Annotated in this window: 56 protein-coding genes and 1 pseudogene (1 of these 57 cut by a window edge); 24 read left to right on the forward strand and 33 right to left on the reverse strand. The window is 71.9% G+C overall.

Translation table 11 applies throughout. From position 1 onward, the window contains the following. Positions 1–128: 128 nt before the first annotated feature. Positions 129–1,088: a DUF3558 domain-containing protein gene (locus ALMP_RS30995; protein ID WP_264934425.1), complete on the reverse strand. Its 960-nt coding sequence runs from the start codon at positions 1,086–1,088 to the stop codon at positions 129–131. Positions 1,089–1,206: 118 nt separating this feature from the next. Further along, positions 1,207–2,085 carry a DUF3558 domain-containing protein gene (locus tag ALMP_RS31000; protein WP_264934427.1) on the reverse strand — a complete coding sequence of 293 codons (879 nt, stop codon included), beginning with the start codon at positions 2,083–2,085 and terminating at the stop codon, positions 1,207–1,209. Between the two features lie 246 nt (positions 2,086–2,331). Here ALMP_RS31000 and ALMP_RS31005 point away from each other — a divergent pair, with 246 nt between their 5' ends. Next, a complete protein-coding gene (locus ALMP_RS31005; protein WP_264934429.1) occupies positions 2,332–3,525 on the forward strand; it encodes an RtcB family protein in 1,194 nt (397 codons plus the stop codon). Between the two features lie 72 nt (positions 3,526–3,597). On the opposite strand, the gene ALMP_RS31010 is transcribed toward ALMP_RS31005, so the two are convergent. The 5 genes from ALMP_RS31010 to murC form a co-directional block, all read right to left on the reverse strand. Next, positions 3,598–6,018 carry a PEP-utilizing enzyme gene (locus ALMP_RS31010; RefSeq protein ID WP_264934430.1) on the reverse strand — a complete coding sequence of 807 codons (2,421 nt, stop codon included), beginning with the start codon at positions 6,016–6,018 and terminating at the stop codon, positions 3,598–3,600. Beyond that, the gene (gene alr / locus ALMP_RS31015) at positions 6,015–7,163 is read right to left on the reverse strand and encodes an alanine racemase (protein WP_264934432.1); all 1,149 of its coding nucleotides are present in this window, start codon (positions 7,161–7,163) and stop codon (positions 6,015–6,017) included. Before alr ends, ALMP_RS31010 begins: the two co-directional genes overlap by 4 nt. Before the next feature lie 14 nt (positions 7,164–7,177). Next, positions 7,178–8,590, reverse strand: coding sequence for a UDP-N-acetylmuramoyl-L-alanine--D-glutamate ligase (gene murD / locus ALMP_RS31020; RefSeq protein WP_264934440.1), 1,413 nt, complete (start codon positions 8,588–8,590; stop codon positions 7,178–7,180). Positions 8,591–8,731: 141 nt separating this feature from the next. Next, the gene (locus ALMP_RS31025) at positions 8,732–10,210 is read right to left on the reverse strand and encodes a UDP-N-acetylmuramoyl-L-alanyl-D-glutamate--2,6-diaminopimelate ligase (RefSeq protein WP_264934442.1); all 1,479 of its coding nucleotides are present in this window, start codon (positions 10,208–10,210) and stop codon (positions 8,732–8,734) included. A gap of 62 nt (positions 10,211–10,272) precedes the next feature. Next, on the reverse strand, positions 10,273–11,658 hold the full coding sequence (gene murC, locus ALMP_RS31030) for a UDP-N-acetylmuramate--L-alanine ligase (protein ID WP_264934444.1): 1,386 nt from the start codon (positions 11,656–11,658) through the stop codon (positions 10,273–10,275). 264 nt (positions 11,659–11,922) lie between these two features. On the opposite strand from murC, the gene ALMP_RS31035 reads away from it, so the two are divergent. Then, positions 11,923–12,972, forward strand: coding sequence for a serine hydrolase (locus ALMP_RS31035; RefSeq protein ID WP_264934446.1), 1,050 nt, complete (start codon positions 11,923–11,925; stop codon positions 12,970–12,972). An 18-nt stretch (positions 12,973–12,990) separates the two neighbouring features. Here the strand turns inward: ALMP_RS31035 and ALMP_RS31040 are convergent, their stop codons facing one another. Then, positions 12,991–13,167, reverse strand: coding sequence for a hypothetical protein (locus tag ALMP_RS31040; protein ID WP_264934448.1), 177 nt, complete (start codon positions 13,165–13,167; stop codon positions 12,991–12,993). Then, entirely contained in the window at positions 13,167–13,943 is a 777-nt protein-coding gene (locus ALMP_RS31045; protein WP_264934450.1) for an SDR family NAD(P)-dependent oxidoreductase, read from the reverse strand. Before ALMP_RS31045 ends, ALMP_RS31040 begins: the two co-directional genes overlap by 1 nt. A gap of 159 nt (positions 13,944–14,102) precedes the next feature. Here ALMP_RS31045 and ALMP_RS31050 point away from each other — a divergent pair, with 159 nt between their 5' ends. Further along, positions 14,103–14,537 (forward strand): ester cyclase, encoded by a 435-nt coding sequence (locus ALMP_RS31050; RefSeq protein WP_264934452.1) that lies wholly within the window; start codon positions 14,103–14,105, stop codon positions 14,535–14,537. Between the two features lie 21 nt (positions 14,538–14,558). Here ALMP_RS31050 and ALMP_RS31055 read toward each other — a convergent pair. Then, a pseudogene (locus ALMP_RS31055) lies at positions 14,559–14,675 on the reverse strand (hypothetical protein); the annotation flags it as partial. 70 nt (positions 14,676–14,745) lie between these two features. Between ALMP_RS31055 and ALMP_RS31060 the strand changes: the two are divergent. The 3 genes from ALMP_RS31060 to ALMP_RS31070 are packed head-to-tail and all read left to right on the forward strand — an operon-like array spanning position 14,746 to position 16,976. Next, the gene (locus ALMP_RS31060; RefSeq protein ID WP_264934454.1) at positions 14,746–15,219 is read left to right on the forward strand and encodes a MarR family winged helix-turn-helix transcriptional regulator; all 474 of its coding nucleotides are present in this window, start codon (positions 14,746–14,748) and stop codon (positions 15,217–15,219) included. Positions 15,220–15,222: 3 nt separating this feature from the next. Beyond that, positions 15,223–16,248, forward strand: a complete 1,026-nt coding sequence (locus ALMP_RS31065) for a permease (RefSeq protein ID WP_264934456.1) — start codon at positions 15,223–15,225, stop codon at positions 16,246–16,248. Then, complete coding sequence (locus tag ALMP_RS31070) at positions 16,245–16,976, forward strand: TIGR03943 family putative permease subunit (RefSeq protein WP_264934458.1); 732 nt, start codon at positions 16,245–16,247, stop codon at positions 16,974–16,976. Before ALMP_RS31065 ends, ALMP_RS31070 begins: the two co-directional genes overlap by 4 nt. Positions 16,977–17,085: 109 nt before the next feature. Here the strand turns inward: ALMP_RS31070 and ALMP_RS31075 are convergent, their stop codons facing one another. Continuing rightward, positions 17,086–17,916 (reverse strand): helix-turn-helix domain-containing protein, encoded by an 831-nt coding sequence (locus ALMP_RS31075; RefSeq protein ID WP_264934460.1) that lies wholly within the window; start codon positions 17,914–17,916, stop codon positions 17,086–17,088. A gap of 106 nt (positions 17,917–18,022) precedes the next feature. Between ALMP_RS31075 and ALMP_RS31080 the strand changes: the two genes are divergently transcribed. From ALMP_RS31080 to ALMP_RS31105, 6 genes are all read left to right on the forward strand, one after another. Further along, entirely contained in the window at positions 18,023–19,111 is a 1,089-nt protein-coding gene (locus ALMP_RS31080) for an LLM class flavin-dependent oxidoreductase (protein WP_264934462.1), read from the forward strand. Further along, positions 19,108–19,701, forward strand: a complete 594-nt coding sequence (locus ALMP_RS31085) for a CE1759 family FMN reductase (protein WP_264934464.1) — start codon at positions 19,108–19,110, stop codon at positions 19,699–19,701. The genes ALMP_RS31080 and ALMP_RS31085 overlap by 4 nt, the downstream gene beginning before the upstream one ends. Before the next feature lie 163 nt (positions 19,702–19,864). Continuing rightward, positions 19,865–20,572, forward strand: a complete 708-nt coding sequence (locus ALMP_RS31090) for a response regulator transcription factor (protein ID WP_264934466.1) — start codon at positions 19,865–19,867, stop codon at positions 20,570–20,572. 10 nt (positions 20,573–20,582) lie between these two features. Next, positions 20,583–22,019 (forward strand): HAMP domain-containing sensor histidine kinase, encoded by a 1,437-nt coding sequence (locus tag ALMP_RS31095; protein WP_264934468.1) that lies wholly within the window; start codon positions 20,583–20,585, stop codon positions 22,017–22,019. Positions 22,020–22,237: 218 nt separating this feature from the next. Beyond that, entirely contained in the window at positions 22,238–23,503 is a 1,266-nt protein-coding gene (locus tag ALMP_RS31100; protein ID WP_264934470.1) for an ArgE/DapE family deacylase, read from the forward strand. Between the two features lie 40 nt (positions 23,504–23,543). Next, positions 23,544–24,041: a hypothetical protein gene (locus ALMP_RS31105; RefSeq protein ID WP_264934472.1), complete on the forward strand. Its 498-nt coding sequence runs from the start codon at positions 23,544–23,546 to the stop codon at positions 24,039–24,041. A 90-nt stretch (positions 24,042–24,131) separates the two neighbouring features. Here ALMP_RS31105 and ALMP_RS44215 read toward each other — a convergent pair whose 3' ends face one another. Then, entirely contained in the window at positions 24,132–25,352 is a 1,221-nt protein-coding gene (locus ALMP_RS44215) for a GNAT family N-acetyltransferase (protein WP_309299557.1), read from the reverse strand. Between the two features lie 133 nt (positions 25,353–25,485). On the opposite strand from ALMP_RS44215, the gene ALMP_RS31120 reads away from it, so the two are divergent. Together ALMP_RS31120 and ALMP_RS31125 are read left to right on the forward strand one after the other, a co-directional pair. Beyond that, a complete protein-coding gene (locus ALMP_RS31120) occupies positions 25,486–26,193 on the forward strand; it encodes a hypothetical protein (RefSeq protein ID WP_264934474.1) in 708 nt (235 codons plus the stop codon). A 179-nt stretch (positions 26,194–26,372) separates the two neighbouring features. Continuing rightward, the gene (locus ALMP_RS31125) at positions 26,373–27,095 is read left to right on the forward strand and encodes a sigma-70 family RNA polymerase sigma factor (RefSeq protein ID WP_264934476.1); all 723 of its coding nucleotides are present in this window, start codon (positions 26,373–26,375) and stop codon (positions 27,093–27,095) included. Between the two features lie 110 nt (positions 27,096–27,205). On the opposite strand, the gene ALMP_RS31130 is transcribed toward ALMP_RS31125, so the two are convergent. The 3 genes from ALMP_RS31130 to ALMP_RS31140 form a co-directional block, all read right to left on the reverse strand. Further along, positions 27,206–27,679 (reverse strand): GNAT family N-acetyltransferase, encoded by a 474-nt coding sequence (locus tag ALMP_RS31130; protein ID WP_264934478.1) that lies wholly within the window; start codon positions 27,677–27,679, stop codon positions 27,206–27,208. An 83-nt stretch (positions 27,680–27,762) separates the two neighbouring features. After that, positions 27,763–28,143, reverse strand: a complete 381-nt coding sequence (locus ALMP_RS31135; RefSeq protein WP_264934480.1) for a helix-turn-helix transcriptional regulator — start codon at positions 28,141–28,143, stop codon at positions 27,763–27,765. Positions 28,144–28,147: 4 nt separating this feature from the next. Beyond that, the gene (locus tag ALMP_RS31140; protein ID WP_264934609.1) at positions 28,148–29,065 is read right to left on the reverse strand and encodes a LysR family transcriptional regulator; all 918 of its coding nucleotides are present in this window, start codon (positions 29,063–29,065) and stop codon (positions 28,148–28,150) included. A gap of 78 nt (positions 29,066–29,143) precedes the next feature. Between ALMP_RS31140 and ALMP_RS31145 the strand changes: the two genes are divergently transcribed. Continuing rightward, positions 29,144–30,061 carry an EamA family transporter gene (locus tag ALMP_RS31145; RefSeq protein ID WP_264934482.1) on the forward strand — a complete coding sequence of 306 codons (918 nt, stop codon included), beginning with the start codon at positions 29,144–29,146 and terminating at the stop codon, positions 30,059–30,061. 138 nt (positions 30,062–30,199) lie between these two features. On the opposite strand, the gene ALMP_RS31150 is transcribed toward ALMP_RS31145, so the two are convergent. Both ALMP_RS31150 and ALMP_RS31155 read right to left on the reverse strand, forming a co-directional pair. Continuing rightward, entirely contained in the window at positions 30,200–30,847 is a 648-nt protein-coding gene (locus ALMP_RS31150; RefSeq protein WP_264934484.1) for a response regulator transcription factor, read from the reverse strand. Then, positions 30,844–32,067: a sensor histidine kinase gene (locus ALMP_RS31155; RefSeq protein WP_264934486.1), complete on the reverse strand. Its 1,224-nt coding sequence runs from the start codon at positions 32,065–32,067 to the stop codon at positions 30,844–30,846. Before ALMP_RS31155 ends, ALMP_RS31150 begins: the two co-directional genes overlap by 4 nt. Positions 32,068–32,246: 179 nt before the next feature. Here ALMP_RS31155 and lgt point away from each other — a divergent pair, with 179 nt between their 5' ends. Both lgt and ALMP_RS31165 read left to right on the forward strand, forming a co-directional pair. Further along, a complete protein-coding gene (lgt, locus tag ALMP_RS31160; protein ID WP_264934487.1) occupies positions 32,247–33,113 on the forward strand; it encodes a prolipoprotein diacylglyceryl transferase in 867 nt (288 codons plus the stop codon). Between the two features lie 75 nt (positions 33,114–33,188). Then, on the forward strand, positions 33,189–33,566 hold the full coding sequence (locus ALMP_RS31165; protein ID WP_264934489.1) for a DUF6069 family protein: 378 nt from the start codon (positions 33,189–33,191) through the stop codon (positions 33,564–33,566). Positions 33,567–33,588: 22 nt separating this feature from the next. On the opposite strand, the gene ALMP_RS31170 is transcribed toward ALMP_RS31165, so the two are convergent. From ALMP_RS31170 to ALMP_RS31195, 6 genes are all read right to left on the reverse strand, one after another. Then, complete coding sequence (locus ALMP_RS31170) at positions 33,589–35,313, reverse strand: serine/threonine-protein kinase (RefSeq protein ID WP_264934491.1); 1,725 nt, start codon at positions 35,311–35,313, stop codon at positions 33,589–33,591. Between the two features lie 226 nt (positions 35,314–35,539). Then, on the reverse strand, positions 35,540–36,856 hold the full coding sequence (locus tag ALMP_RS31175) for a diacylglycerol kinase family protein (protein WP_264934494.1): 1,317 nt from the start codon (positions 36,854–36,856) through the stop codon (positions 35,540–35,542). A 35-nt stretch (positions 36,857–36,891) separates the two neighbouring features. Continuing rightward, positions 36,892–37,371, reverse strand: a complete 480-nt coding sequence (locus tag ALMP_RS31180) for a hypothetical protein (protein WP_264934496.1) — start codon at positions 37,369–37,371, stop codon at positions 36,892–36,894. Between the two features lie 30 nt (positions 37,372–37,401). Continuing rightward, positions 37,402–37,866 carry an SHOCT domain-containing protein gene (locus ALMP_RS31185; protein WP_264934497.1) on the reverse strand — a complete coding sequence of 155 codons (465 nt, stop codon included), beginning with the start codon at positions 37,864–37,866 and terminating at the stop codon, positions 37,402–37,404. A 148-nt stretch (positions 37,867–38,014) separates the two neighbouring features. Continuing rightward, on the reverse strand, positions 38,015–39,373 hold the full coding sequence (locus tag ALMP_RS31190) for a hypothetical protein (RefSeq protein WP_264934499.1): 1,359 nt from the start codon (positions 39,371–39,373) through the stop codon (positions 38,015–38,017). A gap of 95 nt (positions 39,374–39,468) precedes the next feature. Next, the gene (locus ALMP_RS31195; RefSeq protein ID WP_264934501.1) at positions 39,469–40,062 is read right to left on the reverse strand and encodes an HdeD family acid-resistance protein; all 594 of its coding nucleotides are present in this window, start codon (positions 40,060–40,062) and stop codon (positions 39,469–39,471) included. A 369-nt stretch (positions 40,063–40,431) separates the two neighbouring features. Between ALMP_RS31195 and ALMP_RS31200 the strand changes: the two genes are divergently transcribed. Further along, a complete protein-coding gene (locus ALMP_RS31200) occupies positions 40,432–41,841 on the forward strand; it encodes a DUF2252 domain-containing protein (protein WP_264934503.1) in 1,410 nt (469 codons plus the stop codon). A gap of 101 nt (positions 41,842–41,942) precedes the next feature. On the opposite strand, the gene ALMP_RS31205 is transcribed toward ALMP_RS31200, so the two are convergent. Both ALMP_RS31205 and ALMP_RS31210 read right to left on the reverse strand, forming a co-directional pair. Beyond that, complete coding sequence (locus ALMP_RS31205) at positions 41,943–42,476, reverse strand: hypothetical protein (RefSeq protein WP_264934504.1); 534 nt, start codon at positions 42,474–42,476, stop codon at positions 41,943–41,945. Positions 42,477–42,493: 17 nt separating this feature from the next. Beyond that, a complete protein-coding gene (locus ALMP_RS31210; protein WP_264934505.1) occupies positions 42,494–44,122 on the reverse strand; it encodes an MFS transporter in 1,629 nt (542 codons plus the stop codon). A gap of 233 nt (positions 44,123–44,355) precedes the next feature. On the opposite strand from ALMP_RS31210, the gene ALMP_RS31215 reads away from it, so the two are divergent. After that, positions 44,356–45,321 (forward strand): hypothetical protein, encoded by a 966-nt coding sequence (locus ALMP_RS31215; RefSeq protein ID WP_264934507.1) that lies wholly within the window; start codon positions 44,356–44,358, stop codon positions 45,319–45,321. A 336-nt stretch (positions 45,322–45,657) separates the two neighbouring features. On the opposite strand, the gene ALMP_RS31225 is transcribed toward ALMP_RS31215, so the two are convergent. Continuing rightward, a complete protein-coding gene (locus ALMP_RS31225) occupies positions 45,658–46,122 on the reverse strand; it encodes a MarR family transcriptional regulator (RefSeq protein WP_264934508.1) in 465 nt (154 codons plus the stop codon). A gap of 366 nt (positions 46,123–46,488) precedes the next feature. On the opposite strand from ALMP_RS31225, the gene ALMP_RS31230 reads away from it, so the two are divergent. After that, positions 46,489–47,034 carry a transposase gene (locus ALMP_RS31230; protein WP_264934509.1) on the forward strand — a complete coding sequence of 182 codons (546 nt, stop codon included), beginning with the start codon at positions 46,489–46,491 and terminating at the stop codon, positions 47,032–47,034. A 377-nt stretch (positions 47,035–47,411) separates the two neighbouring features. On the opposite strand, the gene ALMP_RS31235 is transcribed toward ALMP_RS31230, so the two are convergent. From ALMP_RS31235 to ALMP_RS31260, 6 genes are all read right to left on the reverse strand, one after another. Further along, positions 47,412–48,212, reverse strand: a complete 801-nt coding sequence (locus ALMP_RS31235; RefSeq protein WP_264934611.1) for an aminoglycoside phosphotransferase — start codon at positions 48,210–48,212, stop codon at positions 47,412–47,414. A 122-nt stretch (positions 48,213–48,334) separates the two neighbouring features. Next, positions 48,335–48,547 carry a hypothetical protein gene (locus tag ALMP_RS31240; RefSeq protein WP_264934511.1) on the reverse strand — a complete coding sequence of 71 codons (213 nt, stop codon included), beginning with the start codon at positions 48,545–48,547 and terminating at the stop codon, positions 48,335–48,337. Further along, positions 48,544–49,704: a radical SAM protein gene (locus ALMP_RS31245; RefSeq protein ID WP_264934513.1), complete on the reverse strand. Its 1,161-nt coding sequence runs from the start codon at positions 49,702–49,704 to the stop codon at positions 48,544–48,546. The genes ALMP_RS31240 and ALMP_RS31245 overlap by 4 nt, the downstream gene beginning before the upstream one ends. Positions 49,705–49,807: 103 nt before the next feature. Beyond that, complete coding sequence (locus tag ALMP_RS31250; protein ID WP_264934515.1) at positions 49,808–49,948, reverse strand: hypothetical protein; 141 nt, start codon at positions 49,946–49,948, stop codon at positions 49,808–49,810. After that, positions 49,936–50,580: a hypothetical protein gene (locus tag ALMP_RS44220; RefSeq protein WP_309299559.1), complete on the reverse strand. Its 645-nt coding sequence runs from the start codon at positions 50,578–50,580 to the stop codon at positions 49,936–49,938. Before ALMP_RS44220 ends, ALMP_RS31250 begins: the two co-directional genes overlap by 13 nt. Beyond that, positions 50,567–50,995 (reverse strand): hypothetical protein, encoded by a 429-nt coding sequence (locus ALMP_RS31260; RefSeq protein ID WP_264934516.1) that lies wholly within the window; start codon positions 50,993–50,995, stop codon positions 50,567–50,569. The genes ALMP_RS44220 and ALMP_RS31260 overlap by 14 nt, the downstream gene beginning before the upstream one ends. Before the next feature lie 119 nt (positions 50,996–51,114). Here ALMP_RS31260 and ALMP_RS31265 point away from each other — a divergent pair, with 119 nt between their 5' ends. Genes ALMP_RS31265 through ALMP_RS31275 form a run of 3 tightly spaced genes read left to right on the forward strand, consistent with a single transcriptional unit; the run spans position 51,115 to position 53,247 of the window. Continuing rightward, on the forward strand, positions 51,115–52,158 hold the full coding sequence (locus ALMP_RS31265; protein ID WP_264934518.1) for a DNA-binding transcriptional regulator: 1,044 nt from the start codon (positions 51,115–51,117) through the stop codon (positions 52,156–52,158). Further along, positions 52,155–52,844, forward strand: coding sequence for a YdcF family protein (locus ALMP_RS31270; RefSeq protein ID WP_264934520.1), 690 nt, complete (start codon positions 52,155–52,157; stop codon positions 52,842–52,844). The genes ALMP_RS31265 and ALMP_RS31270 overlap by 4 nt, the downstream gene beginning before the upstream one ends. After that, entirely contained in the window at positions 52,786–53,247 is a 462-nt protein-coding gene (locus ALMP_RS31275; RefSeq protein ID WP_264934522.1) for a WbqC family protein, read from the forward strand. The genes ALMP_RS31270 and ALMP_RS31275 overlap by 59 nt, the downstream gene beginning before the upstream one ends. A 298-nt stretch (positions 53,248–53,545) precedes the next feature. Here the strand turns inward: ALMP_RS31275 and ALMP_RS31285 are convergent, their stop codons facing one another. After that, positions 53,546–54,193 carry a hypothetical protein gene (locus tag ALMP_RS31285; RefSeq protein WP_264934524.1) on the reverse strand — a complete coding sequence of 216 codons (648 nt, stop codon included), beginning with the start codon at positions 54,191–54,193 and terminating at the stop codon, positions 53,546–53,548. A 361-nt stretch (positions 54,194–54,554) separates the two neighbouring features. On the opposite strand from ALMP_RS31285, the gene hemL reads away from it, so the two are divergent. Next, positions 54,555–55,552, forward strand: the 5' portion of a protein-coding gene (gene hemL, locus ALMP_RS31290; RefSeq protein ID WP_264934526.1) for a glutamate-1-semialdehyde 2,1-aminomutase. It continues 319 nt past the right edge of the window; 998 of the gene's 1,317 nt are visible here — the first part of the coding sequence; its start codon is at positions 54,555–54,557; the stop codon falls past the right edge of the window.

Below are 55,552 nucleotides of genomic sequence, written 5' to 3' on the forward strand. Positions count from 1 at the left end.
CCACGCCGATGAGAACGCGGTGCATCCGAGTCAGCTGGATTGGCGCGGCCACGCGTACTCCCCTCCCCTTGCGTCATGTTGCGCGCAACAGGGTGGCACATGTGTGCGGCGCACGTGTTGCCGGTCCGTCAGCTCTTCTGGGCGGTCGCCTTCGGCGAGGCCGTGGCGGCGGCCTGGGAGGCGGACGCCGAGGGGGACGCCGACGGGGACCCCGACGGCGACTTCGAGGCGCCGGCGGACGTGGACGGGGCGGGCGTGGCGCCGGTGCCCGTGCCCGAACCGCCGCCCGTGCCCTCGCCGTTGGCCGACCGGACCGAGGCGACCGCCTCCTTGGCCGCCTTCTCCGCCGCCTTGGTGAGGGTGTCCGCGCTGGGCGTCTTCTCGCCGGCCAGGCCCGCGCCGTTGTAGTCGAGGATGACGACGACGTTCTCCACGCGCGCGACGACCGTCTGCTGCTTGAAGGCGCCTTCCTTCTTCTTCAGGTCGTAGCGCACACTGGTCGCCTCGTCGCCCGCGCCGGTCAGCGGCTGCGTCTTGGTGTTGGTCGCGCCCGCGACCGCCTGGGCGTCCTGGACCTGCTTGGTGTAGTACTGCTGCGCCTGCTGGTCGCCGGATCCCGTCGTCGCGTCGGACTCGAAGCGCAGCAGGGAGACGTTCAGCCAGCGGAACTGCGAGCCCTTCACGCCGTTGTTCTGGAGGCTGGACCAGGAGCAGGAGCCGCGCGTCGCGGTGTCGCCGGACGTGCCCGCCTTGCCCTTCGTCCCCTTCGGCACCAGGTCGGTCAGCGTCTTCTTCGACAGCACCGCGCACGGCTCCGGCAGCGTCTTGTACGCCGCCGCCTGGACGGTGGGCGTGGCGCTCGGGGAGGTGCTCGTGGTGACGCCGGCGTTCTCCTGGGCGCCCGTGCCGGCGCCGTCGTCGGAGCCGGAGCCGGAGTCGGAGGAGCAGCCGGCGGCGATCAGCATCACGGGGAGTGCGGCCGCGGCGACGAGGACCCGGCTCAGGCCTCGGGTACGCTCCGTGCGCTCGGCACGCTGGTCACGCTGGTCGTCTCGCTGGGCTCGTCGCTGCATGGTTCCTTCACTCATGACGCTCGTGGTTCCTGCGGTCGGATCGGGTCCGAGGGGCCACGGTACGCGGTGAAGAAGCTGTGTGGTTCCGGTTCCGGCGCTTCGCGCGCGGCCGGCGGCCGGGGCCGAACGGGCCTCAGCCGGCGAGGGAGTCGGCGAGCTGGGAGGCCAGTTTCCGGGCCCTGTCCTGCATTTCCTTGCTGTCCGGAACGGTGCCGATCGTCGTCGGCTGCTCCTCGTACTGGACGGTCACGATGACGTTGGACGTGCGGAACGCCACAGTCACCGTGCGCTGTTTGGCCGTCGAGCCGGAGCTGCTGAGGGTGTCGTCGATGAACGCCTCGTCGCCCAGGTCGTCGAGGAGACGGGGCTGGAGGTCGGCGGGGGCGGTGGAAGCGGAGGGGGAGCCGGAGGAGCCGGTAGAACCGGCAGAACCGGAAGAGCCGGAGGAATTGGGGGAATCGGGGGAATCGGACAGGGCGGCGGAGGGGGACGCCAGGGCGCTGACGCCGGTGCCGGGGGTCGGGGTGGCGCTCGGCGTGGAGGTCGTCTGGGAGGCGGTGGGCGCCGGGAGGTCGGCCGCGGTCACCTTCTGCGCGAACAGCTCCTCCGCCTCGCTGTCGTCGCTGACCGCGTTGTCGTACGACACCACGCGTTCGAAGTCGACGGAGAGGTGGTCGGTGGCGTCGGCCGACTGCACCTGCCAACGGCAGCCCGCCTTGCGGTCGGTGTCGTACGTGAGGGTCGCCTCGCCCGCGTAGGCGGCCTCGCGCTGGGTCTCGTCGGTGATCTGCGCGATGCCGGGCAGGAGGGAGTCGAGGGTGGAGCGGCTGACCGCCCCGCAGGCCTGCGGGAGGCTGTCGTACCGGCCGGGCTGGGCGGCGGCGGTCGCGGTGCCGGACCCGCCGGGGTTGGAGTTGTCCGACGCTTCGCCGTCGGCGGAGCTTCCGGTGCAGCCGGCCAGCAGGGCCGCGAGGAGTGCGGCGACGCCGGGTACGTACGCCTTCCGCTGCACGGTCGGCTCCTCTCGACGGTCACGTCGTGGGTGACAAGGGTGACGGGTGTGACTCGTGGGGGCAGGTGGTGGCTCGCCCGTCCAGTGTCCCCGCTGGTTATTCGCTTGCCGGTCGGGGGCGGCCCCGGCAGACAATGTGTATCGCACGCACCACCGTGGATGCCGGTCCGTCGTCCCATTCGTCGACCTTGGCGCCGGTTTTGCGATTCAAGACTTCTGTTGTGTTTCCGGGGGAATGAGGACGACATGTCGTACGTGGAGATGCCGGGCGCGAAGGTGCCGATCCGGCTGTGGACCGATCCTGCGACGGTGGAGGAGGGCGCGCTCCAGCAGCTGCGCAACGTCGCGACGCTGCCGTGGATCAAGGGGCTGGCCGTGATGCCGGACGTCCACTACGGCAAGGGCGCGACGGTCGGGTCGGTCATCGCGATGCGGGGCGCGGTGTGCCCGGCAGCGGTGGGTGTGGACATCGGCTGCGGGATGTCGGCGGTGAAGACCTCGCTGACGGTGAACGACCTGCCCGGCGACCTGTCCCGGCTGCGGTCGAAGATCGAGCAGGCCATTCCGGTGGGCCGGGGGATGCACGACGACCCCGTCGACCCGACGCGGCTGTACGGCTTCGCGGCCACGGGCTGGGAGGACTTCTGGCAGCGGTTCGACGGCGTGGCCGAAGCGGTCAAGTTCCGTCACGACCGGGCGGAGAAGCAGATGGGAACGCTGGGTTCCGGTAACCATTTCGTCGAAGTGTGCACGGACACGACCGGTTCCGTCTGGCTGATGCTGCACTCCGGTTCCCGCAACATCGGCAAGGAACTGGCCGAGTTCCACATCGGCGTGGCCCAGAAGCTGCCGCACAACCAGAACCTGATCGACCGTGACCTGGCCGTCTTCATCGCGGACACCCCGCAGATGGCGGCCTACCGAAACGACCTGTTCTGGGCGCAGGAGTACGCGAAGTACAACCGCACGATCATGATGGCGCTCCTGAAGGACGTCATCCGCAAGGAGTTCAAGAAGGCCAGGCCGACCTTCGAGCCGGAGATCAGCGCCCACCACAACTACGTGGCCGAGGAGCGCTACGACGGGATGGACCTGCTCGTCACCCGCAAGGGCGCGATCCGGGCCGGCTCCGGCGAGTACGGGATCATCCCCGGGTCCATGGGCACGGGTTCGTACATCGTGAAGGGCCTCGGCAACGAGAAGGCCTTCAACTCGGCGTCGCACGGCGCGGGCCGGCGGATGAGCCGCAACGCGGCCAAGCGCCGCTTCTCGACCAAGGACCTGGAGGAGCAGACGCGGGGCGTGGAGTGCCGCAAGGACTCCGGTGTGGTGGACGAGATCCCGAGCGCGTACAAGCCGATCGAGCAGGTCATCGATCAGCAGCGGGACCTCGTCGAGGTGGTGGCGAAGCTGAAGCAGGTCGTCTGTGTGAAGGGCTGAGGCCTTGCCGACGTGAAGGGCCCGGACCGTGCTCGAGTTCCAGCGGTCCGGGCACTTCACGCTGTCCGGCGGCTACGGCACGAGGTGTGCCGGGCCGACGCGGCCCGCCGCGCAGTCCAGGGTGATGGTCTCGGCGCGCAGGAGCCGTTCGAAGGCCGCCTCACCGCAGCCGATGGCCGCCGGTATGCCGAACTCCGCGCACCGGATCGTCATGTGCGAGGCGGCCCCGCCGTACTTGGTGACCAGACCCGCGATGTCGTGCGAGAAGAGCCACTCGTAGCCGGGGTCGGCGTTCTCCGCGAGGACGACCCGCCCGGCCAGAGCCCGCACGGACGGCTGTTCCGGCAGCCCCGAGACGGCGACCGCGGGTGCGGTCGTACGGCGCGAGGTCACGAAGTTCGGCAGCCGGACCTGGCTCTCGATGACCTCCACGTCCCGCAGACCGGTGATCACGTCGGGCAGATGGATCCGCGCCTGGAGCGCGTGGTGCTCCCGGTTGTGCTCGGCGAGCAGGCGCAGCCGGTCGATGTCCGCCCCGGTCAGCTCGCGGTTGGCCTGGCCGAGCAGGTCCTCGACCGAGAGGAAGGACAGGTCGTCCCGGCTGAGGCCGTGCCGCGCCCCGAACTCCGCGAGGAAGTCCAGCGCGTGGCTGAGGTTCTTGGTGAACTCGAACTTGTACCGCTCGCGCAGCACCCGGGTCTCCCGGACGAAGTCCAGCAGGACGTCCGCGCCGAAGTCGAAGCCGAACTCGTCCAGCTTGGCCTGGATCGCCTTCTTCGCCGCCTCCGGCAGGACGTACGGGGCACCGCCGGCCGCGGTCTCCCGGTGGGTGCGCCGGGCGGCCAGGTAGCGGTCGGGGGCGTCCCGGTACGACGGCACCGTGATGTCGTAGGTGCCGGGCCGCAGGTGGCCGTAGCGGGCGAGGAAGTCCTCCCGGGGCAGGGCGCCGCGCTGATGGCGGTCGAGGTCCGCGGTGAACTCGGTGGACACCGTCTCGACGGTGGTGAGGAACCCGTCGTGCTCCTCCCGGGAGATCACGCCGGTGGCGAGCAGGGACCGCCAGAACGCGGTGGCGATGAACGCGCCGCGCACCACCACCGAGAAGGGCAGCGTGCCGTAGGCCGCGCCGTCGTCGAGCAGGGTCTCCGCGACCAGCAGCGGATGCTCGTCCCCGGCCGCCGCCAGGGTGCGCTCCCGGCGGGCGGTGAGTGCCACGATGCGGCACCGCATCTCCTCGAACTGGCCGTCTCCACCGCGCACCACACGGGTCGTCAGCCGCCTCAGGCAGTCGCGCAGCCGGTCGATCTCGCCCTGGTCGAAGCCCGCCTCGGCCATCCGCCGCTCGTGCTCGGGGAAGTCGAACGCGAGGGAGGTGGCGCAGATGTCGAACTCCGCCTTGTCGTGCAGTTCGGGGAACGCGCGCAGCCGGTCCAGGTAGTGGTCGATCAGCTTGTGCGAGAGCTCCGGCCCCAGGTCGGCGGGGAGATAGGAGTTGAAGTCGTTGCGGATGTCCACGTAGGGGTGGCCGCCCAGGGTCACCATGAGGTGGTGGGGTGCCGGGTCGTGGTAGCCGAGCCTGCGGCGGGCCTCGCGCCAGACGTCCTTCATCACCAGCCGGCGATACAGGGACACCGCGAGCGGCCGGGGGCGGGTGCCGATGATCTCGGCCGGGTTCCAGTCGGTCATGTCGCTGTACGCGGTGCGGGAGCCGTACACCCCGGTCCGGGGGCGGTCCCGGTCCCGGATCACCGCCTTGACGCCGTCCAGGGCGGCGCGCACGTAGGCGTCCGCCGCCGCGTGCGCCGGGCCCGCGGCGACCAGGGGGCGGACCTGGAACACATGGACCCGGCCGCCGCTGACGGCGAACTCCATGTCGAGGTCGTCCTCGCCGGTGAGGTCCATGACCTCCCGCAGGGTGGCGACGACGGCGTCGAGCGGCGCGTCGAGCGAGGCGGGGTCCGCGCCGTGGTGGACGCGGACCACGCGCTGGGTGTCGCCCGCGCCCGCGGTGACCGTGTCGGTGCGGCCGCCCTCGTCGTAGTTGACGACCAGGTAAGGGCCCGAACTCTGGAGTTCGCGGGAGAGCACCACGCCGCTCATGGTCACGTCCCGCAGCATGGGCTGGACGAGGATCTCGAACCCGCCGAGGTCCGTCCCGTCCTCGGGCGGCTTCCGCTCGTAGGCGCGGACGACGGCGTCCACGGCGTCCGCCACCGCCCGGGGGTCGTCCGTCACCACGTCCAGGACGCTGTCGTACACACCGGCCGCGGAGTCCGTGGCGGTGTCCTCGCACGCGGCGCTGGAGCGGACCACGGTGCGCCGCCCGGCGTAGCGGGACTGTATCCGGCGCACGCAGCCGTCCCGGTCGGCGGCCCATTCGGCGACCGTGAGCGTCAGCTGGTCGAGCACTGTCGCGGTGGTCAGACGGGGGCGGAGCCGGTCCAGGGTCTGGGCCTTCGTCCCGAGCGGCACCCGGGGCGTGGGGGAGGTCATGCGCATCGTTCCTGTTCGGTCGAGTACGGCAACTGCCGGACGGTCCTCGGCGTCGCGGGGGCCAGCCGGACCAGGACCTCGGTGTTGATCGTGCCCGCGGCGTCGGCCCACTCCTGGACGCCGAGCCGCTGACCGGGCCGGTCGCCGAGCAGGACCACCTCGTCGCCGGTCGCGGCGCGCGGGACCCGGGTGACGTCCACGTTGAGGTGGCCCATGCCGACCTGGCCCACGACGGGGACGCGGACGCCGCCGACGAGGACCCGGCCCCGGCCGCCCAGGGCCTTGGGCAGCCCGTCGGCGAAACCGACCGGGACGGTCGCGACGACGGCCGGACGGGCGGGTGTCCAGGAGGCGCCGTAGCCGACGGGTGTGCCGGCCGGCACCTGCCGCAGTTGCTCGATCCGTGAGGTCATCGACAGCACCGGGCGGAACTCCGGCAGGTCGGGCAGGAGGGCGGGGCTGTGGGAGGGCCCCAGCCCGTAGAGCAGGATGCCCGGCCGGACCATCTCCATGGCGGTCCGGCGGTGCAGCCCGGCGGCGATGCCGGGACTGGCCAGCACATGGCGCGCGGGCCGCCGCCCGAGCAGCGCGGTGGCCGCCCGGCAGGCCACGTCGAAGCGCGCCAGCTGCTCGTCGACCAGCTCCGGCGCGGTGCCCGACAGATGGGTGCACAGCCCTTCGACGACCAGGTCGTCCAGCGCGGTGATCCGGGCGAGGGCGTCGGTGTCCGCCGGGTCCAGGCCGTAGCGGCACAGGCCGGTGTCGAACTCCAGGTGCACCCGGGCCGGGCGCCCCAGCGCGGTGGCCGCCCGGCTCAGCGCCCGGGCCTGGGACTCGGCGTACACCGTCTGCCGGACGCCCGAGCGGATCAGGCCGGGCAGGTCGGCGGCGGCGACATGGCCCAGAACCAGCACCGGTACGTCGATCCCGGCCTCGCGCAGCCGGAACGCCTCCTCGGCGTGGGCGACGGCCAGGTGCCCGACACCGTGCCGGACGAGCAGCCGGGAGAACGGCACCAGACCGTGGCCGTAGGCGTCGGCCTTGACCACGCCCATCAGGACGGTGTCGGGGCCGACGAGCCGGCGTACGGCGGCGAGGTTGCTGACGACGGCGGCCTCGCTGAGCTCCACTGACAGACGGTTCACGGGTCCCACCACCGTCAGCGTCCGGCGGCGAGCGCGACGGGCGGGTGCTGCGGGGCGTCCGGCAGGGACGCCCGCACCAGCTCCTTGAACAGGGTCCCGCGCCGGCGGTGGTCGGTGAACATGTCCTTGCTGTTGGCGCCCGGGCTGAACAGGACCGCCTGGCCCGGGAGCGCGGTGCGCCGGGCGAGCGCGAGGGCCTCTTGCAGGGAGTCGGCGGGCGTGACGTCGGTGTAGCCGTGCAGGCGCGCGGCCTCGGTGATCCGGGGCGCGGTCTCCCCGATGGTGATCACATGGGCGGCGCGGCCGGTGAGTGCCGCCGCCAGGCCGTCGAAGTCGGCGTCCTTGTCGTCCTTGCCGCCGGTGATGAGCACCACCGGCCGGTCGGGGAAGGACTCGACGGCGTGCAGCACCGACCAGGGGTTGGTCGCCTTGGAGTCGTTGTAGTACTCCACGCCGTCCAGCGTCGCCACGTACTCGACCACGTGCTCGCGGCCCGTGTACTCGGCGATCATCGTGTCCATCGCCTCCTGTCCCACGTCCCACAGCAGCCCGACGGCGAGGGTGGCGAGGATGTTGGGGGTGGCGGACCTGACGCGCAGCTCGCCCAGGCGGGCCAGGGTGCGGCGGTGCGAGCCGGTCCTGGCGGTGATGCGGTCCCCGGAGAGGAACACGCCGTCGACTCCCTCGGGGAGTTCGCCGCGCGTGCTGAAGTACAGCACCCGGCCGGGGGTGGTGGCGGCGATGCGCCGGCATATCTCGTCGTCGTGGTTGGCGACGGTGTTCTGGAGGGTGGTGTGGTGCCGGACGACGCGCGACTTCAGCTCGACGTAGTGCTCCCAGGTGTAGAGGTTCATGTGCTCGGCCCGCACGTTGGTGAGCACGCTGGTCAGGGGCCGGAACCGGTGGCAGTTCTCCAGCTGGCCGGCGCTGACCTCGATGACGGCCACCGAGTCGGCCGTCAGGTCCGGCAGGACGGAGGTGAACGGCAGGCCGATGTTGCCGGCGACCTGGGTGTCCCGGCCGGCGGCCCGCATGAGGTTCCCGATCAGGGTGGTCGTGGTCGACTTCCCGTTGGTGCCGGTGATGGCGATGACCGGACTCGGGCACAGCTCGTATGCCAGTTCGATCTCGCTCCAGATCGGGATGGACAGCGTCCGCGCGGAGGTGAGCACCGGCAGGTCGTCGAGCACGCCCGGGCTGCGCACGATCAGGTCGAAGCCGGCCGCGTCCGGCGGCTGCGTGCCGAGGACGTAGGTGATCGGGTGCCCGGGCAGTGCGGCCAGCCGGGCCAGTGGCGCGGTGAGTTCGTCGGCGTTCCGGGTGTCGGTGACGGTCACCCGCGCACCCTGCGCGGCACAGCGCGAGGCCGCGCTCTCCCCGCTGGCTCCCAGGCCGATGACCAGGATGTTTGCATGGTTGAGCAGCACGTACAGCCCCCGTGGTGGTTTCCGGCCCGCCCCGGACCGCAAGGGTCGGGGCGGGGCCGCCGGAGCCGGCCCCGGCGCCCGGTGCTCGGGCGGGGCGCGGCTCGGTCGGTGAAGTGGATGCGGATTCGCTCGGCCGGCCCGTTACCGGGCGGCCAGTTCCTCGCTGAGCTCGCGCACGGTCTCCATGTCCTCGAAGTGGATCGTGCGGTCGGCGAGGATCTGGTAGTTCTCGCTGCCCTTGCCGGCCACGAGCACGGTGTCCCCCTCGCGCGCGGCCAGCAGCGCCGCGCGGATCGCCTCGCGGCGGTCGCTGATCCGCTCGAAGGGGGTGCCCGTCGCGGTGATGCCGGGCACGATGTCGTCGAGGATCTTCTCCGGGTCCTCGCTGCGCGGGTTGTCCGACGTCAGCACGCACAGGTCCGAGTACCGTCCGGCGATCTCCCCCATGGGCGCGCGTTTGGTCGCGTCCCGGTCGCCGCCGCAGCCGAAGACGGTGATGACCCGGCCGGTGGTGAAGTCCCGGATCGTGGACAGGACGTTGTCCAGCGCGTCCGGCGAGTGCGCGTAGTCGACGATCACCGGCACCCCGGCGGGCGTCCGGTAGCTCTCGAACCGGCCCGGCGTGGGCGGCAGTTCGGCGAGCGCGGCGACGGCGTCCTCCAGCGAGTGGCCGAGGCTGTGGCAGATCGCGAGGGTGGCGAGCGCGTTGAGCGCGGCGAACCGGCCGGGCATCGGGATCGTCACGGGCAGCGCGCGTCCCTCGTGGCGCAGCGTGAACCGGGTGCCCGCAGCGTCCACCACGAGGTCGTCGCCGTGGAAGTCCGCCTCGGCGTCCTCCAGGGCGAAGGTGGTGACGGCCCCCGGCATCAGGGCGGCGATCTCCGCGCTCACCGGGTCGTCGGAGTTGACCACGGCCCGCCGGCACAGACCCTTGAACAGGGTGAGCTTGGCGTTCTTGTAGTTCTCCATCGTGCCGTGGTCGTCCAGGTGGTCCTGGCTGAAGTTGGTGAACACACCGACGTCCACGAAGCAGTGGTCCACGCGGTGCAGGTGCAGCGCCATGGACGAGGCCTCCAGGACCACGGCGGAGGCCCCCCGGTCGCGCATGTGCCCCAGCAGGTACTGGAGGTCGATGGCCTCCGGCGTGGTCGGGGTGGTCTTCTCCAGCGCGATGGGCTCCTCGCCGATCCGGTTGCCCGCGGTGCCGATCACGCCGACGGTCGCCTTCGCCGACTGCCGCAGGACCGCCTCCAGCATGAACGCCACGGAGGTCTTCCCGTTGGTGCCGGTGATGGCCACCATGTCCATCGCCCGGCCCGGCTCGCCGAAGTACCGGGAGGCCACGACCGGGGAGGCGGCCCGGGTGTCGGCCACCCGCACCACACAGACGTCCTCCGGTACGTCCTCCACCTCGTGGTCGACCAGGACGGCCGCCGCGCCGCGGGCCGCCGCCTGGGTGACGAACCGGTGTCCGTCCACGCTGAAGCCGCGGACCGCGACGAACAACGCCCCTTCGGTCACCTTCCGGGAGTCGTAGGCGACACCTCCGCCGATCTCGGTCCCGGTGTCGCCCTGGATGACCTCGTGGTCGTATCCGTCCAGCAGTTCACTCAGCTTCACAGTCACTCCTCGCCGCTGTTCGCGGCATCGCGCATTCGGATGGGCGGTCATGTTCCCGCCCGTCACGTCTCTTCTGCCAGCCACGCCTCGCCGAGCGACCCGATGTCACCGGGACCTATCGTCACCAGGACGTCACCGTCGCGCAGGGACGCGCTCGCGAGTTCCTTGATCGCGGCGGGCTCCTTTGTATAGCGCACGTCCCGGCCGGACTCGCGCATGGCGCGGACCAGGTCGAGGGAGCTGAGACCGTACGTCTCGGTGTCCCTGGCCCGGTAGATGTCGGTGACGACGACGGTCTCCCGGCCGGTGAAGCAGTCGGCGTACTGGTGCATGAAGTCCCGTACCCGGGTGAAGGAGTTCGGGCGCAGCACCACCAGGCTGCGGCCGCCGGGGGCGGAGCCGCGGATGGCCTGCATCGTCGCCGCGATCTCGTTGGGGTGGCAGGCGATGTCGTCGAAGACGCGCACCCCGTTGCGGGTGCCCTTGTACTCGACGCGCCGCGGTGCCCCGCCGAACCGTTCGAGGCCGGCGCGCATCCGGTCCAGGGTCAGGCCCGCCTGGTGGCCGGCGGCCACGGCGGCGAGCACGTTGGCGACGTTGTGCCGGCCGAGCAGTCGCGGTGCCAGCTCGCCCAGTTCCTCGCCCCGGTAGGTGACCGTGAACCGGGGCCGTCCGTCGTGCCAGGTGAGCGCCTCGGCGCGGTAGTCGGCGTCGGCGGCGGTGCCGAAGGAGACCCGGGTGCGGCCCTCGCCCACGGTCAGGTCGCGGGCCCGCGGGCAGTCGGCGGACACGATCAGGACACCGCCGGGGCGGACGCGGTGCGTGAAGTCCCGGAAGGCGGCCAGGACGTCGTCGAGTCCGGTGAAGTAGTCGCTGTGCTCCGCCTCGATGTTCAGCACCACCGCGATGCGCGGGCTGAGGCGCAGGAAGTTGCGGTGGTACTCGCAGGCCTCGGCGACGAAGTGGTCGCCGTGGCCCAGGCGGTAGTTGCCGCCCTCGGGCGTCACCCGGGTGCCGAGGGAGGCGGCCGGGTCCAGGCCCGCGGCGGTGAGGGCCTCGACGGTCAGGGAGGTCGTGGTGGTCTTGCCGTGGGTGCCGGCGACGGCGATGCCGGTGGTGTGGCGGTCCATGATCCCGGCCAGGACGTCCGCCCGGTCCACCACCGTGAGGCCGCGTCGACGGGCCTCGGCCAGCTCGGGGTTGTCCGGGGCGATCCCCGGGGTGGTGACCACCACGCGGGTGTCCTCGCCGAGGTTCGTGGCGCGGTGTCCCACGGTGACGGGAACTCCGCAGGCGCGCACCACCTGGAGGTTGGCGCTCTCCTCGCGGTCCGAGCCGGAGACCCGGTGGCCGAGCCGGTGCAGCATCACGGCCAGGCCGCTCATGCTGGATCCGCCGACGCCGATGAAATGGATGGGTTGTTCCGCGGAGACAGGACGTATGTCCATGGTGATGTGCAATACCCCCGTATCGCACCGGAGTCGCCACGCCGGGCGAGCGGCTCCGGTTGAATGTGAGCTGTCCGTCCGGTGAAGTCCCGGACGACAGGATCAAGATCATTGGCTCGTGACGATAGGGTTTGGCTGTGCTCCGTGCAACCGCAAACAGCCCTCGCCGCAGACCGGTTACGGGAGCGGGACACCCGGGGGCAGGGCCCTCGACGCTCGTGACCGAAACCGCACGGCGGTGACATAGTCATGACACTCGGCTCGATGGCGCGGCACATCGAAGAGCTGCTGGCGTCCGGTGTCGAACGGCGCCTCTTCCCCGGCGCGGTGTGGGCCGTCGGCGACGCCCGGGAGGTCACCTCCCAGGGGGCGTGCGGAGTGCTGGACCCTTGCGGGGACGCCGAGTTCGCGCGTCCGATGACCGTGGACACGGTCTTCGACCTGGCCAGCATCACCAAGATCCTCGCCGCCTGGAGCTGCGTGGGAGTCCTCGTCGAGGACCGGCGGATCGGCCTGGACGACCCGCTCACCGCGTACTGGCCGGAACTCGGCGGTCACCCGCTCGGCGAGGCGACGGTCCGCCACCTCCTCACGCACACGGCGGGTTTGCCGTTGCGTGCAAATCTGCGCCCGCTGTACGGACCGGAGCGCGCGGCCATCGAGCGTGGCGTCCTGCACGAGGGGCTGCGCCATCCGCCGGGCGACGCCGTGCAGTACACCGACCGCGCGGCGCTGATCCTCGGCTTCCTCGTCGAGCGGGTCACCGGAGCCCCGCTGGACCGGTACTGCCGCGAACAGGTCTGGGAGCCGCTCGGCATGCGGGACACACGCTTCGGCCCGCACCCCGCGGCGTACGCGGCGCGCTGCGCGCCCACCGAATGGGACGAGGAGACGGGCTCCCGGGTGCGCGGCTCCGTCCACGACTTCTCCGCCCGCGCCCTCGGCGGCGCCTGCGGGGCCGCGGGCGTCTTCTCGACCGCCGCCGACCTGGGCCGGTTCCTGCGGTACGTCCTCGACCCGACGGGGGCGGCCCCGGCCGGCCCGGCCTTCGGCGGCGAGTGGGTGCGCGCCTCGCTGCGCGTCCACACCGACGGTCTGGAGCCGCACTGGGGGCTGTTGTGGTTCCCGCCCCTGAACGTCACCCCCGCCGAGGACCTCTGGGTGCACTACGGCTTCACCGGCACCGCGATGTGGGTGTCCCCCAAGCGGGGGCAGTGGGCCGTCCTCCTCACCAACAAGATCTACTACTCCCGGGACCGGGAGCCGCTGATGGAGGTCAGGGACCGCTTCCAGGAGATCGTCTTCGGCTGCTGAGGCCGGGCGGACCGCCGCTCAGCTGCCGTGCTTCACCGCGTAGATCATCACGAACGCGATGATGTGGATGCCGAAGAGGAAGTACGCCAGGAAGTACCAGACCTGGCGTTCGTTCCTCGTCTCCTGCGCGAGGCGGCGCTGCTCCGCCGCCCTCTCCCGCTCCGACGGCTGTGGGGGTGGTGCCCCGTCCGGCATCACAGCTCCCGGTGGATCCGGGTGTTGGACGCCTGCGCGCGCGGGCGCAGGACCAGCAGGTCGACGTTGACGTGGCTGGGGCGGGTGACCGCCCAGGTGATCGTGTCGGCGACGTCGTCGGCGGTGAGGGGCTCGGCGACGCCCTCGTAGACCTTCTCCGCCCTCTCCTGGTCGCCGCCGAAGCGGGTGAGGGCGAACTCCTCGGTCTTGACCATGCCGGGCGCGATCTCGATGACGCGGACCGGCTGCCCGACGATCTCCAGGCGGAGCGTCTCGGCGAGGACGTGCGCACCGTGCTTGGCGGCGACATAGCCCGCGCCGCCCTCGTAGGTGCTGTGGCCCGCGGTGGAGGACACGACCACGACCGTGCCGTCGCCGCTCGCGACCAGCTTGGGCAGCAGGGCCTGGGTGAGGTTGAGCGTGCCGATGACGTTCGTCTCGTACATCGTCCGCCAGTCGGCGGGGTCGCCGGTGGCGACCGGATCGGCGCCGAGCGCGCCGCCCGCGTTGTTGACCAGCACGCCGACCGTCTTGAACGCCGTCGCGAACTCGTCGACGGCCGCCCGGTCGGTGACGTCCAGCCGGTACGCGGTGGCCTCACCGCCCGCCGCGACGATCTCCTCGGCCAGTGCCTCGATCCGGTCCTCGCGGCGGGCGGTGAGGACCACGCGGTAGCCGGCTGCGGCGAGCTGTCGGGCGGTGGCGGCGCCGATGCCGCTGCTCGCACCGGTGACGACGGCGATGCGGGACGCGGCGGACGGTGCGGCGGTGGCCATGAGGGCTGCTCCTCGAACGGGACGGCGGGGTCGAAAGCCTGCCCGGACAGGATAGGGGGACGGCCTTCCGCGGCGGCCGGTGATCCCGCTCCGCGGGCGCCCGGGCGGGGCCCGGTGGGAGAATGGGGTGGGTGGTCCTCCCGCGCGGAAGGTGGATCCATGGGACAGGCACGTGAGGTCATGGACCGGCTCACCGAGGCGCTCACCACGAAGCCGGACCTCAAGGTCGTCGCCGAGCTGTACGCGGAGGACGCGGTCGCCCTCACCCCGGACGCCGGGGAGATCCACGGCCGCGACAACATCGTCGAGTACTGGCGGCAGATGACGGAAGCGGTGCCCGAGGCCAGGTTCGAGTCGGTGTACGCCTACGAGTCCGGGGACACGGCCATCGACGAGGGCGTCTTCAGCGGACGGAACACCGGTCCGCTCCAGCTGCCCGACGGGCAGTCGCTGCCGGCGACGCAGAAGGAGATCAGGATCCGCGGGGTGGACCTGGCGACCGTGCGGGACGGACGGATCGTCAGCTACCGGCTGTACTTCGACCAGATGGACTTCCTGGACCAGCTCGGGCTGCTGGTGGAGGAGCCGGCCTGAGCGGGCGCCCCGGACGCCCCCTCACCGCCCTCGCGGGGCCCACATGATCACGGCCATGCCCGCGAGGCGGATCAGCGCGCCGTTGACGTCCCATCGGTCGGCGCGGTAGCCGTCGGCGACCATGCCCCAGACCAGCGAACGGCCTCGCCGTCGGCGGGGTGGGGCGTCGTACGATCTGCGGACGGGCCGACGAAGGGGTGTGCGGGTGATGGCCGGGGACGTGCGGGGGCGGTTGATGGGCGAGCTGGCCACCGTGTCGCGGCGGTACGTGGCGGCGTTCGCGCTGTTCAACCAGGCCGTCGCCGACCGGCTCGGGCTGCATCCCACCGATCTCCAGTGCCTGAACCTGTTGTCGCTGGAGCGGGAGCCGGTGACGACGGGCCGGGTCGCGCAGCTGACGGGGCTGACCACCGGGTCCGCGACCCGGCTGGTGGACCGGCTGGAGAAGGCCGGATACGTGGTGCGGCAGCGGGACGTCGTCGACCGGCGGCGGGTGCTGGTGGCGACGGTGCCGGAGCGGATCGCCGAGTTCGGGCGGACCTGGGAGCGGCTGGGCGGTGACTGGAGCCCGCTGTTCGCCGATCTGGACGACGCCGAGATCGCCGTGATCGTGGAGCACATGCGGCGGACGGTGGAGTTCAGCGGGGAGCAGGTAGGGCGGTTGCGGGGAGGGCTGGTCTAGGGCATGGGGGAGGTCCGGGAGGCCGACATACCGGTCGCGGGGGCGGGCGCGGCCCCCGCGTCGGGCGGGCGCGGTCTGCCGCGGCACTGGCCGTTGCTGCTTGTGGCGGCCGCCGTGCTGCCGGGGGTGCTGCTCGTGCTGCTGGGGCGGTCGCTCGAGGAGCCGGCCGTGCAGGCGTGGCGGACGGTGTGCCTGGCCGTGATCGTTCAGGCGCTGCCCTTCCTGCTGCTGGGCACGGCCCTGTCGGGGGCGATCAACGCGTTCGTGCCGGTGAGCGTCTTCAACCGGCTGCTGCCGAAACGGCCCGTGCTCGCGGTGCCGGTCGCGGGGGCGGCGGGGGTCGTGCTGCCGGGCTGTGAGTGCGCGTCGGTGCCGGTGGCGAACAGCCTGATCGGACGGGGCGTCACCCCGGCCGCCGCGTTCGCGTTCCTGCTGTCGGCGCCGGCGGTGAACCCGGTGGTGCTGACCGCCACGGCCATCGCGTTTCCCGGCAGCCCGGAGATGGTCGTGGCCCGGCTGCTGGCCTCGCTGGCGGCGGCGGCCGTGATGGGCTGGCTGTGGCTCTGGCTGGGCCGCGAGGAGTGGCTGCGGCCCGCCGTACGGCACACCGGGCACCGGCCCGGGCACAGCCGCTGGACGGAGTTCCGGCAGGGGTTCCAGCACGACTTCCTGCACGCGGGCGGGTTCCTGGTGGTCGGGGCGATGGCGGCGGCGACGTTCAACGTGGCGGTGCCGCGGTCCGTGGTGGAGGCGTTCGCGGATTCGCCGTGGCTGTCGGTGCTGTTCCTGGCGGCGCTGGCGATCGTGCTCGCGGTGTGCTCGGAGGCCGACGCGTTCGTGGCGGCCTCGCTGACCGGGTTCTCGCCGGTCGCGCGACTGACGTTCATGGTGGTGGGGCCGATGGTCGACGTGAAGCTGTTCGCGCTCCAGGCGGGCACGTTCGGCCGGGCCTTCGCGGTGCGGTTCTCCGCCGCCACGGCCGTCGTCGCGGTGGTGTGCGCCGTGCTGGTGGGAGGGGTGCTGCTGTGAAGCGGTTCGCGCAGGCGGTGTTGCTGGTGCTGAGCGGGCTGGGGGTGCTGCACGCCACCCTCGTCACCGACCTGTACCTGAGGTACGTCAAGGAGGGGATGCGGCCCCTGCTGATCGGGTCCGGGGTGCTGCTGGTCGCGCTGGGGGTGGCGGAGGCGCTGTCCCGCCGGAAGGCCCCGGCCGGGGACGGCCACGGCCACGGCCATGACCATTCCGGTGTCCCCAAGGTCGCCTGGCTGCTGTTCCTGCCCGCGCTGAGCCTGCTCTTCCACGCCCCGCCCGCGCTCGGCTCGTACACCGCCTCGCGTGTCGCGCCGAAGGCCGTGGCCGTCGTCGACCAGGACGACTTCGACCCGCTGCCCGCGACCTCGCCGCTGCCGATCACGCTCCGGGACTTCACCCAGCGCGTCCAGCAGGACACCGGGCGGGCCATCGAGGGGCGGACGGTCCGGATGACCGGGTTCGTCACGCCCGTCGGCGGGGGCGACGGCTGGTATCTGACGCGGATCATGGTGTCGTGCTGCGCGGCGGACGCGCAGTCGGTGAAGGTGCGGGTGTACGGCGTCCGGGCCCCGGCCGCGGACACCTGGGTGGCGGTGACGGGTGTCTGGCACCCGGGCGGCACCCTGGGGACGTCGTCGGCGGAGGTGGCGCTGGACGTACGGACCGTGGAGAAGGTGGAGCGGCCGTCCAACAGCTACACGGACGCGCTGCCGCTGGGCGAGTAGGTGCGGGCGCCGCGCGGGCCTGAGGGCGGCCGGCCCCGTGGGGGCGTGGTGGGTGGTCGGTGCCGCGCGGGCCTGGTGGGCGGCCGGTGTCGTGAGGTGCTTGTGGGGGTCAGCGTCGGGTGGGTCTGGTGGGTGCGTACGCCGTCGGGGGTACGCCCACCGTCGCCTTGAAGTCCCGTACCAGGTGGGCCTGGTCGGCGTATCCCAGTTCCGCCGCCAGCGTCGCCCAGTCGACGTCGGCCGACGCCTCCGCCCGCTCCAGCGCCTCGTGGATGCGGTACCGCAGGATCACCCACTTCGGGCCGACGCCCACGTACCCGGCGAAGAGACGTTGCAGCAGGCGTACGGAGACGCCCTCGGCGCGGGCGAGGTCGGTGACGCGGCGGATCGTGCGGTCGGTGCGGATGCGGTCGGCCAGGGCCATCGCCCGGTCGGCCTGGGGGTCGGGGTGTGGACCGAGGCCGAGGAGGAAGGCGTCGAGGGCGGCCACGCCGGCGTCCTCGCCGTCGGGTGAGTCGTCGGGGGAGAGGACCGGCGTCGGGTCGGTGCCGGCGAGGCGGACGCGGCGGCCGGTCCACTCCGTCACCGGGCGGTCGGGGAAGAAGGGGCGGAAGCCGCCCGGCCGGAACTGGATCCCGCGGACCCGGCCCCTGCCCTCCAGTTTCTGGGTGAACAGGCCGAGGCCGATCCCGGCGATCTCGGCGAAGGGCGCCCCGCTCACGTCGCCCGCCGCGCTCGTGTACCGCTGGAAGACGATGTTCACCGAGGGGTGCGGGACGACGTGGGAGGCGTACGGCTGGTCCAGGTCCCAGTCGATCAGCCAGTAGTGCTCCAGGTAGGGGCGCAGCGGCGGGGCCGGTTCACGACGGCGGAAGCGGACGCGCGCGAAGAGCTCCGCGGCGTCGACGATGCCGCGGGTGTCACGGCGTGGGGCGGCCATGGAGGGATCGTAGAAGGGGGGACCGACAACGGGCGGAATACGGCGGCGGGGGTGACCGTTGGACCGCTATAGTTGAACGGTAAACAACATTGGAGGGTGAGCGGCCATGCAGTTCGGGATCTTCACGGTCGGTGACGTCACGCCGGACCCCACCACGGGGCGTACGCCGACCGAGCGCGAGCGGATCAAGGCCATGGTCGCCATCGCGCTGAAGGCGGAGGAGGTCGGACTCGACGTCTTCGCGACCGGTGAGCACCACAACCCGCCGTTCGTGCCCTCGTCCCCGACCACGATGCTCGGCTACGTCGCCGCGCGGACCGAGAGGCTGATCCTCTCCACCTCGACCACCCTCATCACCACCAACGACCCGGTGAAGATCGCCGAGGACTACGCGATGCTCCAGCACCTGGCCGACGGGCGCGTCGACCTGATGATGGGACGCGGCAACACCGGCCCGGTCTACCCGTGGTTCGGGCAGGACATCCGGCAGGGCATCAACCTCGCCATCGAGAACTACGCCCTGCTGCACCGGCTGTGGCGCGAGGACGTCGTCGACTGGGAGGGCACCTTCCGCACGCCGCTCCAGGGCTTCACCTCGACGCCCCGCCCGCTGGACGGCGTCCCGCCGTTCGTCTGGCACGGCTCCATCCGCTCCCCGGAGATCGCCGAGCAGGCCGCGTACTACGGCGACGGCTTCTTCCACAACAACATCTTCTGGCCGGCCGACCACACCAAGCGGATGGTCGAGCTGTACCGCAGCCGGTACGCCCACTACGGGCACGGCACGCCCGAGCAGGCGATCGTCGGCCTCGGCGGCCAGGTGTTCATGCGCAGGAACTCCCAGGACGCGGTGCGCGAGTTCCGGCCGTACTTCGACAACGCGCCCGTCTACGGGCACGGCCCCTCGCTGGAGGACTTCACCGAGCAGACCCCGCTGACCGTCGGCTCCCCGCAGCAGGTCATCGAGAAGACCCTGTCCTTCCGCGAGTACGCCGGCGACTACCAGCGCCAGCTGTTCCTGATGGACCACGCGGGCCTGCCGCTGAAGACCGTCCTGGAGCAGCTCGACATGCTTGGCGAGGAGGTCGTGCCGGTGCTGCGCGAGGAGTTCGCCAAGGGCCGCCCGGCAGACGTGCCGGAGGCACCGACCCACGCGTCCCTGCTCACCACCGCCCGGAAGGAGACCGTCGCATGAGGCTCGTCGTCGTCTCGGCGGGGCTGAGCGTCCCGTCGTCCACCCGGCTGCTGGCCGACCGGCTGGCGACCGCCGTCGACCGGCAGACCCCTGTGGACGTAGAGGATGTCGAGGTCGTGGAGCTGCGCGACCTCGCCGTCGAGATCGCCCACCACTTCACCAACGGGTTCCCCGGGCGCGAGCTGGCCGCCGCGCTGGACGCGGTGACGGCGGCGGACGGGCTGATCGTCGTCACACCCGTGTTCTCGGCGTCGTACAGCGGGCTGTTCAAGTCGTTCTTCGACGTGCTGGAGAAGGACGCGCTGACGGGCAAGCCGGTGCTGATCGCGGCGACCGGCGGCAGCGCCCGGCACTCGCTCGTGCTGGAGCACGCGCTGCGGCCCCTCTTCGCCCACCTGAGGGCCGTCGTCGTACCGACCGCGGTGTACGCCGCCTCCGAGGACTGGGGCGCACCGGGACTGCCGGAGCGGATCGAGCGGGCGGCGGGGGAGCTGGCGGGCCTGATGAACGGGCTGTCGGCGGCGAGGCCGGACCGGGCGGGCCTCGAGGTGGTGCCGTTCGAGGAACGGCTCGCCGCGTTGCGCACCTGACCGCCGCCCCGTCCGGCGATCGAGGACGAGGCCGCCGAAGGCCGACAGACGTGCCGGGGCGCAGCCCCCGGCACGCCGGTGCGAGAGTGAGAGCGCGGTAAGAAGCGCGATCGAACACCCGCTGCCGCCGTCCGACCGCCGGAGGCCTTGGCAGACTGAACCCGTGCCTCAGACCGTGCTGCTCGCCGAAGACGACCGCGCCATCCGTCACGCCCTGGAACGCGCCCTGACCCTGGAGGGCTACCAGGTCACCGCGGTCGCCGACGGCGTCGAGGCGCTCGCACAGGCCCACCGGACCCCACCGGACGTGCTCGTCCTCGACGTGATGATGCCCGGCATCGACGGCCTCCAGGTCTGCCGGGTGCTGCGCGCCGAGGGCGACCGCACGCCCATCCTGATGCTGACGGCGCTCGTGGAGACCGCCGACCGCATCGCCGGCCTGGACGCGGGCGCCGACGACTACGTCGTCAAGCCCTTCGACGTCGAGGAGGTCTTCGCCCGGCTGCGCGCCCTGCTGCGCCGCACCAGCCCCCCGGCCCCGGCGGAGCCGGCGAAGCCGGCGACGCCCGAGCGGTACGTACGGGCCGCCGGGCTGCGCATGGACCCGCAGGCGCGCCGGGCCTGGCGCGGGGAGCGGGAGCTGGAGCTGACCCGCACCGAGTTCGAGCTGCTGGAACTGCTCGCCCGCAACGCGGGCATCGTCCTCGACCACTCCACCATCTACGACCGCATCTGGGGCTACGACTTCGGGCCCGGCTCCAAGAACCTCGCCGTCTACGTCGGCTATCTGCGCCGCAAGCTCGACCAGCCCGGCGCCCCGCAGCTGATCCACACCGTGCGCGGTGTGGGTTACGTGCTGCGGGAGGACTGAGAGGCGGCGAGTGGACGGCGGCCCGCGCAAGCGGGCGTGGCGGTGGGTCTCCCGGCGGCGGGGCAGGCTCACCTCGCTGCGCACCACGTTCGCGGTTTCCTTCGCGGCCGTGACCGCCGCCGTCACCGTCCTCGTCGGCGTCCTGTCGTACGGGGCCGCCGCCCGGCTGGTGCGGGTCGACCAGGAGTCGGTGTTCGACCAGGTCGTGCAGGACCTGCGGGACGAGGTCCGCGCCCGGGCGATGGACCCGCAGGACTTCTCGTCCTCCGCGCCCGGCCATGACATCGTGCGGCCGGCCCGTACGGACGTGCAGGTCCTCGGGCCGGACGGCGCCGTCGTCGACCCCGGCAATCCCGGACTGCCCGTGAAGGACGCCGACCGCCGGATCGCGGCCGCCGCGACGGCCGGAAGGCTCACCGAGCACAAGGACGTCGACGTCGGCAGCGACGTCTACCGCGTCGCGACGGTCGCCCTGGGCGGCGGCCGGGGCGCGGTGCAGGTCGCGCAGGAGTTCAGCGACACCGAGGACCTGCTGCGGGCGCTCCAGCAGCGCACCATCGTGCTGATGATCGCCGTCGTGACGGCCGCCGGCCTGGTCGGCTGGTGGCTGGCCCGGCGCATCACCCACCGCCTGGTCATCCTCACCACCGCCGCCGAGAACGTCGCCCGCACCCGTCGGCTGGGCGTGCAGGTCCCCGTCACCGGCTCCGACGAGGTGGGCCGCCTCGGCCGTGCCTTCGACCGGATGCTGGGCCGGCTCGCCCAGTCCGAGGAGGACCAGCGGCGTCTGGTGCAGGACGCCGGGCACGAACTGCGCACCCCGCTGACCTCGCTGCGGACGAACATCTCGCTGCTGCGCCGCATCGACGAACTCCCGCCCGCGACCCGGGACGAACTCGTCGCCGACCTCGGCCAGGAGGCCCGGGAACTGACCGACCTGGTCAACGAGCTGGTCGACCTCGCGGCCGGCCAGTCCGACACCGAGCCGCCGCAGCGGGTGGACGTCGCGGACCTCGCCGAGGACGTCGCCGGGCTCGCCCGCCGCCGCACCGGGCGGCGGATCGTGGTCCGCGCGAGCGGTGACACCAGCACCGACGGACGGCCGGGGATGCTCCAGCGGGCGGTGTCCAACCTCGTGGAGAACGCCACCAAGTTCGACCGTGAGGGCCGGGCGCCCATCGAGATCAACGTCACCGGACCGGCCCGGCGCGGCACCGTCCGCGTCGAGGTGCTCGACCGCGGCCCCGGCATCACGGAGGCCGACCTCACCCGTGTCTTCGACCGCTTCTACCGGGCCGCCGACGCCCGCTCCCTGCCGGGCTCCGGACTCGGCCTGTCCATCGTCCGCGAGGTGGCGCTCGCGCACGGCGGAGCGGCGTTCGCCTACCGGCGGGAGGGCGGCGGATCGGTGATCGGGTTCACCGTGGGCGGCGGACCGGGCGGCTGAGCGCGGTTCGGGTGGGCGGGTACGTTCGGGGCGGTGGGTCGAAGGGCTGAGCGCGGTTCGGGTGGGCGGGTACGTTCGGGGCGGTGGGTCGAAGGGCTGAGCGCGGCTCGGGCGCGCGGATACGTGCGGGGCGGCGGGCCGGGGGCTGAGCGCGGTTCGGGTGGGCGGGTACGTTCGGGGCGGCGGGCCCGGCCGCCGGTGAGGGAGGGAGTCGACGCGTGCTGAACGACCAGGAGGCCGCCGCGCTGGCGGCGATCGACGAGGACGCCGTGGGGCGGACCCTCCAGGAGCTGATCGCGATACCCAGCGTCACCGGCAGCGCCGCCGAGTCCGAGATGCAGCACCACCTCGCCGGCCGGCTGGAGCGGCTCGGGCTGGAGACCGACCTGTGGTCCATGGACCTGCCCGCCCTGTACGCCCACCCGGACTTCCCCGGCCGGGAGGCGCCGCGCGAGGAGGCCTGGGGGCTGGTGGGCCGGTCGGGCGACGGCGGGGACGGACCGACGCTGATCCTCCAGGGCCATGTGGACGTCGTACCGCCCGGCGACCTCGCGGCCTGGGCGGGCGACCCGTTCGTGCCGAGGGTGACCGGTGACGTCGTGCACGGCCGCGGCGCCTGCGACATGAAGGCCGGGCTCGTCGCGCACCTGGCCGCCCTCGCGGCGATCCGGGCGGCCGGGGTGCGGCTGCGCGGCCGGGTCGCGGTGCACTTCGTCGTCGGCGAGGAGGACGGCGGTCTCGGCACGTTCGGCACCCTCCGGCGCGGTCACGGCGGCGACGCGTGCCTCATCGCCGAGCCGACGGCCGGGACCGTCATCACCGCGAACGCGGGCGCGCTGACCTTCCGGCTCACCGTCCCCGGCAAGGCCGCCCACGCCAGTTCGCGGGAGGCCGGGGTGAGCGCCATCGACGCCTACCTGCCGCTGCACCGGGCGCTGGCCCGGCTGGAGGAGGCCCGCAACCACGCCCCCGACCCGCTGCTCGCGGAGTACCCGATCCCGTACTCCCTCTCCGTCGGCACCCTGCGCTGCGGCGACTGGGCGAGCAGCGTGCCGGACCTGCTGGTCGCGGAGGGACGGCTCGGGGTGCGGCTCGGGGAGGATCCGGCACAGGCGCGCGCGGAGCTGGAGCGGTGCGTGGCCGAGGCGTGCGCGGCGGATCCCTGGCTGCGCGAGCACCCGGCGACGGTCGGCTGGCCGGGCGGACAGTTCGCCAGCGGACGGCTGCCGGCCGGGCACCCGCTGGGCGACACCGTGGCGGGGGCGTACGCCGACGCGACCGGCGGCCCGCGCCCCAGGGAGCGCGGCGCGACGTACGGCAGCGATCTGCGGCTGTACGCCGCCGCCGGGATACCGGCGCTCCAGTTCGGTCCGGGCGACATCGCGGTGGCGCACAGCGCCCAGGAGCACGTGTCGGTGCGCGAGGTGGTGGCGGCGGCACGCACGGTCGTGCTTACCGTGTTGCGCACGGTGGGCACCAAGTGAGCCCCGCCGGCCCCCTTCCGCAGAGAGGCGAGCAGCACTCGTGACCACCATCGCCGTGACCGGGCACACCGACCTCACCGAGGACAGCGTGCCGCTGATCCGCGCCGCCCTGGACGACCTGTTGCGGCGGTACTCGGGCGGCGGCGAGCTCGTCGGCGTCTCGTGCATCGCCGCCGGCGCCGACTCGCTCTTCGCGGAGGCCGTCCTGGCGGCGGGCGGCCGGCTGACCGTCGTCGTCCCCGCCCGCGACTACCGCCGCACCAAGGTCCGGCCCGAGCACGCCGCCCTCTTCGACCGCCTCGTCGAGGCCGCCGACGAGGTCCTGGTCCTGCCCCGCGAGCGGTCCGACTGGCAGGCGTACGCGGCCGCCAACGCCATCCTCGTCGAACGCGCCGACCGTCTCGTCGCCGTGTGGAACGGCGAGCCGCCCAGCGGCAGGGGCGGCGGCACGGCCGACGCGGTGCAGGACGCGCGGGCCGCCGGGGTGCCGGTGGAGGTGGTGTGGCCGCAGGGGGCGGGGCGGAGAGGGGGGAGCTGAGCGGTCACGGGGGCGTGAAGGGGTGAGCCGAGCGGTTGGGGGGCGGTGTGGGGGGAGCTGAGCGCTGCCCTGACGGCCGTGCACAGCCGTTCAGACGAGGACCACGCACCCCCGGGTCTCCAGCTCCGCCAGCAGCGCCGGCGCGGGCACGCACGGGTTCCAGCGCAGGTCCAGCTTCTCCAGGGCGGGCAGGGAGAGGAGCCAGCCGGGCAGCCGGGTGAGACGGTTGCTCCGTACGTCGAGATGCCGCAGGCGGGGCAACTCGGCCAGGGCGGGCGGCAGTTCGGTGAGCGCGTTCTCCCGCAGGTCCAGATGGCGCAGGTCGTGCAGGCCGGCCAGGGACGGCGGCAGGGAGTCGAGCTGGTTGCCGCGCAGCCACAGTTCCCGCAGCCGGGAGAGCCCGCCGAGGGTGTCGGGCAGGGCGGTGAGCCGGTTGTGCTGGGCGCGCAGCTCGATCAGCCCGGTCATCCCGCCGACGGCGTCGGGCAGCCGGGTGAGGGCGTTCTCGCCGACGTTGAGGTAGCGCAGCCGGGTGAGCCCGCCCAGGGCGTCGGGGAGCGTGGTCAGCCGGTTGTCGTGGAGATAGAGGAAACCGCTGAGGCCGGTCAGGTCGCCCAGCGTGTCGGGGACCGAGGTGAGGCGGTTGTGGCCGAGGTCGAGGGTGGTCAGCCGGGACAGCCGTCCGATCTCGGGCGGGACGTGAGTGAGATCGTTGTCGGCGAGGATCAGCACGTCGAGATCGGTCCGCTCCCACACCGACTCGGGGACCTCGCCGAGCTGATGACGCCAGAGGTTCAGCACGCGCGGCGGCTCCGCCTCCGCCCGCAGGGGCTTGGCCAGCACGACGCTGTCGGAGTCGGTGGCGGACCAGCGCCACGAGCCCACGGGGCCGTAGCCGCGCCGCCGGTACCAGGACAGCAGGTCCTGCGCCGAGGCCGACGTGTCGATGACGGCCTGTCGCGCGCCCAGGGCCGCCATCCGGTCCTCCGCCAGCGCGAGCAGCCGCGCGCCCAGCCCGCTGCCCCGCAGCGCCGGATCCACCGCCAGCCACCAGAGCGACCCCGCCCCTTCGGGCGCCGGATACCCCTCCGGCACGTCGCACGACCCCGACAGGGTCACCGTCCCCACCAGCCCGCCGGCCTGGTCGACCGCCACCCAGCACTCCCCCTTGTCCCGGCCGGCGGCGGTGTGGCCGGCGTGGGCGCGACGCAGCAGCGAGGTCAGCTCCTCGACGGAATCGGTCTCCTGGAAGCGCCTCAGGGTCGTCGACGACGGTCCGGGCACGGGTGTCACGACAGCATCGGCAGTCATCCGCTCACCGTAGTCGCGGGGGACGACGGCCGTCGCGCGTGGCCCGGATCACACCCGGCCGTTGAGGCGGACGGCGGGGCGGTGTCCGTACTCACGCATGACGGTCGACGCCCGGATGCGAGGATGAGGCGCCATGACGGCAGGGTGGGGTTCTCGCACGGTACGGGCCGCGGTGTTCGCGGCCGTCTGTGTGCTGCTCGCCGCCCTGGGCCACGTCCTGATGTCCGGTGCGCACGTGCCCGCGTGGGTGCTGGCCGCCGGGACGGCCGCGACCGGTGCCGTCGGCTGGTGTCTGACGGGCCGTGAGCGGGGGCTGCCGCTGGTGGTGACCGTCGTGGTCGCCGCGCAGACGGCGCTGCACTCGGCGTTCTCCCTCGCGGAGTCGGCGACGACGGCCATGAGCGGCATGAACTCCATGGCCTCCATGGGCTCCATGGCCTCTATGGGCTCCATGGCTTCCATGGAATCAATGGGATCCATGGGCATGAGTCATATGTCGCACCTGTCGCACCTGTCGCACATGTCTCATGCGGGGCAGATGGCGCACGCCGTCGACGGGGCCGGCGGATCGTCGTCGTTCGGCATGTTCGCCGCCCATCTGCTCGCCGCGCTCCTCACCGGCCTGTGGCTGGCCCACGGGGAGCGGGCCGCCTTCCGCATCCTGCGGGCCGTCGCCGGATGGCTCGCGGCACCGCTGCGGCTGCCGCTCGTCCTGCCCGCCGCCCCGGACCGCCCGCGCCTCGGCGTGCGCCGTCCGCGTTCGGAACGGGCGCCGGGCCCGCTCCTCCTCGTCCACGCGATCACCTTGCGGGGTCCGCCCGTGGGGACGGCTGTCGTCTGAAGACAGCTGGTGACCCGAGGCGCCCCGGTGCGCCTCGGGCTTCGGTCGTACGCCTGCGCGTGCGTCGTAGCGGCAGCGTGCCGCCGGCCGCCGCGCCGTAGGGCCCGACACCCCACTCACCGGACCGTCCGCGCCCTCGCGCGCGCCGGTCCGGATCACGGATCCGAGAAGGACACCAGGTGATCACTTCCGCCCTGCCCGCCTCCCGCACGCGGAGCGACAGATCCGAGTCGCTCGACGAGTCGATAACCGCCTGGGCGCTGGCCGCCCGTGGCGGTGACCCGGACGCCGTCGAGCGGTTCGTGCGCGCCCTGCACCGCGACGTCCAGCGGTACGTCGCCCATCTGTGCGCCGATCCCCAGGCTGTGGACGACCTGGCGCAGGACACCTTCCTGCGCGCGCTGGGCAGCCTGCACTGCTTCGAGGGCCGTTCCTCGGCGCGGGCGTGGCTGCTGTCCATCGCCCGCCGGGCCGTCATCGACAGCTACCGGTACGCCGCCGCCCGGCCCCGGCTCTCGGACGTCTCCGACTGGCAGGTGGCCGTCGAGCGGTCCCAGCCGCGGGACCTGCCGGGCTTCGACGACGGCATCGCCCTGCTGGACCTGCTGGCCGCGCTGCCGGACGACCGGCGGGAGGCGTTCGTCCTCACCCAGCTGCTCGGCCTGCCCTACGCGGAGGCGGCCGAGCTCAGCCGCTGCCCGGTCGGCACGGTCCGCTCCCGCGTGGCCCGCGCCCGGGCGACCCTGATGGCCCTCCTGGACCACGCGAACCGGCCCACCACGGAGGACCGGCCCCCTGCGGACAGCCGATCGACGGCGGAGAGCCGATCCACGGCGGACAGCCGATCCACCACAGACGGCCGATCCACCGCGGAGAGCCGGCCCACCGCGCTGGCGGCCTGAGCCGACCCGACCCGTGGGAGGGCGCCGGCCCGGACGCGCGCCGGGTCGGGCGCCCTCGTCCGGACGCGCACCGCTCAGTCTCCGAGCCGGGCGCCGGGACGCCGCGAAGGTCAGTTGACGACCGGGCTGCGGCGTTCGAGGAGGACGACGTCGCGCCAGCGGCCGTGGTGGCGGCCGATCCGCTCCCGGGTGCCGATGATGCGGAACCCGGCCCGCTCGTGCAGGGCGATGCTCGCCGTGTTCTCGGGGAAGACACCGGACTGGATCGTCCAGACCCCGGCCGCTTCGGTGGCGTCGATCAGGGCTTTGAGCAGCGCGGACGCCACCCCGCGACCCCGGGCGCCGGGATGGACGTACACCGAGTGCTCCACCACGCCCGCGTAGGCGCAGCGGTCGGAGACCCGGCTCGTGGCGATCCAGCCCAGCACCGTGCCGCGCTCGTCGACGGCGGTGAAGCGGTGCTCGGGCAGCTTCCCGGCGTCGAACGCCTCCCAGGTCGGCGCGGTCGTCTCGAAGGTGGCGTCGCCCTCGTCGATGCCGGCCTGGTAGATCGCCAGCACCTCCTCGGCGTGCGCGACGCTCATGGGAACGACGGTCACGCCGGTCGGGTCGGTCGGACTGGGCACGGTCGGAAACCCCCTGTGTCTCCGGTCGGGGCCGGTGGCGGTCAGGCCGAGGCGGCCGGTGCGACGGTCAGCAGTCTGCCCATCGCGGCGAGCACGGACGGCTCGACGCGGTAGTACACCCAGGTGCCGCGCCGCTCGGAGCTGAGCAGCCCGGCCTCCTTGAGCTTCTTCAGATGGTGGGAGACGGTCGGCTGTGAGACGCCGACGTCGGAGATGTCGCACACGCAGGCCTCGCCGCCGGCGTGCGAGGCGACGGCGCTGAACAGGCGCAGCCGGACCGGGTCGCCGAGCGCCTTGAACATCCGCGCGGCCGTCGCCGCCTCCTCGGCGGTGAACGGGCGCTCGGTGAGCGGCGGGCAGCACGCGGCCACGGAGTCGGAGACCTCGGGGTCGAGCAGCGGCAGCACCTTCGTGTTCGACATGCGTCTAGGTTGACATACGTCGAAGCAGAGGTGCCGTGGGCGGGGTGACCCCGAGGACCCCGAGCATCGCCCGCGTGGCCGGGCTGGGGTTGAAACGGCTCCACGCCAGATACTCGACGCGCCGAGGCCCGTCGACCACCCGCACCAGCGCCAGTTCCGGATGGTCGGCGGCCAGCGGCCGGATGTACGCCGACGGCAACAGCCCGACGCAGAGCCCCCGCGCGATCAGCCGGAGGATCAGCTCGACGACGGCGGCCTCGTAGGCGACGTCCCGGACCAGCCCGGCGGCGGCGAACGCCCGGTCGGACTGGGCGCGGGCGGGCGTCCCGGCCACGAAGTCCACGAACGTCTCCCCGGCGATCTCGGGCAGCGTCACCCGCGAGGCCCCCGCCAGCCGATGCCCGGCCGGCACGACCAGCGCGTGTGCGTCGTGATCGAGGACGACGGTCTCCACACCGGACGGCCGTTCCCCCTCGGGCAGCCCCAGGAAGGCGATGTCCAGCTCGCCGTCGCGGATCGCCGCCGCCAGCTCGTCACTGCGTCCCGAACGCAGCACGACACGGACGTCCGGGTGCCGCGCGCGATACCGCTGGAGCACCTCCGGTACGTCGACGGCGGCCGTGGTCACGATGACGCCGACGGCGAGCCGGCCCCGTACCACGCCGGTCGCGGCGGCGGCGTCGGCGGCGGCGCGCTCGGCGGCGGCCAGGCACTCGCGCGCGCCGGCCACGAACGCCGTCCCGGCGCTGGTCAGCTCGACGCGGCGGCTGGAGCGGGCGAACAGCTGGACCCCCAGCTCCCGCTCCAGGCTCGCGATCCGGTGACTGAGCGACGACTGCACGACGGAACACCGCTCCGCCGCGCGCGTGAAGTTACGGGTTTCGGCCACGGCGACGACGTACCGCATCTGCTGGAGATCCACCCGGTCATCGTTCTCGTTCATCGCTGGTATCGCAACCATGCGTTGGACTCATGGCCCGTCGTGCTGAGACTTCATCACATGCCTACCTTGACCGAGCGGCTCCCGGGCCGACCGCTGACCTCCTCCCCCCAGCGGGCGGCGACCGTCGCGCTGACCGCGCTCGCCCCCGCGTCCTGGGGCACTACCTACGTCGTCACCACGGAACTCCTCCCGCCGGGGCATCCGCTGTTCGCCGGGCTGATGCGCGCCCTGCCCGCCGGGCTGCTCGCGCTGGCGATCACCCGGGTGCTGCCGCGCGGCGACTGGTGGTGGAAGACGGCCGTCCTCGGCGCGCTCAACATCGGCGGGCTCCCCCTGCTGTTCGTGGCGGCCGAACGGCTCCCCGGCGGCGTCGCCGCCACCCTCGGCGCGGCCCAGCCGCTGCTGGTCGCGGGCCTGGCCGTCGCCGTGCTCCACGACCGGCCGACGCCCTGGCGACTGGCCTGGGGCGTGGTCGGCGTGCTCGGCGTCGGACTCGTCGTGCTCGGCCCCTCGGCCCGGCTGGACGCCGTCGGGGTGCTCGCCGGCCTCGGCCATACGGCCGCCATGGCCGGCGGGGTCGTCCTCACCAAGCGCTGGGGCCGCCCGGCGGGGGTCGGACCACTGACCCTGGCGGGCTGGCAACTGACGGTCGGCGGACTGCTGGTGCTGCCCCTGACCTTCGCGATCGAGGGGGCGCCGCCGCCGATCGACGCCGGGGCGGTCGGCGGCTACCTGTGGCTCGGCAGCATGGGCGGGCTGATCGCGTACACGCTGTGGTTCCGGGGGATCGCACAGCTGCCGGTCGGCGCGTCGGCCCCGCTGGTGCTGCTGTCCCCGCTGGTCGCGACCGGTATCGGTATCGCGCTGGGTGAGTCGCTGAGCGCGCCGCAGACCCTCGGCTTCGTCCTCGCCCTGACCGCGCTGCTGGCCGCGCAACTGGACGGAGGACGCATTCGATGCAGGCAGGTGCGATGAAGACAGATCCGATGAAGACAGATCCGATGAACGCAGATCCGAGGGCGGCAGATCCGACATGGATTCTCTGGGGGGCCGAGCCGTCGCGGTTCCGATCGGCCTCTCGCCGTACCGCCGAGCAACACTCCAGCAAGGCCTTCAGTCCACGCGGATGATTCCTCGGCCAAGTGCGGCGGTGACAGCGGCGGTCCGGTCGCTGACGTCGAGCTTGGTGTAGATGTGCAGCAGATGGGTCTTGACCGTGGCCTCGGACAGGCGCAGGGCGCGGGCGATCTGCTTGTTGCTCTGCCCCCGGGCCACGGCGGACAGGACTTCGAGTTCCCGGCCGGACAAGTCGGCGACCCGGTCGCCGCGCATATGGGCGAGGACCTTGGCGGCCACCGTGGGCGACAGAGCCGCACCTCCCCGGGCGGCGGTACGGACGGCCTCACAGAGCTCGTGTCGTCCGGTGTCCTTGAGCAGGTAGCCGACCGCGCCGGCGTCGACGGCGGCAGTGATGTCGGCGTCCGTGTCATAGGTGGTCAGGATGAGTACCCGCACCTCGGGGTGGGCGGCACGGATGGCGGCGGTCGCGGCGGTGCCGTCCATGACGGGCATCTGCAGGTCCATCAGCACGACGTCGGGTGCGAGTGAGGCGGTCCGGTGCAGTGCCTCGGCACCGTTGGCGGCTTCGCCGACGACCGTGAGGTCGGGCTGGGTGGCCAGCATGGCGGCAAGCCCGTCGCGGACCACGGGGTGGTCGTCGGCGAGGAGGACCCGGATCGTGGGACCGGTCGAAGTCCTCATGACGCCGGGGCCATCCGCTCGGCGCCCGACACGGCTGAGGGTTCGGAGGACGGAGGCTCGGCCGGGAGCGGCACCGTGACGGCGACGGTCGTACCCTCGCCCGGGGCGCTTTCCACCGTGAACGTGCCGTGCAAGGCGGCGATGCGCTCCCGCATGGTGGTCAGGCCGACGCCCGGATGCCGGGCAGCAGGCGCGAAACCGGTGCCGTCGTCCTGGATGTCGATCGCCAGGACATCGCCGAGGTACGAGAGCGTGACCGAGACACTGATCGCGCGGGCGTGCCGCCGGGCGTTGGTCAGTGCCTCCTGCACGACACGCAGCAACTCGCCCTCGGTACTGGGAGGCAGGGCGACCGGTCGGCCGGTCACGACCGTGTAGGCCTCGGTGCCGGTCTCCTCCGCGAGCCGGGCGGTGAGTTCGCGGACAGCGTCCGCCAGGTGCGTGCGGTCCAGTGGCGCCGGGCGGAGGGCGTGCACGAGGCGGCGGCTCTCGGCGAGGTTGTCCCGGGCCGTGCGCATGGCCTGCTCGACGCGGCGGGCCGCAGGGGAGTCGGGCGGCAGGTCGTCGCGTGCGGCGTCCAGCAGCATGGCGATGGACGCGAACCCCTGGGTCAGCGTGTCGTGGACCTCGCGGGCCAGGCGCTGACGTTCGGCCAGGGTACCCGCCTGGCGTTCCGCTGCCGCTCGTTCCGCCTGGGTGGCGGTGAGCTCGTCCAGGAGCCGCTGCCGCTTGTGACTCTCATGGTCGAGGGTGACGACGTAGCAGGTGATGGTGACCGCCACCGCGGTAGCGAGCACGCAGCCCGTGAGCGCCCGTACGTCGACGGAGCCGTCCGTGGTGAGGCTCTGCCATGACCAGCCGGCGCCCAGCACCAGCACCCCGCCGGCCGACCACCAGGCCCGCCTCAGCCAGTAAGGGCTCAGCACCGCCACGGCGACCGGGAGGAACGCGGGGTCCACCACGGCCATGAACGCCCATCCGGCCAAGGCCCCGACAAGGTAGGGCAGCGGCGGGCGGTCGGCGCCACCGCGCAGCGCGATCCAGTACGCGTACCAAAGGGCGAGCCCCACCGCCAGGCCGATCCGCGACAGCGCCGCGCCGGTCGTCATACCCGCCCCGGCCAGCGCACCCGGCATGGACAAGGCGAGCACGGTGGCGAAGAAGGCGTGCTGACCCATGGCCTTCCACCGCTCCCACTCCCACGCCTGTCGCAGTGCCATGGCCCTCAGAGTAGGCGCAGCCGCGTAGCGGGAGAATCAGCCGGCCAGTGGGGGCGGGTCCACCGATCGGTGGATGCGGGGCGCGTCGATCGGTCGATGTGCGTGAGGGGCGCGGGCGGCGACGATCGGCCCCGCAGCCGACGGCCTGCTGCCCCACCGCCCCTTGTGAGGAACCACCAGTGCTCCTGGCCTTCATTCCCAGCCCGTCCATCGGCGAGGTCCACCTGGGCCCGCTCCCACTGCGCGGCTACTCACTGATGCTGATCCTCGGAATCACGGCCGCGGTGTGGCTGGGCGGCCGCCGCTGGGCCGCTCGCGGCGGAGAGAAGACCGTCGTGGCGGACATCGCCCTGTGGGCGGTTCCATTCGGTGTCGTCGGTGCCCGCCTCTACCACGTGATCACGTCCGGCGAGCTGTACTTCGGCGAGGGCGGCGATCCGGTCAAGGCCCTTTTCATCTGGGACGGAGGCATCGGTATCTGGGGAGCCATCGCCGGTGGGGCCGCCGGAGCCTGGATCGGCTGCCGCCGCAAGGGCGTTGCCCTGTCCGCGTTCGCCGACGCCGTCGCTCCCGGCATCGCGCTGGGCCAGGCCATCGGCCGCTGGGGCAACTGGTTCAACCAGGAGCTCTACGGGCGGGCCACCACTCTCCCCTGGGCCCTGGAGATCGACCCCGCACACCGGCCCGAGGCCACCCCGAACCTGGCCACGTATCACCCGGCGTTCCTGTACGAGTCGTTGTGGTGTCTTGGCGTGGTCGCGCTGGTGGTATGGGCGGACCGCCGTTTCCGTCTCGACCGGGGCCGGGCGTTCGCGCTGTACGCCGCCGCGTACACCGTCGGCCGCTTCTGGATCGAGTACCTGCGGGTGGACGAGGCCCACCACATCCTGGGCCTGCGCCTGAACGACTGGACCGCGCTGCTGGTCTTCGCGGCTGCCGTCGCCTACCTCGTGGCTGCGACACGGCGCGCGGCCGACAGGCGTGACGGCGTCGACGTCGGCCGTCTCCTTCAGCAAGTGGATGCCACCAGTAGCCCCAAGAACTGACCATGTTCCCTCTCACAAGCCGGAGTTGCCATGTCCCCTGTCTCTGAGACGCTCCCTTCACGTCGGAGTCCGCTCGTGGTGGCGGGAGGCGTGTTCGTCGCCTTCCTGCTGTCCTCTTGTGCGAACGCGTTGATCGCTGTGCTGGCGCACGCACTGGGTGCACCGGAGGACTTCGGCCCGTTGGAGCCCTCGTCGTACGTCTTTCTGACCGCGCTGGGAGTGCTGGCGGGATCCGCCGGATGGGCCCTCGTCCGCAGGTTTTCCCCCGATCCCGAACGGCTGCTCCGCCGGCTCGTCCCCTCCGTCGTCGTGTTGTCCTGCGTTCCGGACTTCTTCCTGTTCGGCGAGGGTGAGGTGACCGGTGTGGTGGCGCTGCTCGTGATGCACGTCGCGGTCGCGGCGATCGCAGTGCCGACGTACCGCAGGGTCATGCCACTGAGCTCGGCGCGCTGACCAGGCGACGAGTCACACCATGTCAGTCCCGTCGCAGCGTCGCCTCGCCGCGCTCGATGGAGTCGAACGAGTAGGTGAGGGTGCCGTCCGTCGACGGGGTGAGGGTGATGGCCACTTCGTCGGCACAGTTCAGCGTGCCCTTGGTGATCCGCTCCTCCACCTCGGTGCGCTCGTCGGTCTGCGACACGAGCACCCAGGTGCCGCCGCAGTCCAGCGTCGGGTAGTCGACCGTGGCCACGGCTTCTCCGACCTTGCCGCCCTTGTAGACCGCCTTGACGGGATAGGTGTTGCTCTCGCCCTGCGTCACCGTGCCCCGCCAGGTGCCCTCGTAGCGGAACGAGGACGTCGTGGATCCGGAGCCGTCGGCGATGGCCGAGGCCGTCGGTGACCCCTTGTCTCCCGATGAGGAGGAGGATTTGTCGTTCAACAGATGGGCGGCCAGCACGCCCCCGAGGACGACAGCCGCCACCAGCACGACCGCGTTCCGGACGGTCTTGCCCGCCCCGCCCGCCCCGCCCTGCCTGCCCAGCCCGCCCTGCCCGCCCGCAGGGCCGCCGGGCGTGGTGACCGCGTTGGTCCACGCAGGGGCGGGGTGCGGGTGGTGCGGCGTTCCGGCAACCGGCGTTCCGGCGATCGGCATCTCGGCCACCGGCGTTCCGGCCGCCGGGTGAACGGGGCCGGGCTGCGGTGTTCCGGCCGCGGGAAAGGCGTGGGGCTGCGGCGTGCCGGCGGGAGGAGACGGGAGGGGCCGCGGCGGGCCGGGTACCGGGTGACCGGGGCGGGGAGTGGCGGTCCGGGTGGCCCAGTACGCCTCCGGCTGCCCGGCGGCGGCCCTGTCCACGGTGGTGGGAGGCGGGGTCTCCAACTGCAACAGCCGTGCGGCGTGCCGCCCGAGGTGGTCCAGCAGTTCCGGCGGAAGCCAGGGCCGGGAGCGGTCGTACCCGGCGGCCTCGGCCGCCTCGGCGATACGCGCGGGAGTGGGGCGCGGCGCCGGGTCCTTGGCGAGGCAGCTCTCCACCAGGTCGCGGAGCGGGCCGGTGAGGCCGTCGAGGACGGGCGGCTCACTCAGGACGGCCACCATGCCCGCCGCGGCTCCCTGGCCGGCGCCGGCGAACGGGGATCGTCCGGTCGCGGCGAACGTGAGCACGGCCCCCAGGCAGAAGACATCACTCGCCCCGGTGACGGGCACGCCGTTCACCTGCTCGGGGGAGAGGAATCCGGGGGTGCCCACCACCATGCCCGTACGGGTGAGCCCCTCACCGTCGGCCGCGCGCGCGATCCCGAAGTCGATCACCCGTGGCCCGTCCAGCCCGAGCAGCACGTTGGACGGTTTCAGGTCCCGGTGCACCAGTCCGCAGCCGTGAATGGTCTGCAGGGCTCGCGTCAGTCCGAAGGCGAGCGCCCACACCGACTCCTCCGGCAGGAACCCGTGCCGCTCCACCGCCTCGTGCAGCGTCAGCGCGGGAACGTAGGCCGTCGCCACCCAGGGCACGGGGGCTTCCGTGTCCGCCGCCACCACCGCGGCCGTCCACTCGCCGACCACTCTGCGGGCGGCCTCGACCTCCCGCCGGAACCTCTGCCGGAACTCCGGGTCCACCGCGAGCTCGCCGTGCACCAGCTTGACCGCCACGGTGCGGCCCTGCGCCGAACGCCCCAGGTAGACCCGGCCCATACCGCCGGACCCCAGACGGCCCAGCAGCCGGTACTCCCCGACGGTCTGCGGATCGCCGGTCCTGAGTTCGTCCATGCCAACCCCCGTCACTGCGGCCGCCTCCCTGCCCCGGCGTGGGCAACCGTCCGCCCTCACCCGGCAGGCGGGACACGTCGCTCCCACCAGTCCAGACGACGATTGTGTCAACTCTCCCCCACGGAGGGCACCGTTACCGACGCGTCGCCCCGAAGTGTGACAACCCACGCGGGCGGCCTCGCCCGCCGGTGGCTTCGGGTCGGGCCGTCCCAATCGCCTGAGCCACTCACCCGGGACCAGGCAGGCGCCCCAGTGCCAACCGTGCGACGCGCGGCCAGTCGGCCGCTCCGCCGCTGACACGCGGTGCGTGGGGGCGACGGCGGGGCACACGCACCCGCAGCGCCCCGGGCGCGCTGCGGCACACGACGGGTGAGGGCAGAACTACGTGCTCTCCGTCGATGCCGACCGGGAGGGTGTCCGTGTCGGCTTCGACGACGACTTCCCTGGCGCTCAGCCGGACAAGTCCCCCGGAGCGCGGGCCGCGCACCAGTCGGGCCGCCTGAGCGGTGTTGCCGACCCGCACGCACACCACGCCGAGCAGGCCCGAGTCCAGCCGTTCCCTGCGCCCCGGCCGCGCCGCGTCGACGGCACGTCCGTAGGGATTGTTGCTGACGAGGAGGGCCTGAAGTCCGTCGACGTACGTCGTGTCGGCCCGCGACCGCAGTCCGGGCGCGTCCTCGCCCGTGAGGAGGCCGGGGAGGGTGCGCAGGGTCGTGCGGGCCTTGGCGTCCCGGTACGCGGGATCGGTGACGACGGACGCGTACGTTCCGAACGAGGCGTTGTTGACGAAGACCCGGTCCGCGGCGTACCCGAGGTCGATGCGGAGTTCGACGCCGTCGGTCAGGGCGTCCAGGGCCGCCGCCGGATCGTCGCGGTCGAGGCCGAGGTCCAGGGCGAAGTGGTTGCGGGTGCCGGCGGGAATCACCACGAACGGCAGGTCGTGACGTGCCGCGACCTGCGCCACCAGCGCCTGGGTGCCGTCGCCGCCCGCCACCGCCAGCAGATCGGCCCCTTCGGCGACGGCCTGCCGGGCCAGTTCGGCGACATCCTGGCCGCCTTCGAGCAGGACCACCCGGCAACCGGCCGCCCGGGCCTTGTCGACCAGGTGGAAACGGCCCACCTTGCCGCCGCCGGAGCGCGGGTTCATGAGGATCCAGGGGCTGTGGGGCGTCGCGGCGACCTGCCCGGACTGCTCGGAGGTGGTGGGCCCGGGGCTCAGGGCCGTACGCGCCGCCGTGACGGCCAGGACCCACAGAGCCAGGGACAGCAAGGCCGGCCCCAGCATGCCGAACAGGGCGTAGAGGGCCAGGACAGCGACCGGCGCCACCACCGACAGGACCGCACCGAGAGCACGCAGCGCTCCGGTGTGCGCCAGGGTCCACCACACCCCGACGGCGGCCAGCGCGAGTCCGGCGATGCCCGCCAGCGCCCACAGCACGCTCCGCAGACCGGCTGCGACGAGTGGTACCAGAACGCTTCCCAGTATGGCGAGCACGGCGAGGCGGGCCCGTCCCGCAGGGCCCATGGGTACGGCTGGGCTCATCCCTCCCGGTCCCCTGCTGTTCCCGTCGCGTCGCACTAGGTCGGTGGCCGCTTCTCGTAGGGGCGGCGCTCCTCGTACACCGGGCGCTCCTCGGACAGGTCGAAAAGGCTGCCACGCCGGACCACGCACAGGGCCCAGATGATGAAGCCCGAGATGGTGATCATCACGACCGACCACACCGGGTAGTACGGCAGGGAGAGGAAGTTGGCGATGATGACGAGTCCGGCGATGGCCACGCCGGCGACGCGTGCCCAGGTCGCGGTCTTGAGCAGTCCGAAGCTGACGATCACGGCGACCGCACCCAGAGCGAGGTGGATCCAGCCCCAGCTGGTCAGGTCGAACTCGAACACGTAGTTGCGCGTCGTGACGAAGATGTCGTCCTCGGCGATGGCCATGATGCCCCGGCAGATGTCGAGCAGGCCGACGAGGAAGAGCATCACCGCCGCGAAGATTGTCAGGCCGGTCGCCCATTCCTGCTTGGCCGTGTGCGCCGGCCGGGTCTGTGGTGCGGTCATCTCGGGCCTCGTTCCATGTGATCCGGATGGTCAGCGACCAGAGGTACGGGAGGTGGATTCCGAGCGCCCCGCCGGACCGTGGCCGGTCAGGACCAGTTCCTTCGCCCTGCGGAACTCCTCGTCCGTGATGTCGCCGCGGGAGCGGATCTCGGACAGCCTGGCGAGTTCGTCGACGCTGCTGGTCCGGCCGCCGGCCGCGGTCTGCCGGATGTAGGCGTCCAAATCCTCCTGCTGTGCGCGCGCCTGCGCGACCTCCCGACGGCCCATGTTCTTGCCGCGGGCGACCACGTAGACGAAGACGCCCAGGAAGGGCAGCAGGACGGTGAACGCCAGCCAGCCGGCCTTCCCCCAGCCGCTCAGGTCGTCGTCACGGAAGATGTCGACGACGACGCGGAAGAGCAGGACGAGCCACATGATCCACAGGAAGAACAGGAGCATGCTCCAGAAGACGCTCAGCAGGGGATAGTCGTACGCCAGGTACGTCCGCGCGCTCATGTCTCTCCTCCGTCCCGGCGCCCGTACGGCCGCCGTCGCGTGTTGTCCTCAGCGTGGGCACGGCAAGGGCCGGGCGGCCTCACCCGCTGCGGGTGAGCGTGCGGCAGCCTGCAGCTGGGGTGACGCGCACCATGGCTCATGGGGGGTCTCATGGGGCCGCCCCTTCCGTCGCCCGGTCCGTCGCCCGGTCGGCCGGTCCGGCTGCCGCCGCGAGGATCGCCAGGATGATCAGGACGGCCACGGCGATGCCGAGCACGAGGGCCACCGCTCCGACTGACGGGTGGTTCCAGAGGATCAGTGCCAGCGCTCCCGCCGCGATGACGCCACCGGTGGTCCAGGCCCGGTGGTCTGCCAGCCGGCGTCCGGTGGATCCGGTGCGCAGTCCGGCGCGGCGCAGCCCTCGGCCGGCGGCCGTCGTTGCCCGGTCCGCCGCCGTGCGGACGGCGCGGGCGGGACGTCCGGGACCGTACAGGTAGGCGACCAGTGCCGTGATCACCGCCACGACCAGAAGGGTGCGCGTGCTGTCCCGCAGGAAACGGACGAACGTGTCATAGATGGCGGCGGCGGCGTCGGTGGGCAGCGCGTCAGGCGGGACCGAGTCCAGATAGACCCGCCTGACGACGGCCAGCGCGACGAGCAGCACCACCATCGTCAGGCCGACACCCGCCGCGGTGATCATCAGCATCACCCGGTGTGCCGGATGGGTCCACACGGCCAGCGCGGCGAGTACGACGGTCAGGACGGGCAGCCAGGTGCCGAGGATGTCCAGCAGCCGCATCGCGTCCTGCGCATGGCCCAGCTCCTCCGTCTGGAACAGGGTGATCGTCCGGTCGGTGTCCGGGATGGCGGCGGCCTTGTCGAAACCAGCGTCGACGAGACGCTCCCGCACGTCGTCGACGACCTCGCCGACGTCCAATTGGACGGTGTCCCCCTCGGCGCGCACGGCACCCTCGCGCTCTCCGGTGAGCATGTTCACCACCGCGGCGTGCGAGCGCCGGTTGGCGCCCTCCCACACCTGCTGGAAGGCGTCGCTGGTGATCACGCGGGTGACGGTGCGGTCCACGACGGTCCTGACCGCGTTGCGCAGCGGACCCTCCAGGGACTCGGCCCCCTCCACGACACGGGGCGGGGCCCCGGCATCCTGGAGGGCCTTGACGAGCGAGTCCGTCACCGCCGCGACGTCCACGTTGGCCACCACGCGGTCCGTGAACCGGTTGATCACGACCTCCTGCACGGCCGGCTCCGATGCCAGCGGCGCGACGGTCTCCACGTACCGGTCGGTGTCGGAGACCGTGTCCTGGACCCAGGCCGCGACGACGGCCAGGGGCGCGAGCAGCAGGGCCAGCAGGAGGAGGACCGAGGAGCCGGCCTGGCGCAGCCGCCGGTGGCGCACCGCCGCGTGACGGCGCAGTCGCTCGTATTCCGCCCGTTCCTCGGCGGTCATGACGTGGTGCCGGGTGACGTCTGCGCCGGAGTCCGGTGGATCCGGGGGCGCGGCGGGGTTCATGGGGCTCCTTTCCGCGTGCGCCGCGCCGGTGGCGACGGTCGCTGATCGGGATGACGGTCGGGGAGGCAGCCGGAACGGAGCGCTCGTGCGGTGTGTCAGTCCGTCGCGGCGGGGGCGTCCCACTCCGGGGGGCGCGTCTTTCGCGGAGCGGCCCGCCAAGCGAGGGCGACCACCGCCTCGGCCAGGCCGAGCAGGACGAGCCACAGGCCGAGCAGCCTGGTCAGGGCACGGGCCGACTCGGCAGGAAGGGCGAGCACCACGATCCCCGCGACGACGCCGAGTACGGCGGCGACCGCAACGACGCCGCGGTGCGGCAGGTCCTCGACGGAGACGGCCGTGTAGAGGGTGAGGATGCCGGACACGAGCCAGACGACCCCGGTGATCAGCGAGAGCGCGGCGATCGTCTGCAACGGGTTCCTCAGGCACAGCACGCCGGCCAGGACGTGCAGCACGGCCAGGAGCAGCCCCGGTAGCCGCTCGTGACCCTCCCGCGCGAAGACGGCCACGAACCGGAACGCCCCGGTCACCAGCAGGTACAGCCCGATGAGGACCGCCAGGACGTGCAGGGTCGCCTCCGGCCACACCAGCACCAGGACGCCCGGCACGAGCGTCATGACGGCCGACCCCAGGAGCCAGGTCCATGAACGGCCGAGCCGCGCAAGCACGTCTGCGGAGTCTCCCGTCGTCATGGCTCCTCCTCGCGTGATCAGCCGTCGCCTCCGGAAGCCGTCGCCTCCGGAAGCCGACGGGACGGGGTGAGGGGGCGGTGCGCGAGCACCTGACCGCTCCAGGGTCACGCCTGCCGCTCGGCGACCGGCTCACCCACCACGGGTGAGCCATCGGCTCCGCCGTGGCGGTGAGCTGGAAGTCCCCCGGTGCCCGGCCCACCCGCCTTCCGGGGCCGGACCACCGGCCGGACCGCTCCGCCCCGGGCTCCTTCAGCGAGTCGCCGACCAGGACGGACGCCTTGTACTTCACCCTGACCACCAGCGCCGCGAGCCGTCGGCACATGCGCGTTCCGGCGCCGACGCCGGGACGCCGGACGAGGAGGCGGGACCATGACCGTGCCGAGTGCTTTCACCGCGTCCCTGTCCGCGGACGAGCGAGCGGCGTACGGCAGGAACATGCGCCGGCGGGCGCCGCGTTCGTCGCACGGCCGGTACGAGACCGCACAGCGGCGACCCGATCCCATCGAGGTGGTGGAGCGGCAGTCGGCCGAGCGGGTGGCGGAGTTGGTGCCGATCCGCTACGGCCGCATGCTGGAGTCGCCGTTCCGCTTCTACCGCGGCGCTGCCGCGATCATGGCGGCCGACCTGGCCCCCCTCCCCAACACCGGGCTCCAGGTGCAGCTCTGCGGGGACGCCCACCCCTTGAACTTCCGGCTGCTCGCCTCGCCGGAGCGTCGCCTGGTCTTCGACATCAACGACTTCGACGAGACCCTGCCCGGACCGTTCGAGTGGGACGTCAAACGGCTGGCGGCCGGTTTCGTGACGGCGGCCCGGGCGAACGGCTTCTCGCTCAAGGAGCAGAACAGCACCGTGCGCGCCTGTGTGAAGGCGTACCGGGAGCGGATGCACGAGTTCGCCGGCATGCGCACGCTGGACATCTGGTACGCCCAGGACGACGCCGACCGGGTGCGGGAGCTGTTGACCTCGTCGAGGGAGGGGGAGGCGGCACGCCGTACCGCCCGGGCGGCGGAGCGGGCCCGCACGCGCACCCATCTGCGGGCCTTCGCCAAGCTCACCAGGGTCACGGCCCAGGGCCGTCGCATCACTCCCGACCCGCCACTGATCACTCCGATCGACCACCTGCTCGACGACCCCTCCGAAGAGGGGCGCGAGAAGGAGCTTCGGACCCTGGTGGACGGGTACGCGCGGACCCTGCCGTCCGAACGCCGCCACTTGTTGCGCCACTACCGTCTGGTGGACATGGCCCGGAAGGTGGTGGGCGTCGGCAGCGTCGGTACGCGCTGCTGGATCCTGCTCCTGCTCGGCAGGGACGACGACGATCCGCTGCTGCTTCAGGCCAAGGAAGCCCAGGAGTCCGTGCTGTCCGCCCACACGGGTGGCGACCGCTACGACAACCAGGGGCGCCGGGTGGTGACCGGACAGCGCCTGATGCAGACGACCAGCGACATCTTCCTGGGCTGGACGCACGTCGTGGGCCTCGACGGGCAGGGCCGGGACTTCTACGTGCGCCAGCTGTGGGACTGGAAGGGCATCGCACAGCCGGAGACCATGGGGCCGGGCCTGCTCGCCCTCTTCGGGCGGCTGTGCGGGGCCTCCCTGGCGCGGGCCCACGCCCGCTCGGGCGATGCCATCGCCCTCGCCGCCTATCTGGGCGCCGGCGACCGCTTCGACCGCGCGCTCACGGAGTTCGCCCAGTCGTACGCCGACCAGAACGAAAGGGACTTCGCGGCGTTGGAGGACGCCTGCCGCGCCGGCCGGATCAGGGCGGAGCGGCTCTGAGCGACGCCGCCGCGCCGGCCGGTCCCGCGATCGTCCGCCTCCGTGCCCCGTCGGACCTCACCCGCACAGGTGACCGCCGCCCGGCGAGCGGACGCCGAGGATCAATGCTTCAGAACGATCTTGAAGGAGATGATCAGCAGCCCGAGGACCAGGTTGACCGACGCGGTGGCGGCCATGAGCCGCGGCGAAGCACCGGCGCGTCGGGCCGCGGCCACGGACCAGCCCACCTGGCCGGCCACGGCGACGCAGAGAGCCAGCCAGAGAGCACCTCGCACGTCCAGTCCCAGGAGCGGGCTGACGGCCACCGCCGCGGCCGGCGGAACGGCGGCCTTGACGATCGGCCACTCGGCACGGCACACGTGCAGCACGACCCGGCGGTCCAGATCCTGTTGCACCAGGCGCGCCCCGAACAGCTGGGCGTGCACGTGTGCGACCCAGAAGACCACTCCGGTCAGCAACAGCAGCAGCACCAGCTCGGTGCGGGGGAACGAGCCCAGGGAGCCCGCGCCGATCACCACGGAGGCCGCGAGCATGGATCCGTAGACGCCGCCCGTGTAGTCCGCGTGGGCCCGGCGCTCGGCTCGGCGCTCCGCGCGGGCCGCGGCCGGGCCGGTCGTGGCTCTGGGTCTGGTCACCGGTGACTCTCCCGAACTCAGCGCGTCGATCCCGTCGCCCCGGTCGGAGCCTCGGCGTCCGGCTGCCGGCGACGGCCTTCCCGGGCGGTCGGCAGGTGCGGCGTGACCAGGAAACCGGCGAGAGCGATGCCGCCGGTGGCCAGGATCGCCGCTTTCAGACCGTCCAGCTGCGCGGAGGCGTAGGAGTCCGCGACGGCGTCGACCTCGGCCGGCGGCAGCCCGGCACGCTCGGCCGCCGAGCGCACCTGATCGGTGGGGACGAAGGTGATCCCGGCCTGGAGGGCGACACCGACCTGTTCGCGGGTCTGTTCGGACAGCTGCGGATCGTCGTCCACCTGCGTGGTGAAGGCGTGGGCCAGCGCACCGATCAGAATGGACCCGATGAGCGCGGTGCCCAGCGCGGAGCCCAGATTCTGGGCCGTGAACTGGAGCCCTCCGGCCTCACTGCGTTCCTCCTCGCCGACGCCGGACTGGACGACGTTGCCCAGTTGCGAGGCGAGCAGGCCCACGCCCACGCCCAGCAGGGCCATGGCTCCGGCGAACTGCGCGTCGTCGATGACCGGGTCGACGGTGGCCAGCAGCCACACGATGGCCGCCACCAAGGTCACCAGGGCCAGCCGGACCACCCGGCGCGGCCCCATGACCCGCCCCAGCGACGACGCGGACAGGGAGGTCACGAGCATGGTGGCGGACACCGGGAGCAGACGCAGGCCCGTCTCGAAGGCGTCGAACCCCTGCACCACCTGCAAGTACAGCGGGATCGTGAAGAACAGCCCCAGCAGGATGAGGTTCTGGCTCAGCAGCGTCATCAGACCGGACCGCAGCACGGGCCTGCCCAGCAGGGACAGGTGTACGAGGGGGTCGGCGCCCTGGTGCTCCCGCCGCCGTTCCCAGTGCCGGAAGAGCTCCAGGACGGCCGCCCCGGCGCCGACGACGAACAGCGTCGGGGCGAAGCCCAGGACGGTGAAAGGGGGGTTGCGGGGCTGCACCCATCCCCAGGTGCTGCTCTGCAGCACGCCGAGCACGCCCAGCCCCAGTCCGGCCGCGGAGAGCACCGCGCCGACCCCGTCCAGCCGGGGGCGCGGGCCGCTCGGGGCGGGCGTCGCGATCACCCTGCGGCACAGCAGGACGGCCGCGACGACCACCACCTCGCCTGCGAAGACCAGCCGCCAGGTCAGGTACGTCGTCACCCAGCCGCCCAGCAGCGGGCCGACCGCGATCCCGGCGCCGGCGAGCCCGCCGATGACCGCGTACGCGACGGCCCGGTCCTTCCCGCGATACGACTCCGCGACGAGGGCGGCCATGGCCGGCAGCACCATGGCCGCACCGAGCCCTTCGATGACGGACCAGCCCAGCGCGAGGACCCACAACGTGGGTGCCACAGCGGTCAGGGCGGACCCCACGCCGTAGACGACCAGCCCCAGCAGGAACATGCGGCGCCGCCCCAGGATGTCCCCGAACCTGCCACCGGTGATCATGAAGGCTGCCATGACGAGCGCGTACAGCGTGATGACGGCCTGGATGGCGGTGACCTCGGTGTCGAAGTCCTCGACCAGCTGACTGATGGACACGTTCATGACGGAGGTGTCCAGGACCATCAGGAACTGCGCCGTACCGAGGACGATCAGAGCCCGCCAGTGCTTCACGCTGTCCACCTCGCAGAGTTGTCCAGCTCGGGTACGCCCGCCGGAGCAGGCGGGGCCGGGCCACGGCGCACGCCTCGCCGCTACTCCTCCCATCTCACCCCCAGCGCGAGCCCCGTGCCTCACCCGCCACGGGGGAAGGGCCGCGCCGCGGTGGTGTGCGCCGTGGGGAGGGCGGGCGCCGACTTCGACGGTGAGCCGGGGGCGATCAAGGCGATTCGTGGTAGATACGACATGTGCCGCACCGGGCGAACCCGAGACCGGAGGGCTCCCGCAAGGAGCCCTCGCCTGAACGCTCGCTGCTGGCGTCGGTCGTCACCGATCCCGGGCACCTCCCCGAACTCCTCGCCGACTTCGCCGTCCGCCACATCGGGCCGGCCGTGCCCGAAGCGATCGCCGCGCTTCGGCGGAGACACCCCGGCGCCACCGAGACGGAACTCCGGGCCCGGGTGGTCGCCCGCGGCCGACGGACCGTCGTGTCGGAGGGATCCATCGTCGGCGGCCCGTTCCTCGCGCTCATTCCCCTCGCGTTCTGCGCTGCGCTGCTCCGCCAGGCACGTACGGTCCTGGAGCTGGCCGCTCTCGACGGCCGCGACCCCACGGCGAGCGCCCGCGCCGGCGAACTCCTCGTCCTGCAGGGCGTGTACGAGGACACCCGACAGGCCCAGGACGCGCTTGCCCGCACCGGACGCGCCGCCGGCGCACCCGCCCGCTGGAAGCGATGGGCGGCCCTGTGGAACGTCACCCTGCGCATGGCCCACCTTCTCGGCATCCTCGCGCCGGCCGACGGGAGCCAGGACGCGGGCCGGCGCGTACGCCGGGTCACCGTCCAGGCTTGGCGGTGGCTGCTCCTCGGCGTGGTCCTCCTGGTCGGACTGGTCGCGCCCCTCGTCTGGCTCCCGTACATGGCGGTGGTCTACCGGCGTGCCGACGCCCGCCTGGCGGACCGTGTCCTCGCCTACTACTTCGCCGACACCGCACCCGCCCCGCGCCGCCGGACCTCCCGCCTCGAACCGGAAGTGATGGCGGCCGTACTCCGTGCGTCCATCTCCCTCCTCGTACCGCTCGTCCTGACCGCCGTGACCTTCCTGACCGGCCTGCGCATCGCCGAGAGCCGCTGGCCGGTCCTCGGCATCACCCTGGCCACGGCCTCCGCCGGGGTCGGCGCACTCTGGTACTGGCACCGCCGCCGGCGGCATTGACCGGTGGTGCCCTGTCCGTCGGGGTCACGTCATGGGCCGCCTGACGGGACCTGTCAACACATGACAAGGGCGGGGCCCGAAAGCCCCGCCCGAACCCCGCGAAACCTCAGCTCACGGCCACACCAAGCAGTAAGGCTGATGCCCCGCCTCGTGCAGCCGATGGCTGAAGTCCTGCCACTCGTGCAGCGAATGGTGACGGGAGGGCGCTGACCTGGGGTTTGGCAAGGAAATGTGCTTAAACCCGGTGAACGGGGCTATCCAGGACGACTCCGACGCCGTGATGACACCAGCCACACCGAGATGTTCTCACCCATGTACGGCTGCCTAAGACACCCGTCAGTCGGGCAGGTTGCCGTCGCCGCCCAGGTTGGCGACTATACGTCGCAGGACGTTGACTGTGGTCACGAAGTCGGCCGTATCAATGCCTTCGTGCATCTGCTTATGTACGCGCAAGTTGCGCTCCCTGGCCCGCAGCCGCCCGTCCTCTCCTGCCTCGGTCAAAGTCATGAGCCCTGCGTCTTCGGTCAGCCAACCGCGTGCGACAAGGTCATCGAAGACACTATTGAAGTCGATCCCGAGGTCCTCGTACTTCGCCAGCCGCTCGATCAACATGGCGCGGGTCCACTTACCCGGCTCCCCGGCAACGTGGTTGAGTGTCCACCAATGCGGCTGCGTGAGATCCTCCACCGCTAACTGCGCACGGAGGGCACAGACCACCTGCCGGTATGCCTCGCCAGTCCATGAACCGATGGGCTGAGCAGCCAACTCCTCCTGCGAGTACTCCCTGAGCGTCACGCTCACGTGCCCCTCCTTCTCGTGATCGACAGAACGCGATCACCGTAGACCCTCAGGTTCAGTTGAGGTCAAGGCGTTTCAGGACCCGTTCGCAGCGTCACGCGAGGCCGAACCCCGAGGGGCGCGGCCCACCTCAGAGAGCACAAACGGGACAGCCCTTACGAGCTCGTGCACGGTAGGCGGTGAGGCGTCGAGTTCTCGATCGTCGATCATGGTCGTGTGGTGGGGAACACGTCTCGTGCAGTGATCATTAGCGATCGGAGGATCACCGGCCTGTCGGCTGGCGTGATCGCTGAACTCGTCGCTGAGGTAGGACCGTTGTGGCACGAACGACACCAGGCCAAGCTCGCGTCCAGGCCGCGGCAGCGGGCTGTGGGAGCGGGTGCGAAGCACCGGCTGGTGTTCGTCGACCGGCTCCTGGCGACGCTCGTGCATCTGCGCCATGCCGTCACTCATGACGTGCTGGCCTGCTGGTTCGGTGTGGACCGCTCCACGATCACCCGTGCCGTCGGCGAGGTGCGGCCCCTGCTCGCCGAGCGAGGGTGCACCATCAGTCCCGGTGTGCGGCTGCGGACACTGGCCGAGGTCATCGACCACCTCGGAACCAGCGGGAAGACCGGCATCATCGACGGAACCGAGATCCGCGTCAGGCGCCCGGCCGCCGGCCGCAAGGACCGGGACAAGTTCATCTCCGGCAAGAGCAAGCAGAACGCGGTCAAGACCATGGTCGTCACGGACGGCGACGGCCGCATCCTCTTCTGCAGCCCGGCCCAGCACGGCAGCTGCGCAGACATCACCCACGCCCGCCAGTTAGGGCTGGTCAGGCTCCTGGACGGCGGCCCCGCACTGGAGATCCTCGCGGATGCCCGCTATCGAATACGCCCACGGCAGCACACCGGCCTTCGGCCGAATGCCTGACGGCTACTGGACTGCCACCTACGACCACGCGCACAGCCGGGTCAGCGGCGTGCTCATCGTCGACAACCCAGCACCCTGGACCTGGACGAAGAACACCCCCGTTCTCTGGCAAAGTCCCGACCCCAGCTCGATTCCAGCCCCCGTCCTTCCTGCCTGGGCAACCGCAGGGCTGGTCGAGGCCCAAGTCGAACACCGGACAGCAGCTTGCCCCACCCACACCGCCCTCGGTCTGCCCAAGCACTGGCCGGTTGGTGACGCTTTCCCCCGACGTCCTCTGAGCAACCCAAGCTGACTGTAAGGGCGCGGAAGCAAGCTGACGGACCTCATGCAAGATCGCGGCTGACGCCGCTGGTTTCATACCGAGGACCCCGGAGCACCTACCCCTTGGCAAGGACATACGCGAGTGTCGCCGCCCGCTCTGCCATCCCCCGCTTCCACGGGATCCCGTCTTCCTCGGCGATCTCTCGCCACAGTGCCGCGGTGGCCACGCCGAACGCCGCGAGGGCTTCCGGTTCGGCGTCCCGCCATGACGGGAAGCGGCCCGCGAAGGCGACCACCTCTTCCACCGGGTGGCCGGAGTCCATGAGCCGCAGTGCCAGGGCGCCCGGGTCGATCCATGCTGCACCTCGCGTCGGCCACGCCCAGTCGACGAGCCGGGCCCGTGTGCCGACGATCAGTACGTTATCCGTGGCGAAGTCGGTGTGCAGGAGGGTGTCACCGCTGAAGTACTGCAACGTCCCCGGCGGGGCGTAGTCCGCCCACCGGTCGACAGCGTCCTTGATCTCGATGTCGGCCGGGGCCGTGACTGCTTGTAGTTCGGTGAGCGCGGCTTCCATGAGCGGCAGGTCGGGTGAGCCGGGCGCGTAGTCGGCGTGGCGGCCGTCGACCACCTCGTAGCCGAGAAGGCTCCAGCCATCGAGCTCCAGGTGCCAGTACAGGCGTGGGCAGGACGCCGGAAGATGCGGGGCGATCGCCGCCTCGCGGCGCTGTGCACCGACCTGGGGGTGGTCGGTCGGGATGCCCTTCACGAAGACCCGGCCGCTTTCGGTCTCCAGGACGGAGGCGATGCCGGAGTTCATGCCGCCCGGCGCGGTGGCCGCCTGATGGACGGCGCCGGTTTTGTCGGCGATGGCCCGGCGGATGCCGGCGGGGAGCTGCTCGAAGGGGATGCGGGACATGGACACGCGCGGTTCCTCAGGGGTGCTCGGGTACAAGGGAGTGCCGCCCCGGCCAGGGTACGGCCGGGACGGCACTGAAGGGGTGGAACGAGCGGGCGGCACGGGCGCCGCCCGTGGTGGATCTAGTACGGCTGGTCGTCACCGGCCGAGCAGCTGCACTCGGCGCCCTCGGCGGCCTCGTCCAGGTCGGCGAGGATCTGGAACTCGTCGTCCTTGATCGACGCGGTGGTCAGCGGTACCGGCAGAACACCGGTCGGGCCGTCCGCCGGGCGTCGGCCGATGGTGAGCGTGACCGGTTCGCTGGGCGGGGTCAGGATTGCGGTGGACGGAGTCATGATCCGTAACCTCCATGCTGGCAGTAGAACTCTCGTCGGTCCCCCGCCTCCTGGTAGAGCCTGGCCAGCGGTCGGCATGTGCGGCACGTGCCGACCTTCGTGCAGCCGGAGCATCCACCGGTGCGGAGCTGTAGGGACTCGGCGACCGCGCCGAGTCGGGGGAGGGCTTCGACGCCCTCGGTGATGAGGTTCACGCTCGGGTCACGGCCGACCTTGCAGATCGACGCGATGCCGTGCGGGTTGACGTGGAAGAACGTGTGGCCGGCGTTGCAGCCGGTGAAGATGCTGCGGGCCTTGAGATGGCCCAGTGCCTGCGTCGCCAGGGGGTTCGCCTCGCCGTCGATCGTGGGCGACATGTTCGTGAAGACCTGGTGAGGGAAGCCGTACGACTTCGAGAGGCGCACCATCGCGTCTGTCTCGTGCGCGTTGCCGTCCGACACGATCACGTTCAGGCGGACCGGCAGCTTGTCCTCGCGGGCGGCATCCAGGCCCTTCAGAAACCGGCCGAACGCCCCGCGATTCCGCGTCACCTTGTCGTACGTTTCGGCGGTGGCTCCGTAGACGCTCAGGGTCAGTCGGTACGGCCGGTGGCGGGCGAACAGGTCCCGGATCGGCTGCTTCCGCAGCGAGGAGCCGTTCGACGAGACCTGGACCATCATCCCGAGCTGGTGGGCGTACTCGTACGCCGCGCCGAACTCGCGGTCGATCAGCGCCTCACCGCCTGTGATCTGCAACCACAGGACACCGGCGTCCCTCAGTGTCTGGAGCAGCGTCTGCTTACCGGCCCAGTCCAGGCCCTCGAACCGCTTCTCCCCGAGGTAGCAGAACTCGCAGTCGTAGTCGCAGCCGAGGTTGATTTCCCACGACGCCTTGCCGTACCCGTACAGCGACCGCTCGCGGACGAGGACGATGTCGCCGACCGGCGACGAGGACAGCTCGGTCCCCCACGCTTGCCTCGCCGCGTCGGCCAGCCAGTCCGGGACGGATCGGCCTTCAGCGCCGGCGGCCCGCAGCTCCTCGTAGCGGACCTCCGGGATGCGCACGCCGGCCGCCCGGCCGGGCCTGACGAGGAGGTACTGGGCGAGAAACGGGCTGGCCACGAGCTGCGGAGCTACTTTGGGCCGCAGCCTCTTGCCGTTGGTCTTCGTCTCGATCATTGGACCTCCACGAGGTGGGTGCGAGGGGTTGGTCGGGCCTGGTGGTGGGCGGCGATCAGGTTGGCCCCGCGCTCGGCCGGTGGGTCCCTTCACCAAGCGCGGGTCAGGGCGTGGGCCGTGCGGTCGAGGCGGCCACGCCGATCACGAAGCCGCACGAGGCGGACACGAGCACGATCAGCAGTGGTCCGGCGTAGCGGGCGGCTCTGGATACCTGGGTGGCGACACGGCGGTTCACGGCTTCCACCAGGCCCTCCACGGGCGGGTGATGATCTCCCGGTACGTATGGTGTGAGGGGCTGCGGCCACCATGCGTGAACACCCAGCTCTGCGGTTCGGCGAAGTCGGTGCCGGACAGTGAGGTTTGGCCACAGACCGCGCACTGCATCGCGTACGTGGTGGGCTCGGCGTCGGGTTCCCGGTCGGGCTGGAGGGTCCACCACTTGCGGCACATGATCGCGCGGCTGGTCATCGAACCGACTCCAGAGTTGTGGCGACGTGGGTGCTGGAGAGCGGTGCGGAGGGCATGCGTGTCGGTGAGGGTGTCGTCGTCGGGTAGCTCGCACCATCCGCCGAACCAGCCGTCGAGCAGTTCCAGGCCGGGGGCGACGAGCCAGGAGTCGGCGGAGAGGTGCCGTACCGGCAGATCGTCCCAGCTGGCTTGGGAGCCGGTCGGGACGGCGTAGTAGAGACGCCCGTTGGGCCTGTCGTAGAGCACGGGGCCGACGGAGGCACCGGTGCCGCGCAGGTAGGCCAGAGCCAAGAGGCCGATCTCGGCCGAGGTGCGCACGACGTCCCAGCCGTCGCCGACCTTCAGTAGCCGCAGTCCCGGCACGTCGTTCACCATGGGCGCACTTCGCAACGCGTCACGCACGGACATCACACACCTCCCTGCGGCCGCAGACTTTGGCTTGCGCTGAGCGAAGAGGCGGATCGCGTGGTCGGCTGAGAGGGCGGACCACAATCAGACGAGCGCCTGTTGCTGTTATCTGCCGCTCGCGCTCGGTGCCGAGGCCCTTCGGGCCGAGGTGGCTGAGAGCTGGAACTACGGCCCCGTAGGCATCGGGGAGTTCGAGCGCGTCGAGCAGACCGACGAAGGCGGGGGAGCGGACGATCACTGTGGCGTCGCGGTCGGTGAAGACGCCGCACAAGGCTAGTTCGTGCCGGTCGCAGTATTCGGTGAGGCAGTCGACGAGAGCCGTATGGCGAGGTAGGCCGCCGGTGACGTGACGCAGGTAGCCGAAGACCTGAGGGAAGGCGATGGGGCGGCGTTCGGTGATGAGGTCGTCGTCCATGCCCACAGCGTCGGCCGTCGTGAACGGCCTCGAAATGGCCTGCTGTTGTACTTCCGTTGCACTTCCCGCCCCACGTCGTCACTGACAGTGCTTCCATACGTGACGGAGGGAGGTCATCCGTGGTCAGCGTGCAGCAGTGGACAGGTCGGGAGGCGAGCGCCCTGCGCGCCGCGTTGCGTATGAGCATGCGCGCTTTCGCCGAGCACCTCGGTGTCGCGCTGCGCACGGTTGCGAAGTGGGAGAGCCTCGGCGCGGAGACGCAGCCACGCCCGGACACCCAGGCCATCCTCGACACTGCGCTCGCACGGGCGGATTCCGCCTCCCAATCCCGGTTCGAGACAGTGTTGATCTCTGAACGGCAGAGCGCGCGGCCGACGGACTACGAGACCTGGACCGAGGACATCGAGCGCGCTGTTGTCTGCATCAGCCGCCAGGACTTCCCTTTCGCCTCAACCCTGTTGAACCGCTGGCTGGGCAGCCGTGCACCACACCAACTGGACGACAAGGGCCTCTATTTGTACGGCCGTTCCCTCGTGCTCCTTGGCGACCTCCAGCGCGATCAGGGCGCGATCCTCGGCCCACTCTCAGCCCGGCACTCCTACCTGACCGCTCGCGGCATGTTCACCGAACTCGACATCCCTCGCCGGGTGGCCCAGATCGAGCTCTCCCTAGCCGTCGTCCAGGAGATGTCCGGCCAGCTGGAAGCCTCCGCCCGCCAGTACGAACTCCTCGCCGAGGATGAGCGATTGAGTTTCCGCGACCGCGCCAGGGCCCGGCTCTGGGTGGGTACGGCGCTGAGCAAGGAGGGCGACAACGAGTACGCCACCGGCGTCATGGTCGAGGCCACCCGCTCCTTCGAGGACCTGGGCGAACCGGAGGACTGGTCGGTCGCGCACCAGAAGCTGGCCCTGGCCCACCGCGGTGCCGGCGACCTGAAGCAGGCCCTGCACTACATCGGCATCGCGCGCACGACCGGCACGGTCGACTCCCCGATGCAGCGGGTGCGGTTGGACACCGCGTACGGGCACATCCTTCTGTCGGATGCGGCGACCCGGAATGATGGGCTGTCCGTCCTCGATCAGGCGGCACACGTGGCCCGGCAGTACGGGCTGAGCCACCAGCTGCGCAGCATCGAGGGCATCCGCAAGGACCAGCAGGGATGAGCCAGGGAGTGCCAGTGCCGGAGCACGAGCAGCGCCAGATCACCGACGAGCAGTTCCACGACGCGACGCTGATCTGGAACTACCACCAGATGGGCCACGAGCAGCGGCCCTGCTCGGCGGCGATCGGCCTGGGTAGCCACGACCTCGGGGTGGCTACCGCGGCCGCCGATCTGTACCGCGCCGGTCTCTTCCCAGTCGTGGTGTTCAGCGGCGGCAACAGCCCCACCACCCGGGCCCGTTTCCCGCGCGGCGAGGCGGTGCACTACCGCGAGCATGCGCTGAGCCTGGGTGTGCCGGACGAAGCGATCCTGGTCGAGCCGAAGGCAGCCAACACTGGTCAGAACATCACGTTCTCCCGCGAGCTGCTGGCCGAGGCCGGCATCGCGGTGGAGTCGCTGCTGCTGATCTCCAAGCCGTACATGGAGCGCCGCTCGTACGCGACGTGCCGCAAGCTGTGGCCCGAGGCGGAGGTTGTCTGCGCCTCCGAGCCACTGGAGTTGGACGACTACATCAAGTCCATCGGCGACGAGAAGCTCGTCGTCGACATGCTCGTCGGCGATCTGCAGCGGGTGATCGAGTACCCGAAGCTCGGCTTCGCCGTCGAGCAGGACGTACCGGGGGACGTGTATGACGCTTACAAGCGCCTCCTGGGCGCCGGCTTCGACAGCCGCCTCATCAGCAGCTGAGCCACTTGGTGCTGGTCGCGGGGTGTGCGCGATCCATCAGCCGAACCTGTTCCCGCGGCTGTCCACGCTGGCCAAACTGTATGCCGCCGACCGGTGGATCGTGCTGGACGACGTGCAGTTCGCCCGGCGCGACTATCAGCACCGTGCCCGCCTCGCAGCCTTGGACGATCCGGGTCGGCAGCAGTGGCTCACGCTCCCGACGCACCTTCCACATGGGCGACCGACGCTGGTCAGCCAGGCGCGGCTCGTTGATTCCCGCCGCTCGCGGCGGACGGTCGAGCTGCTCTCGACACTGCTCCCTTCGATGCGCAAGGCATCCCCGTGCTGCCCTTCCACGCCCCTGCGGATACCGGCGACCCGCTCTGGCGGTGGAGCCGACGGATCAGCAGCCTCTGGGGCTTGAGCAAGATCGGCTCCAGAGCGCTGGCGAACCGACTGGTTGCCCATCGCTAGACGCGAACTCCGTCCGCTACGACGCGACCGTCCGCAACCACATCGTCGAGCACCTCGGCCGACGCGAGCTGCGGTCCCTCAACCAGCCCTCGCTCGTCCAGGGCCGGATCCGTGCGCTCCAGGACGGCGGCCTTGAGGCGTCCACGATTGAGGGCACCTTCGACTGCGCTTCCAGGCCGGCAACAAGCTCGCCTTCGACGCCTTGCCCGACGTCCGAAAGCCCCGCCCGAACCCCGCGAAACCTCAGCTCACGGCCACACCAAGCAATAAGGCTGATGCCCCGCCTCGTGCAGCCGATGTGAGAAGTCCTGCCACTCGTGCAGCAGTTGGTACACGTTGAACGCGTCGCGGGGGCCGCCCCGGTCGGGGACCGTGGACCAGATGAAGGCCGCCGCGCCCACGGCCTCCTCGCCGATGTCGCGGAGGGGGTCGACGACTGTCATGGGGAGCTTGACGACCGCGTAGTCGGGGTGCAGGACGACCAGTTCCAGGGGCGGCACCTTGTGCAGGGGGACGCCCTCGATGCCCGTGAGGACCATCGCGGCCATCGTCTCGGGCTTGATCTTGGTGAACATGCCGTTCATGCCGAGCTCGTCGCCGCCGAGTTCCTCGGGGCGCATCGAGATCGGGACGCGGGCGGCCGTCGCGCCGTCCGGCGCGCCGAAGTACTTGTACGTCACCCCCACCCGACCACCATTCCTGCTCCCCGCCCGGAGGCGGTCGACCCGGCGATCGATACGCCGATCGATCCGCTCGGGTTCACCTGGTACACCCTGTGCCTGACGTGCTTCCGTACTCTCCGCAGTTTCCTCCGCGTCGCGCCGGTGCCTTCCCCGCCGGGCACGTCGAGGACCCAGGTCGTCAGTCCCCTCGCCCAGTCCGCCACCGCGATGCATATCTCCACCCGACTGCTTTTCTAGGACGCGTGGCCCCCGCCGCGCAACCCGATCATCGTGTCAGTGACCTCCCCCACGGCCGCCCGCCGAAACGTGCGTCGAAACACCTGCCCGCAGGATCTTCGCAGCCCCTCGGCACATACTCCGGGCGAGCCGCGTCCACCTGCCACAGTTTCGCAGATGGCGGACAGACGGGAGAGGGGCGACCGGCCGGATCCCGTCGGACCCCGCGGCCCGCCGGGCCCCGCGAGCCCGTCGGACCCCGCGGCCCCGCTGTCGCCGGTCCGCCCTGGCCTACCCTGAGGATGTCACTGGCAACCCCAGTCCCAGAAGTCGGAGAAGGTCGGAGTAGTCGCAGGTCATGAGCGAATTGCCCTATTCATACGATGCGCCTGTCTCGCAGGCCCTGTTCGACCGCGCGGCCGCCGTCACGCCGGGCGGCGTGAACTCCCCCGTGCGCGCCTTCCGCGCCGTGGGCGGCACGCCCCGGTTCATGGTGTCCGGGAAGGGCCCGTACCTCACCGACGCCGACGGGCGGGAGTACGTCGACCTGGTCTGCTCCTGGGGGCCCATGATCCTCGGGCACTCGCACCCCGAGGTCATCGCGGCCGTGCAGGAGGCCGTCGCGCACGGCACCTCCTTCGGTACGCCCGGTGAGGGGGAGGTCGCCCTCGCCGAGGAGATGGTCGCCCGGATCGAGCCCCTGGAGCAGGTGCGGCTCGTCTCCAGCGGGACCGAGGCCACCATGTCGGCCATCCGGCTCGCCCGCGGGTTCACCCGGCGCTCCAAGGTGATCAAGTTCGCCGGGTGCTACCACGGGCACGTGGATTCGCTGCTGGCCGCCGCCGGGTCCGGGGTCGCCACCTTCGCGCTGCCCGACACACCGGGTGTCACCGGTGCCCAGGCCGGCGACACGATCGTGCTGCCGTACAACGACCTGGAGGCCGTGCAGGAGGCCTTCCACCGGCACCCCGGGGAGATCGCCTGCGTCATCACGGAGGCCTCGCCGGGGAACATGGGCGTCGTGCCGCCGCTGCCCGGGTTCAACCAGGGGCTGAAGGACGCCTGCCAGAACAACGGCGCGCTCTTCATCTCCGACGAGGTGATGACCGGTTTCCGCACCAGCCGCGCCGGGTGGTACGGCATCGACGGCGTCAAGCCCGACCTGATGACCTTCGGGAAGGTGATGGGCGGCGGCTTCCCCGCGGCCGCCTTCGGCGGACGGGCCGACGTGATGGCCCACCTCGCGCCTGCCGGGCCCGTCTACCAGGCAGGCACCCTCTCCGGGAACCCGGTCGCCACCGCCGCCGGGCTCGCCCAGCTCCGTCTCCTCGACGACGCCGCCTACGCCAAGGTCAA

Origin of the sequence: Streptomyces sp. A012304 (assembly GCF_026008495.1) — a bacterium.
In the GTDB taxonomy this organism is placed as follows: domain Bacteria; phylum Actinomycetota; class Actinomycetes; order Streptomycetales; family Streptomycetaceae; genus Streptomyces.

Bases quoted from the DNA above. Each gene is read 5' to 3' on its own strand.
- ALMP_RS30995 (WP_264934425.1), bottom strand. From the start codon at position 1,088: ATGAGTGAAGGAACCATGCAGCGACGAGCCCAGCGAGACGACCAGCGT.
- ALMP_RS31005 (WP_264934429.1), top strand. From the start codon at position 2,332: ATGTCGTACGTGGAGATGCCGGGCGCGAAGGTGCCGATCCGGCTGTGG.
- ALMP_RS31010 (WP_264934430.1), bottom strand. From the start codon at position 6,018: ATGACCTCCCCCACGCCCCGGGTGCCGCTCGGGACGAAGGCCCAGACC.
- murC (WP_264934444.1), bottom strand. From the start codon at position 11,658: ATGGACATACGTCCTGTCTCCGCGGAACAACCCATCCATTTCATCGGC.
- ALMP_RS31035 (WP_264934446.1), top strand. From the start codon at position 11,923: ATGGCGCGGCACATCGAAGAGCTGCTGGCGTCCGGTGTCGAACGGCGC.
- ALMP_RS31040 (WP_264934448.1), bottom strand. From the start codon at position 13,167: ATGCCGGACGGGGCACCACCCCCACAGCCGTCGGAGCGGGAGAGGGCG.
- ALMP_RS31045 (WP_264934450.1), bottom strand. From the start codon at position 13,943: ATGGCCACCGCCGCACCGTCCGCCGCGTCCCGCATCGCCGTCGTCACC.
- ALMP_RS31050 (WP_264934452.1), top strand. From the start codon at position 14,103: ATGGGACAGGCACGTGAGGTCATGGACCGGCTCACCGAGGCGCTCACC.
- ALMP_RS31060 (WP_264934454.1), top strand. From the start codon at position 14,746: ATGGCCGGGGACGTGCGGGGGCGGTTGATGGGCGAGCTGGCCACCGTG.
- ALMP_RS31065 (WP_264934456.1), top strand. From the start codon at position 15,223: ATGGGGGAGGTCCGGGAGGCCGACATACCGGTCGCGGGGGCGGGCGCG.
- ALMP_RS31075 (WP_264934460.1), bottom strand. From the start codon at position 17,916: ATGGCCGCCCCACGCCGTGACACCCGCGGCATCGTCGACGCCGCGGAG.
- ALMP_RS31080 (WP_264934462.1), top strand. From the start codon at position 18,023: ATGCAGTTCGGGATCTTCACGGTCGGTGACGTCACGCCGGACCCCACC.
- ALMP_RS31085 (WP_264934464.1), top strand. From the start codon at position 19,108: ATGAGGCTCGTCGTCGTCTCGGCGGGGCTGAGCGTCCCGTCGTCCACC.
- ALMP_RS44215 (WP_309299557.1), bottom strand. From the start codon at position 25,352: ATGACTGCCGATGCTGTCGTGACACCCGTGCCCGGACCGTCGTCGACG.
- ALMP_RS31120 (WP_264934474.1), top strand. From the start codon at position 25,486: ATGACGGCAGGGTGGGGTTCTCGCACGGTACGGGCCGCGGTGTTCGCG.
- ALMP_RS31130 (WP_264934478.1), bottom strand. From the start codon at position 27,679: ATGAGCGTCGCGCACGCCGAGGAGGTGCTGGCGATCTACCAGGCCGGC.
- ALMP_RS31135 (WP_264934480.1), bottom strand. From the start codon at position 28,143: ATGTCGAACACGAAGGTGCTGCCGCTGCTCGACCCCGAGGTCTCCGAC.
- ALMP_RS31145 (WP_264934482.1), top strand. From the start codon at position 29,144: ATGCCTACCTTGACCGAGCGGCTCCCGGGCCGACCGCTGACCTCCTCC.
- ALMP_RS31150 (WP_264934484.1), bottom strand. From the start codon at position 30,847: ATGAGGACTTCGACCGGTCCCACGATCCGGGTCCTCCTCGCCGACGAC.
- ALMP_RS31155 (WP_264934486.1), bottom strand. From the start codon at position 32,067: ATGGCACTGCGACAGGCGTGGGAGTGGGAGCGGTGGAAGGCCATGGGT.
- ALMP_RS31170 (WP_264934491.1), bottom strand. From the start codon at position 35,313: ATGGACGAACTCAGGACCGGCGATCCGCAGACCGTCGGGGAGTACCGG.
- ALMP_RS31175 (WP_264934494.1), bottom strand. From the start codon at position 36,856: ATGAGCCCAGCCGTACCCATGGGCCCTGCGGGACGGGCCCGCCTCGCC.
- ALMP_RS31180 (WP_264934496.1), bottom strand. From the start codon at position 37,371: ATGACCGCACCACAGACCCGGCCGGCGCACACGGCCAAGCAGGAATGG.
- ALMP_RS31185 (WP_264934497.1), bottom strand. From the start codon at position 37,866: ATGAGCGCGCGGACGTACCTGGCGTACGACTATCCCCTGCTGAGCGTC.
- ALMP_RS31190 (WP_264934499.1), bottom strand. From the start codon at position 39,373: ATGAACCCCGCCGCGCCCCCGGATCCACCGGACTCCGGCGCAGACGTC.
- ALMP_RS31195 (WP_264934501.1), bottom strand. From the start codon at position 40,062: ATGACGACGGGAGACTCCGCAGACGTGCTTGCGCGGCTCGGCCGTTCA.
- ALMP_RS31200 (WP_264934503.1), top strand. From the start codon at position 40,432: ATGACCGTGCCGAGTGCTTTCACCGCGTCCCTGTCCGCGGACGAGCGA.
- ALMP_RS31235 (WP_264934611.1), bottom strand. From the start codon at position 48,212: ATGTCCCGCATCCCCTTCGAGCAGCTCCCCGCCGGCATCCGCCGGGCC.
- ALMP_RS31240 (WP_264934511.1), bottom strand. From the start codon at position 48,547: ATGACTCCGTCCACCGCAATCCTGACCCCGCCCAGCGAACCGGTCACG.
- ALMP_RS31245 (WP_264934513.1), bottom strand. From the start codon at position 49,704: ATGATCGAGACGAAGACCAACGGCAAGAGGCTGCGGCCCAAAGTAGCT.
- ALMP_RS44220 (WP_309299559.1), bottom strand. From the start codon at position 50,580: ATGTCCGTGCGTGACGCGTTGCGAAGTGCGCCCATGGTGAACGACGTG.
- ALMP_RS31260 (WP_264934516.1), bottom strand. From the start codon at position 50,995: ATGGACGACGACCTCATCACCGAACGCCGCCCCATCGCCTTCCCTCAG.
- ALMP_RS31270 (WP_264934520.1), top strand. From the start codon at position 52,155: ATGAGCCAGGGAGTGCCAGTGCCGGAGCACGAGCAGCGCCAGATCACC.
- ALMP_RS31275 (WP_264934522.1), top strand. From the start codon at position 52,786: ATGACGCTTACAAGCGCCTCCTGGGCGCCGGCTTCGACAGCCGCCTCA.
- ALMP_RS31285 (WP_264934524.1), bottom strand. From the start codon at position 54,193: ATGCATCGCGGTGGCGGACTGGGCGAGGGGACTGACGACCTGGGTCCT.